The organism is Arthrobacter sp. EPSL27, from assembly GCF_001512305.1.
Taxonomy (GTDB): domain Bacteria; phylum Actinomycetota; class Actinomycetes; order Actinomycetales; family Micrococcaceae; genus Arthrobacter.
The window spans coordinates 785,834-841,951 of sequence record NZ_LNUT01000004.1 but is presented as its reverse complement, the minus strand read 5'-3'; the positions used below and the strand labels follow the sequence as shown (position 1 = coordinate 841,951).

The window sequence follows — 56,118 nt, the reverse complement described above, 5'->3', positions numbered from 1 at the left end:
CCACCTCGGCGTCGCGTTTCTTCGCGGCGCGCAGCAGCTCTTCAAGGTTCGAGGCGTTGACCGGGATCTGGTCTGCCACGAACTCCAGCGTGGGGGTCAGCCGCACGGTGATGTTCCGGCCGACTTCCTGGCGCAGCACACCCTTGGCCTTCTCCAGCCCCTTGGCAGCATCGGACTGCGCAACCTCGTCACCGAACACCGTGTAGTACACGGTGGCGTGCTGCAGGTCATTGGTCACCCGCGCATCGGTAACAGTCACACCTTCCAGCCGGGGATCCTTGACCCTCCGGCCCAGCGCCTCAGCAACAACAACCTTTATCCGCTGCGCCAACTTGGCAGCCCGTGCGGGATCAGCCATTTCCACTCCTAAAAAAATTTGGGATGTACGACGGCGCCTGGTGGGCGGAGTCGCTCGCTTCAGTTTTCTGCCACGCACTACGGTGAGTCAAACGACGGACCCCCGTTGGATTCTTTCCGGCGGCCCGGGAGTGGCATCGGGCCTGCCGAAGCTGGGCGGCAAACGATCGAAGATCGATTGCCGCCCAGCGAAGGGGCGGGGCCGCCGGAAAGAATCCAACGGCCCCGCACCTCTTGCTACTGACTCGCCGAAGGCGGTCAGACTAGACGCGCGGCTTTTCGCGCATCTCGAAGGTCTCGATGATGTCACCTTCGTTGATGTCGTTGTACGACCCAAGACCGATACCACACTCGAAGTCCGTGCGGACCTCGGTGGCGTCGTCCTTGAAGCGCTTGAGCGTCTCAACGGTGAGGTTGTCACCGATGATCTTGCCGTCGCGGCTGATGCGGGCCTTGGCGTTGCGCCGGATGACACCGGAGCGGACGATCGAGCCTGCAATGTTGCCGAACTTGGAGGAACGGAACACTTCGCGGACCTCGGCGGTGCCCAGCTGGTGCTCTTCGTACTCCGGCTTGAGCATGCCCTTGAGGGCTGCCTCGATGTCATCGATGGCTGCGTAGATGACGGAGTAGAAGCGCATGTCCACGCCTTCGCGGTCTGCCAGTTCGGCAACACGCTCGGCAGGCTTGACGTTGAAGCCGATGATGACGGCGCTGTCGACCGTCGCCAGGTTGACGTCGTTCTGCGTGATAGCACCGACACCGCGGTGGATAACGCGCAGCTGGACACCCTCGCCAACGTCGATCTTGAGCAGTGCGTCTTCGAGGGCTTCCACGGCACCGGACACGTCACCCTTGAGGATGAGGTTGAGGGTGTCGATCTTGCCGTCGGCGACGGCCTGGTCGAAGTCTTCCAGGCTGATGCGCTTGCGGCGCTTCGCCAGGGCGGCGTTGCGGTCCGCAGCTTCACGCTTCTCGGCGATCTGGCGGGCGGTGCGCTCGTCAGCGGTCACGAAGAAGGTGTCGCCGGCGCGCGGGACGTTGGACAGACCCAGGACCTGCACGGGGCGGGACGGGCCGGCCTCGGTCAGGGCGCTGCCGTCGTCGTCGAACATCGCACGGACACGGCCGTGGGCCGTGCCTGCCACGATGGTGTCGCCGACGTGCAGGGTGCCGGACTGGACCAGGACGGTGGCAACCGCACCGCGGCCCTTGTCCAGGTTGGCTTCGATCGCGATACCGCGGGCGTCCTTGTTCGGGTTGGCGCGCATGTCCAGGGCTGCGTCTGCGGTGAGCAGGACGGCCTCGAGCAGCTCGTCGATGTGCAGGTTCTGGCGGGCAGAGACCTCCACGAACATGGTGTCGCCACCGTACTCTTCCGGAACCAGGCCGTACTCGGTCAGCTGGCCGCGGACCTTGTCCGGGTTGGCGCCTTCCTTGTCGATCTTGTTCACGGCCACGACGATCGGCACGTTGGCCGCCTGGGCGTGGTTAAGGGCTTCAATGGTCTGCGGCATCACGCCGTCGTCCGCTGCAACCACCAGGATGGCGATGTCGGTGACCTTCGCACCACGGGCACGCATGGCGGTGAACGCCTCGTGGCCCGGGGTATCGATGAAGGTGATCTTGCGATCGGCACCTTCGTGGTTGTGCGTGACCTGGTAAGCACCGATGTGCTGCGTGATGCCGCCGTGCTCGCCCGCCATAACGTCGGACTTGCGGATGGCATCGAGCAGACGGGTCTTACCGTGGTCAACGTGACCCATGACGGTGACTACCGGAGGACGCGCTTCCAGTTCCTCGTCGCCTTCGGCTTCCAGTTCGGCCTCGAAGTCGATGTCGAAGCCGGAGAGCAGCTCGCGCTCCTCGTCCTCCGGGGACACGACCTGCAGCTTGTAGCCGAGCTCTTCGCCGAGCAGGGCGAAGGTCTCTTCATCCAGCGACTGCGTGGCCGTGGCCATTTCGCCGAGGTGGAAGAGGACGGTGACCAGTGCAGCGGGGTTCGCCTCGATCTTGTCGGCGAAGTCCGTGATGGACGAGCCGCGGCGGAGCCGGACAACGGTATTGCCGTCGCCGCGGGGCACGCTGACGCCGCCCAGCGACGGAGCACTCATCTGCTCCAGTTCCTGGCGCTTGGCACGCTTCGACTTGCGCTGCTTGCCGCGGCCTGCGCCGCCCTTGCCGAAGGCGCCCTGGGTGCCGCCGCGACCGCGGCCGCCCTTGCCAAAGCCGCCGCCGGCCGGAGCGCCGCCACCGGTGCCGGGAGCACCGGTACCCGGTGCGCCCGGACGGCCCGGACCGCGGCCGCCGCCGGGACGGCCGGCACCTGCGGGTGCGGGACGCTCGGTGCGGTTAGGCATCATGCCCGGCGTCGGCCGGTTTCCACCGGCACCTGCGGGACGGCCGGGTGCTCCGGCCGGACGCGGTGCACCGGGACGGGGACCGCCGGCGCCAGCTGCCGGACGGGGACCGCCCGGACGGGGGCCACCGGCACCGGCCGCGGGACGGGGACCGCCGGGGCGTTCGCCCTCAGTGCGGCTTCCGCCCGGACGCGGCATGCCCTGGGAAGGAGCGAACGGGTTGTTACCCGGACGCGCGGGACGTTCGTTGTCGCCGCCGCGGCCCCGGGGCATGCCCTGGGAAGTGGCGAACGGGTTGTTGCCCGGACGGGGGCCGCCCGGACGGGGTGCCGAACCGCCCTGGCGTGCCGGAGCAGCCGGGGTTTCAGCCTTGGGTGCCGGACGTGCGCCGGGCTTGGCGCCCGTCGACGGGGCCGGAGCCTGGGCAGCGGGGGCCGCCGGTGCGGCGGGTGCTGCTGCGGCCGGGGCCGCTGCGGCGGGAGCGGGAGCCGGAGCAGCTGCTGCCGGCGCCGGAGCTTCAGTCTTGGGTGCAGCCGCCGGTGCCGCGGGCGCAGCCGGAGCCGGCGCGGGCGCCGGTCGGTTTGCCGCGGGGCTGGCGGGTGCCTTGGGGGCGGACGCGGGGGCTTCGGACTTCGAAGCTGCCGGCGCGTCGGGGAACGCGTTGCGGAGTTTCCTCACAACGGGGGCCTCAATGGTGGAAGAGGCAGAGCGAACGAATTCGCCCAGTTCCTGCAGTTTGGTTACTGCATCTTTGGAAGTAATACCGAGCTCTTTAGCGAGCTCGTGTACGCGGACCTTGGCCACATTTCTCCTGTCTCGGTCCGCACCGAGCCAGGCACGAACCGTCTACTTCTTACTGCGGGCCTCCGCCGCGAGTGCAGCTGAAAGGCCCATTGCAGAGCGCAACAAAGTTGTCATCGTTGCGCACTCATCGGTGGGAACTCATCGGGTTTCCATCAGTTTTCTGACCCGCTTTCAGGTTGGACGGTTTTTGCTGCGGCCACCGGGGTGCCCGCGGCTTGCGTGCCTGCCGTGATCCGGCGCTCGACGTCGGCTGTTCCGGTAGCGCCGTTGAGGGCGCGACCGAACGCTCGACGTTTGACCGCCAGTGCCAGGCACTTGTCGCTGGGGTGCAGCCATGCACCCCGGCCAGCCATCCGGCGTCGTTCATCGACCACGACGGCGGTTGAACCGCTGCCGCCGGCGACGAGCCGGAGTAGCTCCGACCGCGGACCCTTCTTCCGGCATCCGATGCAGGTGCGCTGCGGCTGATCCTCGAGGTGCTGCACGTGTGCCACTTACGAGTATCTTCCTGCCAGTACATATCTGCCGGCCCCGGTTGCCTGGGCCCGGTGCGGCCAAGGCGCTGCGAGCAGTTCCTTCGCCGGACGGGTTCCGGACGCGTGGGGATCACGCGGATACCGGCCGTTAGGCGCGGTCATGTCTATTCTAGCCCCTCAAGCGCCCGGGCCCCGAACTTGCGGGACCGGGGGCGCCGGAGGAAGGGCACAGGTGCCTGCGGCGCGGCCCCGCTGCCGGGGCCACGCGCCGGGCCTATTTGTCGCGGCTGACCGCGGCGTCAGAGACGATGTCGATCCGCCAGCCGGTGAGCTTGGCGGCGAGGCGTGCGTTCTGGCCTTCCTTGCCGATCGCAAGGGAGAGCTGGTAGTCCGGGACCACCACGCGGGCCGAGCGGGTTGCCTCGTCCGTGATGGTGACCGAATTCACCCGCGACGGGGACAGCGCGCTGGCGATAAACGTCGCCGGGTCCTCGCTGTAGTCGACGATGTCGATTTTTTCGTCGTTGAGCTCGTTCATGACCGCACGGACGCGGGAACCCATTTCACCGATGCAGGCGCCCTTGGCGTTGATGCCGGGGTTGTTCGCCTTGACAGCCATCTTGGTGCGGTGTCCGGCCTCGCGGGCGAGGGCGACGATCTCCACGGAGCGGTCCGCGATTTCCGGAACCTCCATTTCGAAGAGCTTCCGCACCAGGCCCGGGTGGGACCGGGACAGCGTGATGGACGGGCCCTTGGTGCCGCGGTGCACGTCGATCACGAAGGCGCGGAGCCGGTTGCCGTGGATGTACTTCTCGCCAGGCACCTGCTCCGGCGGGGGCAGCAGCGCCTCCACCGTGCCCAGGTTGACCTGGATCATGTGCGGGTTGTTGCCCTGCTGGATGGTGCCGGCCACCAGCTCGCCTTCGCGGCCCTTGAACTGGCCCAGGACGTTGTCGTCCTCAGCGTCGCGGAGGCGCTGCAGGATGATCTGCCGTGCGGTGCTCGCGGCGATGCGGCCGAAACCCGCGGGGGTGTCTTCGAATTCGCCGATCGGCGCGCCGTCGTCGTCGATTTCGGTGGCCCAGATGGTCACGTGGCCGCTCTTGCGGTCCAGCTCCGCCCGGGCCTTCTCGAAGGCCCCGGGCGTCTTGTGGTACGCCACCAGCAGTGCCTGCTCGATGGTCGGAATCAGGAGGTCCAGCGGGATTTCACGCTCACGCTCCAGAAGTCTCAGTGCGCTCATGTCAATATCCATCAGGCCTCCTCAGAAGGTCCATTGTGTGCGTTCTCCAGACCGGCCTCGTCGAGGTGGCTGAACTCTATCTCGACTTTTCCGCTGCGGATCCTGTCGAAAGGAAGTTTGATGGGGTCGCCCTGCTTGGGCTTCATGCCCTTCTTGACGGTGATCTCCGGGACCAGCGTCACGCCGCCGTCGTCGACGGACATGACGCGACCGGTGACGTTCTCGCCCTGCAGGACACTGACCTTGACCATGCGGCCGCGGGCCCGGTGCCAGTGCCGCTCTTCGGTGAGCGGGCGGCCGACGCCGGGTGAGGACACTTCGAGTTCGTAGGGGCGGGCGTCCATGGTGGGATCGGTGTCCAGGATGTCCGAAAGGGTCTTGGAAATCTCCGCAATGACGTCAAGGCCCACGCCACCGGTCTCCTCCTGCGGCAGGTCCACCACAACGTGGACCACCCGGTTGGCGCCGGCAACGTGAATGGAGACGTCCTCCAGGTACAGGCGGTTGGCCAGGACCGCGGGCTCCAGGAGCGCGTGCAGCCGCTCGGCCTCGAAGTTGTGAGCGGGTGCGGCTTCAGCCTTCCCCGTCCCGGTCCGGTCTGTTGAAGTCGTGGCTTCTGCGTTGGTCATGATGCCGGCCGCCTCCCGCTAGATGATGTTGTGTGTACTAGCCTAGCGATTTTCCAGACGCCGTGGTGCACTTCAGTTCCCGGCCTTCACGCCGGCCGTGACAAAATGGTCCGTTGTGAAAGACGACACCAGGCAAAAGCGGCGGCAGGAGCTGATCCCCCGCATCGCGCTGCTGTCGTGCATCGCTCTGGTGGTGGTCAGCCTCGGCATGGTCCTGAGCCCCGGACGCCCCCAGAAGCCCGTGGAACCGCCATTTTCCGAGCAGGCACGGGCTGCCGCCCTCACCGACACCATGCGCCTGAGGGCCGCCGGCGAGGAGCTCAGCCGGGGCGCCGCCGGCACCGGACAACCCGCTGTGGGGCGGACTGTGAGTTTGCTGACAACCCAGGCCCGGGCCCTCCAGGTGCCCGCCGACGGAGCCGGGACCCCGCCGGCGGCAACAGCCTCCGCTGCCACGCCGGCTACCACTGCCACTTCCACCGCAGCTCCCCTGCCTGCCACGGTGCCGGCCCTGGCTGGCGCACTCGCGGACAGCGCCGGGCAGCGGTTCGCGGACGCTGCCGTGGCCGACGGCGGGATGGCCCGGCTGCTCGCCGCCGTCGGGACCGCCCAACTGCTGCAGGCATCCGCCCTCGCCGCGGCGGCTGGGGTGCCTGCCCCGGCGGTGCCGGACCCCACCGCGCCCCCGCTGTCCGGGGAGTGCCCGGGCACTGCGGCAGCGGCGCCGTCGTCCTCCCCCGCGGCTACGCCGGCCGCAACAGCCGGAGCCGCATCATCCGAGCCTGCCTCAGCCGACTCCCCCGCCGCGACCCTGCCCGGGGCGCTGGCGGCGGCGGTCCGCGCCGAGCGGGAAACCGTGTACGGCTACCAAGTCGCCCTGACCCGGCTGGCAGGCGACGCGGCGGCCTCGGCCTCGCAGCAGCTCGCCCGGCACGAGGACCTTGTGGCCGGGGCCGAGGAGCTGAGCCGGGCACAGTGCGCCCCGGTGCCGCCGCGCGAAGCCGGTTACGCCGTCGCACCCGGGTTCCTTGCAGCGCCTGCCGCCGGACTCGGAACCCTGGAGGCCTCCGGCCTGGCTGTCTACGGCGATCTGGTGGCGCTGGGTGAAGGACAGACGCGTGAATGGGCGATTTCCGGCCTGGTGGGCGCCGCCCGCCGGAGCGTCCTCTGGGGCGCGGACCCGGGCGCACTCCCGGGCCTGACCGCGGACCCGGAAGCGTTCCCGACGCTGCCGCCGTCCCCCACACCCAGCCCCTAGCAGACGTCCCCGCCGGGGAAGCTGTGGCTAACTTAGGCTCATCAGGCTGGCCTGGCGGGGAACACGGTGGTTTGCTGTACCCATGGACAGCCAAACCTCCCCCATCCAGCATGAGAACGAGCCGCACCAGAACGACATCGCACACCGCCTCAACTGGCTGCGCGCGGGTGTGCTGGGCGCGAACGACGGCATCGTCTCCGTCGCCGCGATCGTGGTGGGCGTCGCCGGCGTGACCACCGAGTCCGGCCCCATCCTCATCGCCGGTGCCGCCGGCGTCGTGGGCGGTGCCATCTCCATGGCGTTGGGGGAATATGTCTCCGTCAGCAGCCAGAAGGACAGCCAGAAAGCCCTGATCGAGAAGGAACGCCGGGAGCTGGCGGAGCAGCCCGAGGAGGAACTTGAGGAGCTCGCCGCCATTTACCAGGGCAAGGGCCTTAGCGCGGACACCGCCCGGACCGTGGCCAGGGAACTGACGGCCCACGATGCCCTCGGCGCCCACCTTTCCGCGGAACTGCACATCGACGAGACAGACATCGTGAGCCCCTGGCACGCCGCGTTCGCCTCGGCCGCGGCCTTCCTGGTTGGCGCCATCCTCCCCATGCTTGCCATCCTGCTGCCCCCGGAGGACATCCGTGTTCCGCTGACCTTCGTGGCTGTGCTGGTTGCTTTGGCCCTGACCGGTGCCGTGGGCGCCTGGATCGGCGGTGGCTCCAAGACCAAAGCCGCCGTCCGCGTGGTGATCGGCGGCGCTGCGGCCCTCATCGCCACCTTCCTGATCGGCAGCTGGCTCGGCGCCAGCGGCATCGCCGTCTGACCGCCTGGCCGTACGCGGTGCAGGGTGCACGGCCAGCTACGCTGGAGCCGATGAACCAGCCCGCAGACATCCCGATTCCGCCCGACCTCAGCCGCCGCTACGGCGGCAGCGCAAGCGGCCGCGAGTGGCTGGCATCGCTGCCCCGCGTGGCCGGCCACTGCCTGGACCGGTGGCAGCTGGAACTGGACCTCGCCCCCGGGGCTTTGCCGTGGCACGGCCATGGTGCGATCGTGATCCCGGTCCGCAGCAGAGCCGGCGCTGCCGCCGGCTGCTTGCCCGGCGGCAGCGCCGGAGTCCTGAAAATCGCCTATCCGCACGACGAAGCGCTCGTGGAACCGCACGCCCTGGCGGTATGGAACGGCAAGGGTGCCGTCCGGCTGCTGGCCCACGACGCCGCGGCGGGCGCGCTGCTGCTGGAACGCCTGGACGGCGCACGGTCCCTGCAGGACGAGCCTATGGACGTGGCAGTGCCGGTGTGGGGCTCCCTGGTCCGCCAGCTGAGCGTGGTCCCGAACGGGCGGGCGCAGTGGCAGGAGTTCGGCAATGTGGCGGCCCGGGCTGAACAGTGGAGCGACGAGCTGCCCGAGAGCTGGGAACGTCTGGGCCGGCCTTTCCCGCGCTGGCTGCTGGAGGCTGCCCTTGAGGTCTGCCAGACCCGGGGCGCCGTCGGCCGCCGCTCGGGCAAGGACGTGCTGGTCCACACCGATCTGCACTACCTGAACGTCCTGGCCCGGCCCGGCGCCGTGGTCCCCTCAACCGGCAGTGACCAGGCCGGCAGTGAACCGGCTGCCGGCTGGGCCGCCATCGATCCGCAGCCCATGGTGGGCGAGGCGGAATTCGCGGTGGCGCCGCTGCTGTGGAACCGGATCCGGGAGCTGCCCCGGGCCGACCCGCATCGGGGCCTGCAAGAGCGCTGCCGGGATTTCAGCGCCGCGGCCGGGCTGGACGCCGAGGTGGCCCGGCAGTGGAGCCTCGCCCGCGAGGTGGAAAACGCGCTCTGGTACGCCTCGAAGCCCCGGCACGGGGGCGACCTGGCCCGCTCACTCTGGGTGTCCAGTACGCTCGCCGGCCGGACGCTCCCGGAGCTCCCCGCGGCCCATGAGCTGCCGGCGCCGGGGGAAGCAGCGGGCTAGCGATCCTCCTGCCGGGAGCCGCGGACGGCGGCCACCGCGTCCCGCACGGCATCGACGGCCACTGCCACGTCGGCGTCGTCCGTGCTCCAGTTGCTGACGGAGATCCGCAGGATGTCGCGGTCCTGCCACCGGGAACCGGACATCCAGACGCGGCCGTCGTCGATGATCCGCGCAGTCACCGCCCGGGTGGTGGCGTCATCGCCAAACGCCAGGGACACCTGGGTGTAGTCGACGTCGTTGAGGACCTCGACGCCGTCCAGCGCGGACAGCTGCTCCGCCAGTTGCCGGGCGCACTGCACCAGCCCGCGGACCTGGCCGGCGACTCCCTCCCGGCCCAGGGACTTCAGGGCGGCCCACACCGGGACGCCGCGGGCCCGGCGGGAAAGCTCCGGCACTGTCTCGAAGGGGTCCGCAGCGCCGCCGGCGTCCTGGATCAGGTAGCTGGTGTGCAGGCCCATGGCCGCGCGCAGCGCCCGGGCGTCCCGGACCACGGCGATCCCGCAGTCGTAGGGCACGTTGAGGGTCTTGTGCGCGTCGGTGCCCCAGGAATCGGCGCCCTGAAGCCCGGCCGTGAGGGCCGCCAGTTCGGGTACTGCTGCGGCCCAGAGCCCGAACGCGCCGTCCACGTGGACCCACGCGCCGTGTGCTTTGGCGATGGCGATCGCCTCCACAAACGGGTCAAAGGCCCCCGAATGCAGGTTTCCGGCCTGCAGGCAGACCAGCAGCGGAGCCGGGCCCGAGCCGGCCGCCGCAGCGCTCTCCACGGCGCTGCGGAGGGCCTGGTCCAGCTTCCACGGGTCGATGCGGCCCTGCCGGTCGGAGGGGACCACCGTGGGCCGGCCCAGGCCCAGGTACCGCAGGCCGAGGTCGATGGTGTCGTGCCGTTCCTGGCCCACGAAGCAGTGGATCCGGGGGCCGCCGGCGAGGCCGTCCGCGTCGAGGTCCCAGCCGGCGTCGGCCATCAGGCGCCACCGGGCCGCGGCGAGGCCGGTGAAGTTCGCCATGGTGGCGCCGGTGGCGAACCCGACGTCGGCGTCGGCGGGGAGCCCCAGCAGCTCCAGCAGCCAGGCGCCGGCGGCCTCCTCGATGGCCGCCGTCGCGGGGGTGGCGAACCGCAGCCCGGCGTTCTGGTCCCAGGCGCTGACCATCCAGTCCGCGGCCAGCGCGGCCGGCAGCGTGCCGCCGATGACCCAGCCGAAGAACCGTCCGGAGGGCATGGCCATCAGCCCGGGTTCGGCCTTCGCGGCCAGGTAGTCCACCACCTCCGCCGCCGGCATGCCGTCCCGGGGCAGGGGGCCGCCGAAGGCCGCGGCAAGGTCCGCCGCCGTCACCTGCGGGCCGACGTGCCGGGTCTCCTGGCTCTCCAGCCACTGGCGGGCGTGGTGGGCCGCTGCTTCAAGGGCGGCGCTGTAGCGTTCCTCGGGTGCTGACATAGCTGCATGCTACGCCCGCTCCGGCAGCGCGGGCAGGGGTGTCAGGCGAAGCTGTCCTGCCAGATGTCGGATCCCAGCTTGATGATCAGGGCCCCGACGACGGCGAGGAACACGATGCGGATGAACTTGTTCCCCTGTTTGACGGCGGTCCGGGCGCCGAGGTAGCCGCCGGCCATGTTCGCCGCGCCCAGGACCAGCCCCAGGCCCCACAGCACGGCGCCGTGGGGCACGAAGAACAGCAGGGCGCCGGCGTTGGTGGCCATGTTGACAATCTTGGCCTTGGCGCTGGCTTCGAGGAACGCATATCCCATCGCCGAGACCAGTGCGATGATCAGGAACGACCCCGTGCCGGGGCCGATCAGACCGTCGTAGAAGCCGATCACACCGCCGATCAGGCAGGCCAGCACGTAGTGCCGGTGGCCGCTGTGCCGCAGGCTGGTCAGCTCGCCCACGTTGGGGCGGAAGGCCGTGAACAGCGCGACGGCCACCAGCGCCGCGACGATGATCGGCTTGAACACGCTGGCCGGCAGGTTGGCCGCGAGGACCGCCCCGCCGAAGCTGCCCGCCATGGCGATCACCGCCATGGGCAGCGCGGTGCGCAGGTCCGGCCGCACCTGGCGATAATACGTGGCGGCACTGGTGGTGGTGCCGAAAATCGACCCCATCTTGTTCGTCGCCAGCGCCTGTACCGGGCTGATGCCCGGCACCAGGAGCATCGCCGGGAGCTGGATCAGTCCGCCGCCGCCGACGACGGCATCGACCCAGCCCGCGGCGAAGCCGGCCACGACGATCAGGATGAGGGTGCTGAGCTCGATCGACTCGAGTCCGGAGACCACGCCCGCGGATTCAGCGGGTTAGTGGTTGCGGACGGCGTCGACGCAGAAGTCGACTGCCTTCTCAACCGCGATGTTCTCGGCGTTGCCGGTGCGGCGGTCCTTGATCTCCACGACCCCGTCCACCAGTCCGCGCCCGACGGCGAGGATGGTGGGCACGCCCACCAGTTCGGCGTCGCCGAACTTCACGCCCGGGGACACCTTGGGACGGTCGTCGTAGATCACGTCCAGGCCGGCGGCCTCGAGCTCGAGGGCCAGTCTCTCCGCGGCGGCGAAGATCTCCTCGCCGCGGCCGACGGCGACAACGTGGACGTCGGCCGGGGCGACGGCGCGCGGCCAGACGAGGCCCTTGTCGTCGTGGTTGGATTCGGCCAGGGCAGCGACGGCGCGGGTGACACCGACGCCGTAGGACCCCATGGTCACCACGACCTGCTTGCCGTTCTGGTCCAGGACCTTCAGGTCCAGGGCTGCGGCGTACTTGCGGCCGAGCTGGAAGATGTGGCCCATTTCGATGCCGCGGGCGGTTTCCAGCGGGCCGGAACCGTCGGGGGCCTCGTCGCCGGCGCGCACCTCGGTGCACTCGATGACGCCGTCCCAGCCGAAGTCGCGCCCGGCAACGAGTCCGAAGACGTGCTTGCCGGCCTCGTTGGCACCGGTGACCCAGGCGGAGCCGCGGACCACGCGGGGATCCACGAGGTACAGCAGCTTGGCCGCACCCTCCGTGCCGAGCAGCGGCGCGTCGAGGGACATGCCGGGGCCCAGGTAGCCCTTGACGATGAGGGGGTGCTTCTTGAGGTCCTCCTCGCCGGCGGCCTCGAGCGTGATTTCGCCGGCGATGGGCAGGAAGGCCCCGATGTTCGCCTCGACGCGCTTGAGGTCCACTCCCCGGTCGCCGGGGACGCCGATGACCACGATCTGGCGTTCACCGGTGGGCAGGGTGACGGCGAGGACCACGTTCTTGAGCGTGTCAGCGGCCGTCCAGGCGCCGCCGTCGGCCTCGCTGCGCGGTACCAGCACGTTGGCGGCGTCCACCAGCGTGTCAATCGTGGGGGTGTCCGGGGTGTCGCGGACAACAGCTGCGGGGGCGTTGGAGAAGTCGATGTCCGGCGGGACCACGGTGGTGACGGCTTCGACGTTGGCGGCGTACCCTCCGGCGGACCGGACGAACGTGTCCTCGCCGATCTCGGTGGGGTGCAGGAATTCCTCGCTCTTGGACCCGCCCATGGCCCCGGCGGTGGCCGAGACCGGAACAACCTCGAGGCCCAGGCGCTCGAAGATCTTCAGGTAGGCGCCGCGGTGCGCCTCGTAGCTGGCGTCCAGGCCGGCGTCGTCGACGTCGAAGGAGTAGGAGTCCTTCATGATGAACTCGCGGCCGCGCAGCAGGCCTGCCCGGGGACGGGCCTCGTCGCGGTACTTGTTCTGGATCTGGTAGATGCTCAGCGGCAGGTCCTTGTACGAGGAGTACAGGTCTTTGACCAGGAGGGTGAACATTTCCTCGTGGGTGGGGGCCAGCAGGTAGTCGTTGCCCTTGCGGTCCTTGAGCCGGAAGATGCCCTCGCCGTATTCGGTCCAGCGGTTGGTGGCCTCATAGGGTTCCTTGGGCAGGAGGGCCGGGAAGTGCACCTCCTGGGCGCCGATGGCCGCCATTTCCTCGCGGATGACCGTCTCCACCTTGCGCAGCACGCTCAGGCCCAGCGGCAGCCAGGTGTAGATGCCCGGGGCGGCGCGGCGGATGTAGCCGGCACGGACCAGGAGCCGGTGGCTGGCCACTTCAGCGTCGGCAGGATCTTCACGCAGGGTGCGCAGGAACAGCTGGGAGAGTCGAAGGACCACTGGGTATCTATCCGTTTCTGGGAAGGTGCGGGGCAAAGCAGTCATCACTGGGAACGGTCAATCCGGCCCGCGAGGCTAGGTACTAATCTACCGCCAGCCCGGACGCAGAAGAGCCACGCCATAACTGACGGAAGCCCCTGGCCGTTTCCGGCTGGTCATCCTGTCATGACGTGGCTCTGCGGCCCCCAGTACCGCCAAATCTGGCAGTGGGCTCCTGTTGTTGCCCCCAATGGGCGTTTGCCACCCCGGCACTTGCACCCGGGGTACCACGTGCCCATGCGACACGGCTAGGTCGAACCTATGTGACGCAGGGCACGAAAACAAGAGTTGGCATCCAGATATTTTTCCAGCGGTGCCCGGCTGAGGCGCTCCGGGATCAGGCCACCCGGGATCCTATTTCAACAGCGCGGCCGCCGCATCGAGCATGGCGCCGGCCCTGTCAGCTGCCTCCTGCTCGCTCGCTCCGCCCGATGCCACGCTGGTGAGCAGGACTCCCTGCTGGATGGCCTGCACTGTGATCATGGACTGCCGGCGGCCGTCGGAGATTTCCGAGTCGGTCCGGTAGCCTACGGCGTCCGGAAGACCGCTGATGCCGTCCAGGACGGTGACGTTCGCGTTGATCTGGACGCCGTTCGCGGTGATGGACATCGTGGAACACGTGTCGAGGTCGGCAGCCATGTCGGGGACCCGGGCGAGGAATGCCTCACCGAGGCCCGAGGACAGCGAGATCGCTGTCGAGGCGCCGCTGGCCTGGTCCACGCTGCTTCCCACGGCAAAGGCGGCGTCGTCCGTTGAGGGGGCGACCCCCGCTAGTGCCAGTTCACGGCACGCGGCCGGTTCCACCGTCATCGCAGCCATCGCGGCCTTGGTCTGCTCGAGGCTGGCCGCCACGTCGGCGGCAGACAGGACGCTCAGCGCGCGGCCCTGGTCATCCTTGAGCCGGCCCACCACGGCTTCCAGTTCGCCGGCTGTATACGTCCGGGCACTCGGCGGGGCCGGCGCTGCCGATGTGGCGGTCGCCGCGGGCGTTGCGGCTGCCTCGACGCCGGTTGCCTTGGCGTCGCCGGCACTGGCTGAGCCGCTGGTGCCGCCGCATGCTGACAAGGTTGCAGCAACAAGGGCTGCGGCACCGAAAGTGCGCAGAGCTGTGATCTTCAATTTTCCCCCAAAAAGAATGAATGCCGGCAGACGCCCGCTAGAAGAGCACTGTAGCGAACGTACCCACTTGGCGGAAGCCCACCTTCTCGTACGTGGCCCGGGCCCGGGTGTTGAAGCTGTTCACGTACAGACTGGTGACGGGGGCCCGGGTCTGGGCCAGGACCACGACGGCGGCCATATACCCGGCGCTGAGGCCCCGGCCGCGCAGTGCGGGGTTCATCCAGACGCCCTGCACCTGCGTCACGTCGGGGGTGACGGCGCCCAGCTCTGCTTTGAACACCACCTCGCCGGCGTCCAGGTGAACCAGGGAATGCCCCTCGCGGATGAGCCCTTTGACCCGGCGGCTGTAGTATTCCCGCCCGCCGAGGTACGGCGAATAGCCCACTTCCTCTTCGAACATCGCCGCGCAGGCGGGCAGGATCTTGTCGAAATCGGCGAGCTGGCCGAGGCCCAGCAGTGGATTCGGGGCCACGGCCGGGGGCCCGGAAATCGTCATCAGCGGCTGGTCACCACGGATCTCGTGGGCCGTCTGGCCGAACTGTTCCAGCGCGACGTACAGCGCCAGCACCGTGTCGGCCGGTCCGAAGATCGAGGCGTAGCGGCGTCCGGAACGGTGCGCGGCGGCCGCCACCGCACCGGCGAGCCCTGGGTCGAGCTGCACCGGCACCAGGTTGGCGCCGGCCCAGCAGGCGCCCACCAGGGTGCCGCCGTCGAACACGCCGAGAATGTTGGCGCCGCCGGCCGTGGGGGCAGCCGAACCGGCGGTCTCCAGGTGGGACAGGATAAAAACATTGGCGACGGCGTCCTGCCGCGCCAAGTCCCGGAGCTCGGACGTGTCCGAGCCGCCCAGTACCCGGACGGCGACGCCGGCTGGGGCGCCGTCCTTACGAGACGCTAACCACGGGGCTACCCTTGACAGCATCTTCGCCATCGGCCTCCCCCATTTCTTCAGCGATCCGCATGGCCTCTTCGATCAGTGTCTCAACAATCTGGCTTTCAGGCACAGTTTTGATGACTTCGCCCTTGACGAAGATCTGGCCCTTGCCGTTGCCCGAGGCGACGCCGAGATCGGCTTCGCGGGCTTCACCCGGCCCGTTGACGACGCAGCCCATTACGGCAACGCGCAGCGGGATCTCCATGCCTTCCAGGCCAGCGGTGACCTGCTCTGCGAGCGTGTACACGTCCACCTGGGCGCGGCCGCAGGACGGGCAGGAGACAATCTCGAGCTTGCGCGGACGCAGGTTGAGCGACTGGAGGATCTGGTTGCCGACCTTGATTTCCTCGACCGGCGGGGCGGAGAGCGAAACCCGGATGGTGTCGCCGATGCCCCGGGACAGCAGAGCCCCGAACGCCGTGGCCGACTTGATGGTGCCCTGGAACGCCGGCCCGGCCTCCGTGACGCCGAGGTGCAGCGGCCAGTCGCCCTGTTCGGCGAGCATCTCGTAGGCGGCGACCATCACCACGGGGTCGTTGTGCTTGACCGAGATTTTGAAGTCGCGGAAGCCGTGCTCCTCGAACAGTGAGGCTTCCCAGACCGCGGACTCCACCAGGGCTTCCGGCGTGGCCTTGCCGTACTTCTTGAGGATGCCCGGTTCCAGCGATCCGGCGTTGATGCCGATCCGGATCGACGTGCCGTGGTCCTTGGCCGCCCGGGCGATCTCCTTGACCTGGTCATCAAACTTGCGGATGTTGCCGGGGTTGACCCGGACCGCCGCGCAGCCGGCTTCAATCGCGGCAAAGACGTACTTCGGCTGGAAGTGGATGTCCGCGATCACGGGAATCTGCGACTTCCGGGCGATGATCGGCAGCGCCTCGGCGTCGTCGGCGGACGGGCAGGCGACGCGCACGATGTCGCAGCCGGAGGCCGTGAGCTCGGCGATCTGCTGGAGCGTGGCGTTGATGTCCGTCGTCGGGGTGGTGGTCATGGACTGCACGCTGATCGGGGAATCGGAGCCGACGCCCACCGAGCCGACCTTGATCTGGCGGGTCTTGCGGCGGGGCGCGAGGACGGGGGGCGGTGCTGACGGCATTCCCAGGCTGACCGAGGTCACATGGACTCCTTGTATCGAAGAAAGGCTAGTCGTATCGAAGTAGGGCTGGTCGAATCGAAGTAGGGCTGGCGGGTTGGTTAGCCGGCGTGCCCGGCGAGGAGGCCGGTCACGGGCGCCCAGGCCATGGTGCGGGTGCCGGAGATGGCGCCGGCGGCGGCGAAGGGGTCCTGGCGGAGGAGCTCGTTCAGCGCGCTTTCGTCGTCGGCGTTAAAGATGAGCAGGGCGCCGGCGCCGTCACCGTACGGGCCGCTCGCGAGGAGCGCGCCTTCCTGGGCCAGCCCTGCGGTCCATTCGCGGTGCGCGGGGCGGGTGGCGTTGCGGATTTCGGCGGATTCGGCACCGTATACGTACTCAACAGCAAAAACAGTCATACGGATACACTATCGCCCCGCCGGCCGTGGACCCACCGCGCGTGGGGCCTGCCAGGGCCCCGGTTGCCGTCAGCCGAGGAAGAAGACTTTGGCCAGAACCGCGACGCCGGCCGCCCAGAGCAGGGACGTGAGGGTGCCGATGATGAACCGCTCGGCCGCCACAGGGGTCTCCTTCAGCTCGGCAAACCGGCCCAGGCCCTTGATGGCCACCACATAGGCGATGGCGACGGGTTCGCCGGCGAGGATAGCCACGCACACCGCCAGGCGCTCCAGCACACCGATGATGGCACCTCCCCGCAGGATGCGGGCGCTGTTCACCGCGGCTGCCGGGCCTGCCGCCACGGCCGCGGCGGCGGGTACGGATCCGGCGGAGGGCTGCGGGTCCACGGTGACGTCGGCCGACGGATCGCTGGCGGGGTCGGGGGCACCGGCGTCGGCCCGGTCATCGATGGTCCGGGCGAGCCGGAAGACCAGGGCCGTCACGGGCCAGCCTCCAAAGCCGGCCACAAGCAGGGCCAGGGTGATCCAGAGGGCGTCCACCGTTCTCCTTACAGACTGTGCCGGGTGCGGGAATCGGGGAGGCGGGCAGAGCCCGCGTCCCGGGAGCGGCCCGGAAGCGGCTCCCCGGCGTCGGGGTTGCCGATGATGATTCCATGGGCGAAGGACAGCAGCATTTCCGCCGCCGGCCTCGCGGCCCATTCTTCCTGCCAGCCGGACCTGAGCAGGGCGCGGCTCACCGATTGTTCGGTGATTCCCAGTTTCCGGGCGGCCATTTTCTGGGTGCCGTGGGTGCCGGAGTGGCCGTGCTGCACGGCACGCAGCGCATCGACAACCTTCCACTGGGCGGCGGTGCGGTCCTGGACGAGCCGTCCGATGAGCCGCAGCACCGCCTCGGCATTGGCGCAGGCACGGGCGCCGGCAGATCCTGCGGGCGAAGGCGCGGCCTCTCCCCTGCGCAGTCCACCGGAGACGACGGCGACCGGCACATGGGCGGAGCCGGACTTGGCGTTCTCCACGGCCGCGCGGGCGGCAATGAAGGCCGGGCCGGATCCTTCCCGCGGGCTGGACGGCAGCGGCTGGTCCACGGCGCCCACGCCGATGCCCACGTACCACCGGCCGCTCCGCAGGGCGTGCAGGGCGATCTCGACAACCTCATCCGGGCGTTCAACGACGCCCTGGACCTCGTCGCCCACGGACCGCTCGAAGCGCGCGTCCGTGGACAGGCCCGCCAGCTCTTTGAGGAGGGCGGGGACGCGGTCCGAGTCGGCGCTGCTGCCGCGCTGGTCGATCGTCATCACGTACATGACCCCACCCTAAACGGCTGATTGTAGATAATCAATCATTTTCAACTGATTACCTAGAATCAGCCTCAATAGGGTGATATTGGCGAATAAGCCTATTGTGCTTTGCTCTCCCCCGCGCGGCACATCGGCCGCCCGGGGGCACTTCGACACCGACATTCCGTCCACTGCCGCCGGTTTCGACGCCGGACCCCGGCAAAGTGCCCCCGCACCGCCAGCCCGGTCCGGCACCGATCGGAACCGCCGTTGACACCGCACCAACGCCGGGCCAGTCTGGGGCACATCAACGACGCCGCGGAGGTGGGCCGGTGCTGACACCAGAGGAGACCGTATTCACCGCCTTCGGCCTCGGCTCCCAGGCTCTGCTGGTTGCCTACTTCGCGGCACGGCGGTGGCGTCCCCCGCTCGCGGACCGGTTCGGCTGGCTGGCGTATGGCGCCACAGGCCTGGGGCTCCCGCTCGGCCTCTGGTTCCTCGCCGGAGAGCAGTCGTGGCGGCTGTTCGGCGGTCCGCTGCTGTTGGGCTGCTGGGCGGTCTTTGGCAGCTATCTTGATCTCTGGCGCCGGGTGGAATGGCGTTCTCCGCCCAGGTTCGCGCTGCTGGTTCCCTACGTGGCGTTGTACTTCTGGGCGCAGATGTTCCTATGGTGGCCGTTGTGGGACCTGCAGCGCGGGGCATGGACTGTCTTCCTGGTCCTGTTCTCGGTGAACACTGCCCTGAACCTCAGCGGGCATGTCCGCCGGCCCGGGCCCCGCCGGGTCAGCCGAACAGATTGACCGGCTTGACGATGTCCGCGTAGATCAGCAGCGCGCCCATGCCCATGAGCAGCACCGCCACCACGTACGTGACGGGAAGCAGTTTTGCGATGTCAAACGCGCCCGGGTCCGGCCGGCCGAAGAGCTTGGCAATCCGGCGGCGGGCCCCCTCGTACAGCGCGCCCGCCACGTGGCCGCCGTCGAGCGGCAGCAGCGGAATGAGGTTGAAGACGGCCAGGGCGAAGTTGAGCCCGGCCAGCAGCCCCACCAGGGTGGCCACCCGGGACTGCATGGGCACTTCCTCCATCGCGGCGACCTCGCCGGCCACCCGGCCCACGCCCACCACGCTGATGGGTCCGTTGGGGTCGCGGGGCTCCTCGCTGAAGGCCGCCTGCGCCACACCCGCCACACGGGCGGGGAGGTTCAGCACGACGCCGGTGATCTGCTTGATGTTCTCCCCCGCCATGGGCAGGACCGCCGACGCCGGCTGCGGCACCAGCGCGGTCTGCGCGCCGATGCCCAGGAAGCCGACGTCCTGGTACAGGAGGGTGCCGTCGGCACTCTTGGCCTGGCGTCCGTCCTCGCCGATCACGGGCCGTGCGGAGAGGACCGGCGTGACGGTGGTGGTGACCGGGGCGCCGTCGCGCTCTACCGTGATGCTCACTTGCCGGTCAGCGGAGGCGCGGATCCAGCCGGTGAGCTCGTCCCAGCTGGTCACGGCCTTGCCGTCGAAAGAGGTGATGACGTCGTTGGGCAGCAGCCCGGCGGCGGCGGCAGGCGTGAGCTTGCAGTCCGCGGAGTCCGGGTCCACGGTTTCGCCGGCTTTGACCTGGCACTTGGAGACGTCGGCGATGGTGGTGGTCTGGGCGGCGGTGCCGAAGCCCATCAGCAGCACGGCCGTGAGCGCGAGGCCGATCAGCATGTTCATGGCCGGGCCGCCGAGCATCACGATGATCTTCTTCCAAACCGGAAGCTTGTAGAAGACGCGGTTCTCGTCCCCGGGGCCCACTTCCTCGTGCGCCAGGGAGCGGGCGTCCGAGGCGAGGGACTGGAACATGCCGGTGCTGGAGGGGCGCACGGTGCCGTCGTCCTTGTTCGGCGGGTACATGCCGATCATGGAGACGAAGCCGCCCAGCGGGATGGCCTTGAACCCGTACTCGGTCTCGCCCTTCCTGCGGGACCAGAGCGTGGGCCCGAAGCCGATCATGTACTTGGTGACGCGGACCTTGAACAGCTTCGCCGGCAGCAGGTGGCCCACCTCGTGGAGGGCAATGGACACAGCGATGCCGATCGCCACAAAGACGACACCGAGGATAAAGAGGAGGACGGGGCTCATGCTTGACTCTGCTGCTTCCTAAAAACTGGCAAACTAGGCGCTTCTGACGGCTAAACGTTCGTGGGTGCGGGCGCGTGCCCATCTTTCAGCATCCAGCACGGAGTCCACCGTCAGCCCGGAGGAACCTGTGTGTTCGCTGAGGACCGCGTCGATGGTGTCCACGATGTCGGTGAACCGGATCCGGCCGGCGTGGAAGGCCATCACTGCTTCCTCGTTCGCGGCGTTGAAGACCGCCGGGAAGGTGCTCCCCTGCCGTGCGGCGTCCTTGGCCAGCCCGACGGCGGGGAACGCGTCGGTGTCCAGCGGCTCGAACGTCCAGCTGGTGGCCTGGCTCCAGTCGCACGGCCGGGCTGAGCCGGGCACGCGGTCCGGCCAGCCGAGGCCCAGGGCGATGGGCAGGCGCATGTCCGGCGGGGAGGCCTGGGCGATGGTGGAGCCGTCGATGAACTGGACCATCGAGTGGACCACGGACTGCGGGTGGACCACGACGTCGATCTTCTCCAGCGGGATGTCGAAGAGCAGGTGCGCCTCGATCACCTCCAGCCCCTTGTTGACCAGGCTGGCGGAGTTGGTGGTGACCATGAGGCCCATGTCCCAGGTGGGGTGGGCCAGGGCGTCCTGCGGGGACACGTTGTGCAGCTGCTCCCGGGTCTTGCCGCGGAAGGGGCCGCCGGAGGCCGTGAGGATCAGCCGGTCCACCTCGGCGGCGGTGCCGGAGCGCAGGCACTGGGCGATGGCCGAGTGCTCGGAGTCCACCGGGACGATCTGGCCTTCGCGGGCGGCTGCCTTGACCAGGGCGCCGCCGACAATCAGGGACTCCTTGTTGGCCAGGGCCAGGGTGGCGCCGGAGGCGAGCGCCGCCAGGGTGGGCGCCAGGCCGATCGAGCCCGTGATGCCGTTGAGGACGACGTCGGACCCCACCTCCGCGATGCGGGTGGACGCGTCGGGGCCGGTGATGATGTCGGGCCGGTACCCGGTCACGCCGGCCGCGGCGGCGGCGTCGTCGATCAGCGCCTGGAGGGCACCGGCGTCGCCGGATGCTGTGCCGACGGCCTGCGCCCGGGTGTGGACGGCCTGCCGGGCCAGGAGTTCGAGGTTGCCGCCGCCCGCGCTGAGCGCCACCACCTCAAAAAGGTGCGGGGCGCCGTCGACGACGTCAATCGCCTGTGTGCCGATGGAACCGGTGGACCCGAGGAGGACGATCTTGCGCGGCTGCATGGCTTAAGTATCCCGCACGTGTCCGGGTGCCCGGGTCCGCCGCCGAGTTCGCAGGTCACGGCAGTGTTGGCGGCAGGCACTGCCGTGAAGTGTCCACTCGACGTAACGTGGGAACTGTGGAGTGGACGGCCTGGCTGGACGCGCCGGAGTATGAGTTCGCCCGGCAGGTGCTGCAGCGCGGCATCGCCGCCATCTACCTTGTGGCCTTCCTGTCCTCGCTCAACCAGTTCCCTGCCCTGCTCGGCGAGCGCGGGCTGTTGCCGGCGCCGGACTTCCTGGCCCGCTCGGGCCGCCTGCGCCGGCCCACCCTGTTCAGCTGGCGCTATTCGGACCAACTACTGCGGGCCGTCTGCTGGGCCGGCATGGCAATTGCCGCCACGATCGTGCTGGGCCTGCCGCAGCTGGGCCCGCCGTGGGTTCCGATGCTGGCGTTCCTGGCCCTGTGGGGGCTGTACATGTCGATCGTCAATGTGGGGCAGACGTTCTACGGTTTCGGGTGGGAGATGCTGCTGCTCGAGGCCGGGTTCATTGTGGCCTTCCTCGGCTCCGACCAGACTCCCCCGCCGCGGACCATCCTGATCCTGCTGGCCTGGCTGGTGTTCCGGCTGGAGTTTGGGGCCGGGATGATCAAGATCCGCGGCGGCCGGGAGTGGCGTGACCTGACGGCCCTGTACTACCACCACGAGACCCAGCCCATGCCCGGGCCGCTCAGCCGGCAGGCCCACCTGCTGCCCAAGGCGTGGCACCGTCTGGAGGTCCTCGGCAACCATTTCGCCCAGCTGGTGGTGCCGTTCCTCCTCTTTGCCCCGCAGCCCGTGGCCAGTGCTGCCGCCGGGGTCATCATCTTCACCCAGCTCTGGCTGGTGGCCAGCGGGAACTTTGCCTGGCTCAACTGGATGGCGATCCTGCTCGCCTTCGCAGCGGTCAGCGACCCGGTGGCGCATGCCCTGGTCCCGGCCATCCCGCTCGACTGGCACGCGGCAGCCTCCGGGGCCGCGGGGGCCGGCAGCCAGGCGCCGGTGGCGTGGCTGGTGGTGGTCCTGGTCGCCACCGTGCTGCTGGTGGTGCTCAGCTACCGCCCGGCGCAGAACCTGTTCTCCCACTACCAGCTCATGAATGCCGCCTTCAACCGCTGGCAGCTTGGAAACACCTACGGCGCGTTCGGCACGGTGACGAAGCAGCGGATCGAAATCGTGGTGGAGGGAACCCTCGACGCGGAGCCCGACGACGACGCGGACTGGCGGGAGTACGGGTTCCGGGGCAAGCCCGGCGACGTCCGCCGGGCCCCGCGCCAGTGGGCGCCGTACCACCTGCGCCTTGACTGGCTGATGTGGTTCCTCCCCCTGCGCACCGTGCACGAGCAGTGGTTCTACGCCTTCCTCGCCAGGCTGCTCGAGGCCGACCGGCCCACCCTGCGCCTGTTGCGCCACGATCCGTTCGACGGCGGCAGGCCCCGGTGGGTGCGGGCCCGGAGCTACCTGTACCGTTTCGCCACCCGGGCCGAATTCCGGGCCACGGGGCAGCGCTGGATCCGGGTGCCGCTGCACGAGTCCATTCCGCCGCTGTCCCTGCCGCCGGAGGACTGAACTGGACACGACGGATGGCCGGACATGACAGATGGCCGGAGCGGTTTCCCGTTCCGGCCATCCGTGCCCCACAGGGCGGTCCCACCTAGACGGGAAGCTTGTCCTTCATCGGAGCAGCCTCCAGGGCGGCCTGGCGGCGGCGCAGCCACCACGAACCCACGAAGATCAAGGCCATCGAGACGTACACCACCACTGCGAACGGCGAGGAGAACAGCGCCGAGGGGTCGTTCTGGGAGAGCTGCAGCGAGCGCCGCAGCTGCACTTCGAACATGGGCCCCAGGATCATCGCCACCACCATGGGTGCCACGGGGTAGCCGTAGCGGCGCATGAAGTACCCCAGGATGCCCACCACCAGCAGGATCCCGACGTCGGCCGCGGCAAAGTTCACCGAGAAGGCGCCCAGGGCCGCGAAGACGAGGATGCCCGCGTACAGGTAGGGCCGCGGGATCTGCAGGATCTTCACCCACAGGCCCACCAGCGGCAGGTTCAGCACCAGCAGCATCAGGTTGCCGACGTACAGCGAGGCGATCAGGGTCCACACCAGCGCACCCTGGTTCTCGAACAGCAGGGGCCCGGGCTGGATCTGGTACCGCTGGAACGCCGTGAGCATCATGGCCGCGGTAGCCGTCGTCGGGATCCCGAGCGTCAGCAGCGGCACCAGGACACCGGCGGCAGCGGCGTTGTTGGCCGCTTCCGGACCGGCCACGCCCTCGATGGCGCCCTTGCCGAACTGCGCCTTGTTGGGGCCCTTGGCCAGCTTCCGTTCCGCGGCGTAGGACAGGAACGTGGATACGTCCGCGCCGCCGGCCGGGACCGTGCCGATGGGGAACCCGATGAAGGTGCCCCGCAGCCACGGCTTCCAGGACCGCTTCCAGTCGTCCTTGGACAGCCAGCCGTTCTTGCCTTTGCTGACCGGGATGACTTCCACGGGTCCGTGTCGGAGCTTGGACGCCACGTACAGCGCCTCGCCGAGGGCGAAGAGGCCCACGGCCACGAGGACCATGTCGACGCCGTCCACCAGGGTGGGGTTGTCGAACGTGAACCGCTGCTGGGCGGTGCTGTCGTCGATGCCGATCATGCCGATGAACAGGCCGAGGGCAAGGGACGCGAGGCCGCGCAGCACGGATGCACCGAGCAGGGCGCCGACGGTGAGGAACGCCACCACCATCAGGGCCACGTAGTCCACGGGCCCCAGGCCGACGGCGAGTTCCGCGACCACCGGTGCCAGGAAGGACAGCAGCACGGTCGCGATGGTGCCGGCGATGAACGAGCCGATCGCCGCCGTCGCCAGTGCGGCCGCGCCCCGGCCGGCCTTCGCCATCTTGTTGCCCTCGAGCGCCGTGACGATCGAGGACGACTCGCCGGGTGTGTTGAGCAGGATGGAGGTGGTGGAGCCGCCGTACATGCCGCCGTAGTAGATGCCGGCGAACACAATCAGCGCGGCGGCGGGATCCAGCGCGTAGGTGATGGGCATCAGCAGCGCGACCGTCATGGCCGGGCCGATGCCGGGCAGGACGCCGACGGCGGTGCCGACGAAGACCCCGCCCAGGGCGTACAGCAGGTAGACCGGCTGGAGCGCCGTCGAGAAGCCCTCAAGGAGCATCAGAAAGCTATCCATTGAAGAACGGCACCCCCTCAAGCAGCGGGCCCGGCGGCAGGGACACGCCCAGCAGCCCGCCGAAGACGTACTGCAGCACAAGGGCCAGCACCACGGAGATGATGACGGCCTTCCAGAGCGGCTTGGCCTCCAGGGACCACGCCGCACCGCTGAACAGCACGGCGGCGGCCACGGGCCAGCCGGCCGGTTCGATCAGGAAGATGTGGAGGACCACGAAGCCGACAAGCTTCGCGAGGGCCACCCAGTCGGTCTTGGCGGCGGCGTCGAGGTCCTCGCTTTCCTCCGCCTGGCCCACCTTGCCGCGGAGTACCTGGGCCACGATGCCGGTGCCCACGAGCACCAGCATGCTGCACACAATGTAGGGGAAGGCCCGCGGGCCGATGCCGGTCTCTGACGGCGGGATCGGGATGGATCCCGCAGTCAGGAGGCCGGCAGCGCCCACGCTGACGAACACCAGGGCGAAGAGAATCTCCCCCGTGGGCCGTTTGGCGGGCGTGCTGACGTGGACGGACATTGCTACTTGACCAGGCCGATCTCAGTCAGGGTGGTCTTGACCTTGGCGATGTCCTCGGTGAGGAAGGTCTTGAAACCGTCGCCGGCAAGGAAGGCATCGTCCCAGTTGTTCTTGGCCAGGGTGGACTTCCACGCCTCCGACTCGTGCAGCTTGGTGACCGTCTCGGTCAGCTTTGCCTTGGTCGCGTCGTCGATGGAACCCGGCGCCACCACCCCGCGCCAGTTGGTCAGGACCACGTCGACGCCCTGGTCCTTCAGCGGCTTGACGCCCGGCAGGGCCGGCGCCTCAGAGGTGCCGGAGACAGCGAGCGCGCGGACCTTGCCGGCCTTGACCTGCTCCGCGTATTCGCCCACGCCGGAGATGCCGGCCTGGACCTTGTTGCCCAGCAGCGCGGCGATCGATTCGCCGCCGCCGGAGTAGCCGATGTAGTTCAGCTGGTCGGACGCCACACCCTGGGACTTGAGGATCTGGCCGGCCAGGATGTGGTCCGCGCCGCCGGCCGAGCCGCCGGTGATGGCCACTGCCTTGCCGTTGGCCTTGATGTCATCCACCAGGTCCTGGACGGACTGGTACTTGGACGACGCCGGGACCACCAGGACCAGGGGCTCCTCAGTGAGGCGCGCGATGGGGGTGGTGTCTTCCAGCCGGGTCTTGGCGGCGTTGGTTTCCACGGCACCGACCATGACGTAGCCCATCACCATGAGCGTGTTGGGGTCCTTTTCGGTGGCCAGCTTGGCCAGGCCGTTCGTGCCGCCGCCGCCGCCGATGTTGCTGACCTGGGCGGAGGTGACGAGTTTGTTCGACTGCAGGTCCTGCTGCATCGCACGGCCGGTCTGGTCCCAGCCGCCGCCCGGGTTCGCCGGAACAATGATGCTGAGCTTCTTGAGCGGATCCGCGGCGGAGCCTTGTCCTGCCGAGGCGCCGCTGGCACCGCCGGCGCAGGCGGACATGGCGAGGACGACGCCGGCTGCCCCGGCAGCGAGCGCAGCCCGGCGGGTGAAGGCGGTCCGGGTGGAATGGGAGGGGGAGGTCATGGTTTCTCCTTGTTGAAATGTGACGCACGTCATCGGAATCACTTCCCAGAGACTAGGAGCGGCCCGGCCCGGGGACCAGAATTTGGCCGTAGAGGTAGTAGTGGTCATATTGGTCACGGCCGGGAGCCCGGATTTGGCCCGCGCGGCGGGTGGCAGGATGGGAAGCTTGTGACATGGTTCACAGGATTCCCCTCCGCTTCCAGCTGGTGGCGCTGCAGCTCGCCATCGTGCTGGCAGTCCTGACGGCGGTGGGGGTAGTGACCATCCGCATGCAGGAGCAACAGCTCAGGGACGCCTACAAAGGCCGGCTGATCGGGGTGGCGGAGAGCGTGGCCCGGCTGCCCTCCGTGGTGAACGCCCTGGGCACGCCGCACCCGTCCCCGACCATCCAGCCGATCGCCGAAGTCATCCGCCAGGCCTCCAACGTCACCTACGTGGTGGTGACGGACCGCAACGGCGTCCGCCAGTCCCACCCGAACCCGGCGGAGATCGGCCGGCCGGTGTCCACCGATCCGTCGGTGCCGCTGTCCGGCGAGATCTACGTCGGGACCCAGACAGGAACGCTCGGCGAATCCTGGCGCGTCAAGGTTCCCGTCTTCGATGGCGCGGGCGCCGTGATCGGTTCAGCGTCGGTGGGCGTCCTGGAGAGCACCCTGGCCGAGGACCTCTATGAGGATCTGCCGCAACTCTTCGGGTGGCTCCTCGGGGCGGCGCTGCTCGGGTCTCTCGGGGCGATGTACATCTCCAAACTCGTCTGGCGGCGGATCTACAAGCTGGAGCCGGAGGACATCGCGGCCCTGCTGGAGACGCGCGACGCGATGCTGCACGGCCTGGGCGAGGGGCTGGTCGCCGTCGACGCCGACGGGAAGGTGGCGCTGGTGAACGATGAAGCCCGCCGGCTGCTGGGCGTGGGCGGGGAGGTCACCGGACAGCCCGCCAGCGAATGCCTGGAACCCGGGATCCGGGCGATGCTGACCGCGGGGACGGCTGCGGAGGAGCTGGTGCTCTCCGGCGAGCGGATCCTGCTGGGCAAGGTCAACGCGGCCACCGTGGACGGCCGGGAGGTAGGCAAGGTCCTGATCCTCCGCGACCGGACGGAGCTCCACACGATCCTCCGCGACCGCGACGGCGCCCTGGACGTAACGCAGGCGCTGCGGGCGCAGGCCCACGAATTCGCTAACAAACTGCACGTGATCTCCGGCCTGCTCGAACTTGGCGAGCATGCCAAGGCGGTGGAGTTCCTGGGCCGCAGCCACAGCGACGCGGCCTTCGTCAACCGCCCGCTGGCCGCAGGCATCACCGACCACGATGTCCGGGCGCTGCTGATTGCCAAGTCCACTGTCTGTGCCGAGCGGGGCGTGGAGATCCTGGTGAGTCCGGAGTCGGTCTGCACCCCGGACGGTACCGGCGACGTCATCACCGTCCTCGGGAACCTGATCGACAATGCGGTGGACGCCGCAGGCTACGACAGCACCATCGGCGTCCGGCTGGAGGAAACCCCCGACGGCCGGCGCACCATCACGGTCGAGGACGACGGGCCGGGCGTCCCCGAGCCGGAGCGCGCCGCCGTCTTCGAAGCGGGCGTGACCACCAAACCGACCGAAGGGATCAACACCCGCGGCTTCGGCCTGGCGCTGGTCCACCGCGTGGCCCTGCGCCGGGGCGGCACCGCGTCGGTGGCGTCCTCCAGGCTGGGCGGCGCCTGCTTTACCGTGGTACTGAAAACAAAAGAGGCGGAACTACAAGACCAATGAGCCCCATACGCACCCTCATCATTGACGATGACGTGGCAGTCGCCGGGATCCACCACGGGTTCCTGCTGGCCCGCGGCGGCTTCGACGTAGTGAGCCTCGCCCACACCGGACAGCAGGGCCTGGACCTGGCCGCCGAGCTGCGGCCGGAACTGGTCCTGCTGGACATCCACCTTCCGGACATGTCCGGCCTGGACGTTCTCCGGCAGCTCCGTGGCCGCCAGCAGGCCCTGGATGTCTTGGTCATCACGGCCTCAAGGGAACTGGACACGGTCCGCGGCGCCATGGCCGGCGGCGTCCTGCACTATCTGGTGAAGCCTTTTACGTCCCAGGCCTTGAACGAGCGGCTCGACGAATACCTGCAGCTGCGCCGCGAACTGGCGGCGGGCGGGGCGGACGGGCCGCTGGACCAGGACAGCATCGACCGCCTGGTGGCGCCGTCGCGCCGGGCCGCTGCGGATCCGGCGGCCGCCCCGGCGGCGGGGTCCTTGGCGGATGCCCCGGCCCGGCTGCCGAAGGGGCTCTCCCGGCCCACGCTGGATGCAGTGATCGAGGCGCTCAAGTCCAGCCCGGAGGACGTCTCCGCGGCAGGGATGGCGCTCCAGCTCGGGCTTTCGCGGGTTAGTGCCCGGCGCTACCTCGAGTACCTGGTGATCAACGGCTTCGCCCGGCTCACACCACGCTACGGCGCAGCGGGCCGGCCGGAGAACCGGTACCTGTGGAAGCGCTGAACATGCCCATGGTTCGCAAGCTGCGCGGAGCATGTCCAATTTCCGGGTGAAGTACGGAACATGCGCATTCTTCGCGGCAGCGCCCGGGCACCGTTGACCCTCGGGACACCCATTTGCCACAAATGGCCGCTATGAGAGCCTCCATAGCGGCCATTCGTGGTGAATCGACGACGCCCGGCCGCACCGGGCCGGCTCCGGTGCTCCGCAGAGCCGCCACGAACCCCCGCTCGGTCAGCGCAGGGGGGTGTCGGGGTGACACCCATTTGCCACAGATGGCCGCTAAGAGAGCCTCCATAGCGGCCATTCGTGGTGAATCGACGACGCCCGGCCACACCGGGCGCCGGTGCGGGCGCTAGTGGCTGGCGCGGCGAAGGGTGGATTCGGCGTGCTTCAGGAGGGGCCCGTCGATCATCTTGCCGTTGAACTGGAATACACCCGAGCCAGCCTCGGCGGCGGCGGCCAGCAGTTCGGCGGCAGCCGCGACCTCGGACTCGGACGGTGCGTACGCCCCACGCACCACGGCCACCTGGCTCGGGTGGATGCACGCCTTGGAGCTAAAGCCTGAAGCGACGGCGTCGCGGGCTTCGACGGCGAGGCCGTCCAGGTCCGGGATGTTGACGTAGACCGAGTCGACGGCCTCCTTGCCGAACGCCCGGGCGGCCAGCAGCACGGTGGAGCGGGCGTGCAGCGCGACCGCGCGGTAGGCGCCGTCGTCCGTCCTGCTGGACGTGCCGCCGAGCGAGGCGAGCAGGTCCTCGGCGCCCCACATCAGCCCCACCACGTTGGGTTCGGCGGCGATGGCGGCGGCGTTGACCACCCCCAGGGCGGTCTCGCAGAGCGCAATGACGCTGTAGCCTTCCAGCTCCTTGAGCTGGTGGGCGCCCTCTGCCTTGGCCAGCATGATGTGCCGGTAGGGAGTGTGTTTCAGGCAGTGGAGGTCCTTCTCGAACTCCTCCGTGCCGGCTGGGTTGATCCGGATAATGGTGCGGCTGGGGTCGAGTTCAGGGACGTCCCCGGTGGCGCCGAGCTGGGCGAGGATGGCGCCGCGCGCCCGTTGCTTGTCGGCCGGCGCGACGGCGTCCTCGAGGTCCACAATCACGGCATCGGAGCGCTCGGCTGCTTTCTGGTAGCGCTCCGGGCGGTCGGCGGGGCAGAACAGCAGGGCGGGGCCCATCAGGAAACTCATGGATCTATTCTGCCCCTCTGTGTGCGGTCTGGTCTGCGGAGTGCGCTTCCCGGGTCCACATCAGGCAGCTGCGCGTGGCGAGCGCAACGACGTCGCCGTGCTGGTTCCGGCCGGTGTGCTTCATAGTCACGATCCCCTGGCCGGGACGGGAGGAGGACAGGCGCTTCCCGGTGACCACTGTCTCCGTGTAAAGGGTGTCGCCGTGGTACATCGGGTGCGGGAACGACACGTCCGTGAGCCCCAGCTGGGCGATGATGGTGCCCTGGGTCAGCTGCGGCACCGACTGACCCACCACGGTGGCCAAGGTGAACATGGAGTTCATGAGGCGCTGGCCAAAGGGCTGCTCCGCGCTCCACGCGGCGTCAAGGTGCAGGGCCTGGGTGTTCATGGTCATGGTGGTGAAGAGGACGTTGTCCGCCTCGGTGACGGTCCGGCCGGGCCGGTGCGCGTAGACCACGCCCTCCTCGAGCTCGTCGAAGTACAGGCCCCGCTGCTCAATGACACGGGTTTCAGTGGTGTGCTGGGATTCAGTGGTCATACCGTCAGTTCCTGGTCTTCCTCGAAAAGTTCGGCTCCGGTGGCTGCGGCCACGTCCTCGGCCGTCACGTTGGGGGCGAGTTCGCGCAGCACCAGCCGGGATTGTCCGCCGTCGGTCACGACGTCGATCACCGCAAGGTCGGTGATGATCCGGTCCACGCAGCCTTTCCCGGTGAGCGGCAGCGTGCACTGCTCCACGATCTTGGGCCGGCCGTTCCGGTCGGTGTGCTCCATCATCACGATGACCTTCTTGGCGCCGAACACCAGGTCCATGGCGCCGCCCATGCCCTTGACCATCTTGCCGGGGATCATCCAGTTGGCCAGGTCGCCGTTCCGGGCAACTTCCATCGCCCCGAGGACGGCCACGTCCACGTGCCCGCCGCGGATCATCCCGAAGGAGGCGGCGGAGTCGAAGAACGCGGCCCCCTTGTTGACCGTGACGGTTTCCTTGCCGGCGTTGATCAGGTCCGGATCCACCGCGTCCTCCGCGGGGTAGGGCCCGACGCCCAGGATCCCGTTCTCGGAGTGCAGCACCACCTCGACGCCGGCGGGGATGTAGTTGGGGATCAGCGTGGGCATGCCGATGCCAAGGTTGACGTACTGCCCGTTCCGCAGCTCCCGTGCCACCCGCGCGGCCAGTTCGTTCCGCGTCCAGCCCTTGCTCTCCACCCCGGCGGGGTGTTCGACGGCGGCGGGCCGGTATTCGTGGCGCACGGCCTCCGGGCGGGGCGGTTCCTCCTGCAGGCTTTGGGATTCCATGGCCTAGGCTCCTGACTGGTGGGTGGCTGGGGTTCCGGTGCCGGCGGGCGGGGCCCCCAGGGCTACCGTCCGCTTCTCGATCCGCTTCTCGACGCCGGGAGCCAGCACCACACGCTGGACGAAGATGCCGGGAATGTGGACGTGCTCCGGGTCCAGCTCCCCCGGCTCCACCAGTTCCTCAACCTCGGCGATGGTGATCTTCCCGGCCATGGCGCAGAGCGGGTTGAAGTTCATCGCCGTGGCGTGGAAGACGAGGTTGCCGTGGCGGTCGCCCTTCCAGGCGTGCACCAGGCCGAAGTCGGGGGTGAGCGATTCCTCGAGCACATAGTCGGCGCCGTGGAAGCTGCGCACCTCCTTGGCTTCTGAGGCGACCGCGATGTTGCCGTCGGCGTCGTACTTCTGCGGCAGGCCGCCGTCGGACACCTGGGTGCCGACGCCGGCCGGGGTGTAGAACGCCGGGATCCCCGCACCGCCGGCGCGCAGCTTCTCGGCCAGCGTGCCCTGCGGTGTGAGGACCACCTCCAGCTCGCCGGCGAGGTACTGCCGGGCGAACTCCTTGTTCTCCCCCACGTAGGAGCTAATGGTGCGGCGGATCCTGCCGTCCTTCAGCAGGATCCCGAGCCCCCAGTCGTCCACGCCGCAGTTGTTGCTGACGGTCTCCAGGTCCGTGGCGCCGCTTTGGTGCAGGGCCTCGATGAGGGCTACGGGGATTCCGCAGAGGCCAAACCCGCCGACGGCGAGTGAGGCGCCGTCGTGGATGTCGGCCACTGCCTCGGCAGCGCTGGCCACAACCTTGTTAATCATCGTTGATCCCTCTCTCGACGGTTGCGGCCAGCGGGCCGGTCAGAGCCCCAGTTCGCGGGCGATCAGCATCAGCTGGACCTCCGTGGTGCCCTCGCCGACCTCAAGGATCTTGGAGTCGCGGTAGTGGCGCGCCACGGTGAATTCGTTGATGAAGCCATAGCCGCCGAACACCTGGGTGGCGTCCCGCGCGTTGTCCATGGCTGCCTCGCCTGCGACCATCTTAGCGATGGCCGCCTGCGTCTTGAACGGCTTGCCGGCGAGCATCCGGGCGGCCGCATCGTAGTAGGCCAGCCGGGCGGTGTGGGCGCGGGCTTCCATCCTGGCGATCTTGAACGCGACGGCCTGGTACTTGCCGATGTTCTGCCCGAACGCGCTGCGTTCCTTGGCGTATTTCACGGCCTGGTCCACACAGCCCTGGGCTGCGCCGACGGCCAGCGCCGCGATGGCGATCCGGCCCTCGTCCAGGATGGAGAGGAAGTTGGCGTAGCCGCGGCCCCGCGTGCCCAGCAGGTTCGCCTCGGGGACGTGGACGTTGTCCAGGGTCAGCGGGTGGGTGTCCGAGGCGTTCCAGCCGACCTTGTTGTAGGCCTTCTCCGCCCGGAATCCGGGGGTGTTGGTGGGCACCAGGATGGTGGAGATTTCCTTCTTGATGCTGCCGTCGGGGCGCTCCTCCTGGCCGGTCACCGCGGTGACCGTGACAAGCCGGGTGATGTCGGTGCCGGAGTTGGTGATGAACTCCTTGTTGCCGTTGATGACCCACTCCCCGCCGCCCAGCTTGGCGGTGGTCTTGGTGCCGCCCGCGTCGGAGCCTGCCTCGGGTTCGGTCAGGCCGAACCCGGCGAGCGCCTTGCCGGAGGCCAGCAGCGGCAGCCACTCCTCCTTCTGGGCGGCGTTGCCGAAGCGGTGGATCGGCATGGCGCCGAGGGATACGCCGGCTTCCAGGGTGATCGCGACGGACTGGTCGACGCGGCCCAGCTGCTCGAGGGCGAGGGCGAGCGCGAAGTAGTCCCCGCCCATGCCGCCGAACTCCTCCGGGAAGGGCAGGCCGAACAGGCCCATGTCGGCCATCTGGGAGACAACCTCGTAGGGGAAGCTGTGCTCCTCGTCGTGCTTGGCGGAGACCGGGGCCACCACTTCGTCGGCGAATTCGCGGACGGTGTTGCTGAGGTCCTGGTAGTCCTCGCTGAGTTCAAAATCTGGCATGGTGACTCCTTTGTCGGTCATTCTGTCCGTGGTGCGGTCTGGAAGGTGTTCGGTCTGGAAAGTGGTGCTGTCTGGGAAATACGGTCTGGTGGTGAAGCTTGGGAATCTAGTCCGCCGCGCCCATTGCTATGACGGCTTCCTCGATGGTGTCTTCCGCTTTCGAAGGCTCCCCCGTGTGAGCGGGGTGGACAGTGGCGAGGACCTGGTCCGCCTTGACCAGGTCGCCGGTGCCGGCGCTGATGTGGACGGTGCCGTCCAGCGGGGCCACCAGCTGGTGCTCCATCTTCATGGCCTCCACCGCGAGCAGGACCTGTCCGGCGGTGACGGCATCCCCGTTGTTCACGGAGACGGACACCACCGTGCCCGGCATCGGCGAGCGCACCGCGGGGTCCGCTGCGCCTTCCTCCTTCTCGATGGCGGCCAGCACCCGGGCCAGCCGGGCTTCGCGGGTGAGCACCTCGAGCCGGCAGGACCAGCCCTCGTTGCCGAGGAAGATCCCGTCGGGCACGCCGGGCGCCTGGTTGTCCCGGGCCGGGGCGGTGGGTCCGGTGGAGGCCGGGGCGAGGCGGTAGATGCGGTCCACACCGTCCAGGGTCACCATCACGTCGTTGCGGCTGCGGAACTGCAGGGACGCCCGGCGGTGCGGTCCGTCGCCGACCGCGACGGTCACGTCGGTCGAGGTTGCGCTGCCCTGCACGTACACGGAGGCGACGCCGCCGCCGGGCGTCCCCAGGCTGACCATCCGCGGGGCCGGAACGCCCAGGCGCCAGCCGTCCCGCCGCAGCCAGGGACCGTCAACGGCGGCCGTGTTGTGCTCCTCCATGGCCAGCGCATACAGCGCGGCCGCCACCAGTTCGGCGTCGTCCACGCGCCGGAAGCTGAACTCGGGCATCTTGCGCTCGATCAGGCCGGTGTCCAGCCGTCCGGCGCGGACGTCGACGTCGTTGATCAGCAGCCGCAGGTATTCGACGTTGGTGTCAATGCCCAGCGCGGTGTACCCGGCGAGGGCCTCATCCAGGGTGTCCAGCGCCTCCGCCCGGTTTTCGCCCCACGCGATGACTTTGGAGATCATCGGGTCGTAGCTGCTGGAGATCTGCAGGCCCTCCAGCAGTGCCGAATCGACCCGGACCTTGCCGCTGGCTGTGTCCGGCAGTTCGTCCAGCAGCACAACCTGTCCGATGGAGGGCAGGAAGTTCTTCTCCGGGACCTCGGCGTAGACGCGGGCCTCCACGGAGTGCCCGGTGAGCACGACGTCGTCCTGGCGGACGGTGAGCTCCTCGCCGGCGGCGATGCGCACCTGCCATTCGACCAGGTCGATGCCGGTGACCATTTCGGTGACGGGGTGCTCGACCTGCAGGCGGGTGTTCATCTCCATAAAGAAGAACTCGTCCGGGGCGCTGTCCGAGACCAGGAACTCCACGGTGCCGGCGCCGGAGTAGTGGACGCTGCGCGCCGCGTTGCAGGCGGCTTCGCCGAGGCGGGCGCGGATGGCCTCGCCGTCGGGCAGGTTTTCCAGCAGCGGCGAGGGGGCTTCCTCGATGACCTTCTGGTGGCGGCGCTGCAGGGAGCACTCGCGCTCCCCCAGGTGGATGACGTTGCCGTGGTTGTCCGCCAGCACCTGCACCTCGATGTGCCGCGGCGTGAGCACCAGGCGCTCCAGGAACAGGGTGTCGTCACCGAAGGCGCTGGCCGCGACCCGGCGGGCGGTGGCCAGGGTGTCCGCGAGGTCCTCGGGGCGTTCCACGATGTGCATCCCCTTCCCGCCGCCGCCGGCGGAGGGCTTGATGAGCAGCGGGTATCCGACGCCGGCCGCGGCCTCGATCAGCTGCGCGTCCGTCATGCCGGGCTCCGCGATGCCCGGAACCACTGGCACGCCGTAGCCGGTGACGTGGTTCTTGGAGCGGATCTTGTCGCCCATGACGTTGAGGGATTCGACGCCGGGGCCGATGAACGTGAGGCCCGCTTTCTCCAGGGCGCGGGCGAAGTCGACGTTCTCGCTCAGGAAGCCGTAGCCAGGATGCACGGCTTCGGCGCCGGTCTCTCGGCAGGCCTGGATGATGGCCTCGATTTTGAGGTAGCTCTCGGCCGCGGCCGCCGGGCCGATCCGCACGGCGACATCCGCCTCCCGCACGTGCCGGGCGCCGGCGTCGGCGTCCGAATAGACGGCGACCGAGCGGATGCCCAGGGCGCGCAGCGTGCGGATCACGCGGCAGGCGATCTCGCCGCGGTTGGCGACGAGCACGGTGCCGAACAGCGGTGCGCTGTGCTCCGTTGTCGGAGAAGCTTCAGTCGGAGAAGTTTCAGTCGGTGAAGAAATGGTCATGGCTGGCTCACATCCGGAAAAGGCCGAAGGAGGTCTCCGGCAGCGGGGTGCGGGAGACGACGTCGAGCGCCAGTCCCAGGACGGTGCGGGTGTCCGCGGGGTCGATCACGCCGTCGTCCCAGAGGCGGGCGGTGGAATAGTAGGGGCTGCCCTGGTCCTCGTACTGCTGCTTGATCGGGGCCTTGAACGCGTCCTCGTCCGCGGCGGACCATTCCTCGCCGCGGGCCTCGTACTGGTCCCGCTTGACGGTGGCGAGCACGCTGGAGGCCTGGTTCCCGCCCATCACGGAGATCCGGGAGGCCGGCCACATCCAAAGGAAGCGCGGCGAGTAGGCCCGGCCGCACATGGAGTAGTTGCCGGCGCCGAAGGACCCGCCGATCACGACGGTCAGCTTGGGCACGCGCGCGGTGGCGACGGCGGTGACCATCTTCGCGCCGTTCTTGGCGATGCCGCCCTGTTCGTAATCCTTGCCGACCATAAAGCCCGAGAGGTTCTGCAGGAAGATCAGCGGGATGCCGCGCTGGTCGCAGAGCTCGATGAAGTGGGCTCCCTTGAGCGAGGATTCGCTGAAGAGCACGCCGTTGTTCGCGACGATGCCCACGGGGTGGCCGTGCAGCTTGGCGAAACCCGTGACCAGGGTGGTGCCGTAGTTCTTCTTGAATTCGTGGAAGCGGCTGCCGTCCACCAGCCGGGCGATGACCTCGCGGACGTCGTACTGGGCGTTGACGTCGGTGGGGACGGCGCCGTACAGCTCCTCCGGGTCGGCCACCGGCTCGACGACGGTGTCGACGTCCCAGGCGGGGGCGGCCGGCTTCGGCAGGGTGGAGACGATGTCGCGGACGATCTGGAGGGCATGCTCATCGTTCTCGGCCAGGTGGTCCGTCACGCCGGAGATCTTCGAGTGCACGTCGCCGCCGCCGAGCTCCTCCGCCGTGACGATCTCGCCGATCGCGGCTTTCACCAGCGGCGGACCGCCCAGGAAGATGGTGCCCTGGTTGCGGACAATCACGGTTTCATCGCTCATGGCGGGCACGTAGGCGCCGCCGGCGGTGCAGGAGCCCATCACGGAGGCGATCTGCGGGATCTTCGCCGCGGACATCTTGGCCTGGTTGAAGAAGATCCGGCCGAAGTGCTCCTTGTCCGGGAAGACCTCGTCCTGCTTGGGCAGGAAGGCCCCGCCGGAGTCCACCAGGTAGATGCAGGGCAGCCGGTTCTCCAGCGCGATCTCCTGGGCGCGGAGATGCTTCTTGACCGTCATCGGGTAGTAGGTGCCGCCCTTGACGGTGGCGTCGTTGGAGATCACCAGGACCTGGCGGCCGTGGACCAGCCCGATCCCGGCAATCACGCCGGCGCCGGGCGAATCGCCGTCGTACATGCCGTCGGCGGCCAGCGGGGCGATCTCAAGGAACGGGCTGCCGTCGTCGAGCAACTGGTCGATGCGCTCGCGCGGCAGGAGCTTGCCGCGGGCCACGTGCCGCTCCCGGGACTTTTGCGGCCCGCCCAGCGCGGCCGTGGCGAGGCGTTCCTTCAGCTCGCGGGCCAGCCCCAGCTGGGCCTCGCGGTTCGCGGCGTAGGCGGCGCTCGCGGCGTCCACCTGGCTGGCGATTGTCTCCATTGACTGCTTCCGTTCTGGGCCTTCATGCTGGGGACCTGACCTGAGCCCGCCCCAGCCATTTCGGTTAGTACCGCATAACTGAGATTTAGGTTAGTCTCTATTAACTGTGATGTCCAACACGGCCTGCGGGGGCTGACAAGTCGAGATGAGGGATGCGCCGGTGACCGAGCTTCCGACCACCCAGCGCGGCCAGGCGAAGGAGAACCGCCGCCAGGCGCTGCTGTCCTCGGCCGCCGCCCTGTTCGCCGTCGACGGGTTCAACCGCGTGTCCCTCGAGGACCTCGGCGCTGCTGCCGGCGTCAGCGGCCCGGCCGTGTACCGCCACTTCGCCGGCAAGCAGGCTGTCCTGGGGGCGCTCCTGCTGAGCGTCAGCCAGGAACTGCTCGACGGCGGCCGGCGGGTGGTTGCCGATTCCGGCGGCGCGTCCGAGGCGCTGCACAAGCTGGTGGAGTTCCACGTGGACTTCGCCCTCAGCAACCCGGACGTCATCCGGGTGCAGGACCAGGACTTCAGCAACCTCGCCGACGACGACCAGGCCGAGGTCCGCACCCTGCAGCGGAACTACGTGGAGCTCTGGGTCGAGGTCCTGGCCGGGCTGCACCCCGGGACCGAGGCCGCCGAGCTGCGGATGCGGGCCCACGCCACGTTCGGCCTCATCAACTCCACCCCCCACTCAGTGCGCAGCCACGGGCGGCGGATTGCGGTCAAACGCGCTCGGCCGCTGCTGCAGAGCATGGCCCTGGCGGCCCTCCTGGCCCCGGCGGTTCCCGAACCGCTCGGATAGCCGGCGCTCCGGGGGCACATTGGCGCGGACACGCCGCTGAACCAGGCGCCGACGTCGGGATCTGAGCCCAAAGTGCCCCCGGACGGAGAAACCCCGGTCGCACAACAGGACTGCTGCCCTCTTTCTAAGCCACCTTCCGGCCGCCGGGGCTCCGGGGGCACATTGGCGCGGACACGCCGCTAAACAAGGCGCCGACGTCGGGATCCGGGCCCAAAGTGCCCGCGGACGGCGAAACCCAGGGCGCACAGCAGAACCGCCCGATAAGCCACCTTCCGGCCGGCGGCGCTCCGGGGGCACATTGGCGCGGACACGCCGCTAAACCAGGCGCCGACGTCGGGATCCGTCCCCGAAGTGCCCCCGGACGGCAAAAGGCCGGGCACCCACCACGTGAATGCCCGGCCTTTGAGCCCTGTGGCTAGACCATCGCGAGGACCATGCCCGGGTCGGACAGCATGGCGCCGAGGTCCTGCAGGAAACGCGAGCCCTGCTCGCCGTCGACCAGGCGGTGGTCGAAGGAGAGGCTGAGCGTCATGACCTGGCGCAGCGCCACCTCGTCCTGGTATTCCCACGGCATCTTCCGCACGGCTCCCAGGGCCAGGATGGCGGCCTCGCCCGGGTTGAGGATGGGCGTGCCGGCGTCGATGCCAAAGACACCGATGTTGGTGATGGAGATGGTGCCCCCGGACAGCTCGGACGGGGCGGTCTTGCCCGCCCGGGCCGTGTCCGTCAGTGCGGTCAGCGCCGTGGAGAGCTCCAGCAGGGACATCCGGTGGGCGTCCTTGATGTTCGGCACGGTGAGGCCCCGCGGGGTGGCAGCCGCAATGCCCAGGTTCACGTAGTTGTACTGGACGATTTCCTGGGTCGCCTCGTCCCAGCGCGAGTTGAGCGTGGGGTGGTTGCGCAGGGCGATGAGCACGGCCTTGGACACCAGGGTCAGCGGGGTGAGCTTGTAGCCGGCAAACGCCCGGCTGGCCTTGAGCTTTGCCAGCAGCTCCATAGTGGGGGTGACGTCGACGGTGAGAAACTCCGTGACGTGCGGAGCGGTGAAGGCGCTGGAGACCATGGCGGCAGCGGTGTGCTTCCGCACGCCCTTGATGGGGGTCCGGGTCTCCCGTTCGCCGTCCGCCGCGGCTTGCGGGGCAACCCCGGCCAGGTCCTGCGGCGCGACGGGCAGGTCTCCCCCGCCGACGAAGTTGCGGACGTCCTCCCGGGTGATCAGGCCGTGTTCCCCGGTGCCGGTGACGGCGGCCAGGTCAACTCCGAGGTCCTTGGCCAGCTTCCGCACGGGCGGCGTGGACCGCGGGCGCTCGGCCTGCAGCGGCGCTGCGGCAACAGCTGCCACGGGCTCGATGACCGGGGCGGGGGCTGCGGCCGGCGCGGACACCGGCGCAGCCACCGGGGCGGGTGCGGCCGCGGCAGCCGGAACCGCCTGCGCGGCGAAGGTGCGGGCGCGGCGTGCCGGGCGGCCGGAAGTCTCCAGGACGGCGCCGTAGCCCACCAGGTTCGGTTCGCGTCTGGCCGGAGCCCCGGCGTCGGAACCGGTGCCACCGGCGGCGGGACCGCCGTCGTCGCCTGCAACCTCGAAGGAAACAATGGGCTTGCCCACCTCGACGACGGTGCCGGGCTGTTCGTGCAGGGCGGCCACGACGCCGGCAAACGGCGAGGGAAGCTCCACCACGGCCTTGGCCGTTTCCACCTCCGCGATGATCTGGTTGAGCGCGACGGTATCCCCCACCGCAACCTTCCACGCGACGATTTCCGATTCGGTGAGACCCTCACCGAGGTCCGGCAGCTTGAATTCCTTGATCATGGTGGCGCTCATCCTTCCAGCCCGCTCAGGGAGTTGGGGCGGCCCAGGGCACGGTCGACGCCGTCCAGGATCCGGTCCAGGCCCGGGAGGTGGTGCATTTCAAGCTTCGAGTAGGGGTACGGGACATCGAAGCCGGTGATGCGGACCGGGGCGGCCTCCAGGTGGTAGAAGCAGCGTTCGGTGATGCTGGCGGCCACCTCGGCGCCGAGGCCGCCGGTCTGCGAGGCTTCGTGCGTGATGACCAGCCGGCCGGTCTTCCGGACCGAGGCTTCCAGGGTGGCGAAGTCCACCGGGGCGAGCGAGCGCAGGTCGATGACCTCGACCGACACCCCCTCGTCCGCGGCGGCGAGCGCGGCGTCCTTGGCGGTCTTGACCAGCGGGCCGTAGGCCACGAGGGTCACGTCGGTGCCCTCGGTGACGACGCGGGCCTTTTCCAGGGACAGCGCGGCGCCGAGGTCCAGGGTCTCGTCCACCTCGCCCTTGTCGTGGTAGCGGCGCTTGGGCTCGAAGTACAGGACGGGATCGTCGGAGGCGATGGCCTGCTGGATCATGGTGTGGGCGTCCTGCGGGTTGGAGACGGAGACAACGCGCAGGCCCGAGGTGTGGGTGAAGTAGGCCTCGGGTGATTCGGAGTGGTGTTCGGGTGAGCCGATGCCGCCGCCGAAGGGCACGCGGATGGTGATGGGCATCTTGACCGCGCCCTGGGTGCGGTAGTGCATCTTGGCGACCTGGCTGACGATCTGGTCGAAGGCCGGGTAGATGAAGCCGTCGAACTGGATCTCCACCACCGGGCGGTAGCCGCGGTAGGCAAGTCCGACGGCGGTGCCCATGATGCCGGATTCTGCCAGTGGAGTGTCCACGACGCGGTGCTTGCCGAAGTCCTTCTGCAGCCCGTCGGTGACGCGGAAGACGCCGCCGAGCGCGCCGATGTCCTCGCCCATGAGGACTACCTTGGGATCATTCTCGAGGGACTTGCGCAGGCCCGAATTGATGGCTCGGGCAAAGGTCATCTGCGTCATCAGCGTGCACCTTCTTCAGTGGCGGCTTCTGCGGGATCGCCGAAGGAAGCCAGGTAACGGGAATAGTGGTCCTGCTGGCGGTCCAGCGAGGAGTTGGGCGTGCTGTAGACGTGCTTGAAGATGTCCATCGGCGCCGGGTCGGGCATGTTGATGGTGCCGGAGCGCAGCGCCTTGGCCACGGCGTCCGCCGCGGCGGCGACGGTGGCTTCGAGCTCCTCGGGGAGCAGCCCCTTGCGCTCCAGCAGTGTTTTCAGCCGGGCGATCGGGTCCTTGGCGGCCCAGTCCTCAAGTTCGTTGGCATCGCGGTACCGGGTGGGGTCGTCCGCCGTCGTGTGCGGGCCCATGCGGTAGGTGACGGCTTCGATGAAGGTGGGTCCGCCGCCGTGGCGGGCACGGTCGAGGGCGATGCGGGTCGCGGCCATCACGGCCAGGACGTCGTTGCCGTCCACGCGCATGCTGGGGATGCCGAAGCCGGCGGCACGGTCCGCGATCTGGATGTGGGACTGCAGGCGGACGGGCTCGGAAATGGCCCAGTGGTTGTTCTGGCAGAAGAAGACCACCGGGGCCTGGAAGCTGGCCGCGAACACCATGGCCTCGTTGACGTCGCCCTCGCTCGTGGCGCCGTCGCCGAAGTAGGCCACGGCGACCGAGTCGGCGCCGTCGTTCTGGATTCCCATCGCGTAGCCGGTGGCATGCAGGGACTGGGCGCCGATGATGATCTGCTGCGTGGCGACGTTGACTGTGTAGGGGTCCCAGCCGGCCAGCGCGTTGCCCCGCCAGGCTTTGACGATGTCCTCGGGGTTGACCCCGCGGCAGTAGGCGACGCCGTTGTCACGGTAGCTGGGGAAGACGAAGTCGTCGTCGCGAAGGGCCCGGGCCGAGCCGATCTGGGAGGCTTCCTGGCCCAGCAGCGGCGGCCAGAGGGCGAGTTCACCCTGGCGCTGCAGAGCCGTGGCCTCGGCATCGATCCGGCGGATGACCACCATGTCCTCGTAGAGCGCACCCAACTGTTCGTCGGTGACGTCCTGCAGCCAGGGGTCAAACTCGGGATGGCTGACGCGTTCACCCCCGGGGGTGATGAGCTGAACGAGGTCCCCGCCCGTCCGCCTGTTTGATTCTGCACTGTTCCCGGGGCCCCCGGCGGAAATGCCGCCCTTGCCCGCGTCGTCGGTAAACACAGTTGTCCGCACCTTCTGACGTCGTCTGACCACTGCTCGCAGGGACTCGTGATCCCGGTGCGCACCGGCCGCCCGGGCGCCGTTGCCCCGGATAGTTGTGACCCTACTCACAATGCCCATTGGGTACAACCACCCCCGGATAAATTGAGCATTCTGCACCGCCGGGCATGCTGGCACCGTGCTAATCTTGCGCATTATGCAACCCTTGGATGGCACCGACACCCGCCTGCTTTCGGCGATGGCCCGGGACCCCCGCGGGACCGTCGTGGCACTGGCCCAGAAGCTGGGATTGTCGCGGAATACCGTGCAGGCCCGGATGGCCCAGCTGGAGAAGAAACACGTGTTCCTCTCCTTTGAGCGCCGCATCAATCCGGCCGCGCTGGGCTACCCGCTGATGGCCTTCATTTCCGTGCATGTGCAGCAGCAGAAGCTGGGCCGGCTGGCCGGAGAGCTGGCCGACATTCCGGAGATCCTGGAGGGTTACGGCCTGACCGGATCGGCCGACCTGCTGCTGCGGGTGGTGGCGCTCGACGCCGAGGACCTGTTCCGGATCAACGGCAAGATCCTCGCTTGCGACGGCGTGGACCGGACGGACACGGCCCTGGCCATGAGCGAGATGATCCCGTTCCGGATCCAGCCGCTGCTCGAACGCGGCTCGGCCGAAGGCTGACGCTTAGCCCCCGCGAGCCGCCGGCCCCCGGGATTTCATGGACACAAACAGCAGGAGCCCCCGTGCGGCTGCACGGGGGCTCCTGCTGTGTGGGGCCGGTTCCGGCGCCGTTAGTGGTTGGTGGCCTTCTCGGCGCCCACACCCGTGAGGGAACGGACTTCCATTTCGGCCTGCTTGGAGGTGTCTTCGAGCCGCTTGTCCAGCACGGTGCCCAGCCAGCCCAGGAAGAACGCGAGCGGGATGGAGACGATGCCGGGGTTGCTCAGCGGGAAGATCGCGAAGTTGGCGCCCGGAATCATCGACGTCTTCGCTCCCGACACCACCGGGGACAGGGCGATCAGGATGATCGCCGATCCCAGGCCGCCGTACATGCTCCAGATGGCGCCCTGGGTGGTGAAGCGGCGCCAGAACAGCGAGTACAGGATGGTGGGCAGGTTGGCCGATGCCGCGACGGCGAAGGCCAGTGCCACGAGGAACGCGACGTTCTGCCCGTTGGCGAAGATGCCGCCGATGATCGCCAGGATACCGATCACGACGACGGTCTTCCGGGCCACCTTGACCTCGGTGTCAGGATCGGCCTTGCCCTTGGCCAGGACGTTGGCGTAGATGTCGTGCGCAAACGACGCCGCGGCCGTGATGGTGAGGCCGGCGACGACGGCCAGGATGGTGGCGAAGGCCACCGCGGAGATGAAGCCGAGCAGCAGCGGTCCGCCGAGGTGGAAGGCCAGCAGCGGCGCCGCGGAGTTCACGCCGCCCGGGGCGGCCTTGATGGTGTCAGCGCCCACCAGGGCAGCGGCACCGTAGCCGAGCACCAGGGTGAAGAGGTAGAACAGGCCGATCAGCCAGATGGACCAGACCACGGACTTGCGGGCTTCCTTGGCGGTCGGGACCGTGTAGAAGCGCATCAGCACGTGCGGCAGGGCCGCGGTGCCGAGGACCAGTGCCAGGCCGAGGGACAGGAAGTCCAGCTTGGAGGTCTCGGACTTGCCGTACTGCAGGCCCGGGTTGAGGATGTTCGGGTTGCCTGCGGTCTCCACCGCACCGCCGAGCAGGGCGGAGAGGTTGAAGCCGTAGATTGCCAGGACCCAGAGGGTCATGACCGCGGCGCCGGCAATCAGCAGGATGGCCTTGATGATCTGGACCCAGGTGGTGCCCTTCATGCCGCCGATCAGGACGTACATGATCATCAGGGCGCCGACGACGATGATCACCAACGCCTGCCCGCCCCAGTCGCTGATGCCGAGCAGCAGGGAGATCAGGCTGCCGGCGCCGGCCATCTGGGCCAGGAGGTAGAAGAAGCAGACCGCGAGCGTGGAGATGGCGGCGGCGATGCGCACGGGACGCTGCCTGAGCCGGAAGGAGAGGACATCGGCCATGGTGAACTTGCCGGTGTTGCGCAGCAGTTCGGCGACGAGCAGCAGGGCAACGAGCCAGGCGACGAGGAAGCCGATGGAGTACATAAAGCCGTCGTAGCCGTTGATGGCGATGGCGCCGGTGATGCCCAGGAAGGATGCGGCTGACAGGTAGTCGCCGGCGATCGCAGTGCCGTTCTGGGAGCCGGTGAAGGACCGCCCGGCCGCGTAGTAGTCGGCGGCGGTCTTGTTGTTACGGCTGGCGCGGAACACGATCACCATGGTGACCGCCACGAACAGGGCGAAGATGCCCATGTTCAGCAGTGTGGTGTCCTTGAGGGCGGCGACGTCAACCGCGGGAACCATAAATGTTGTCATTGTGCTGCCCCGCCCACTCGGTTGCCGTGCTTGTCGAACTCGTGGCCTTCGATTTCCTCACGGATTTCGGCGGCGATGGGGTCCAGCTTCCGGTTCGAGTAGCTGACGTACCAGCCGGTGATGGCGAACGTGGTCACGAACTGAAGCAGGCCCATGATCAGGCCGATGTTGATGTTGCCCCAGACCTTGGTGGACATGAACTCCACCGCGTAGTCGGCCAGCAGGACATAGGCGAAGTACCAGAGCAGAAATGCAATGGCCATCGGAAAAACAAAGCTGCGGTGGCGCTTGCGCAGTTCCTGGAACCGCGGCGTCGATTGGACTTCCTTAAAGTCCACGGCCGCCGCAGCGTCCGTTTCTTGGGCTTCGTGACCCATCGTTCCTCCTCATTGAGACTGGTGAGTCCACACCGGCTGCCCTGGCCTGCTCAGTACAGCCCTCCGGCCAATGTGACTGCAATCACTGTCTCGCGTGATGTGGCTTACATTCCAGATTCACCGCGCCCTGCGTCGCTCAGCGGTCCCGATGCTGCGGTCAGCGGTCCTGAGGCTGCTTTCAGCGGTTCCCGCCCGTACCTCCCGCGATACGCTGGGGCCATGCCCGACTCTCCCCTGTTCACCGCCGCCGCGATTGCCGTGATCGCCGCGGCAATCGCCGTCGTCGTCGCCGTCGGCCTCAAGGTGCTCCGCTCCTTCCGGGAGCTTGGCACGGACGCAGAGCGGGCCACCTACAAGACGCTGCACACGGCCTCCCGGGCCGGCCAGCACCTGCGCACCGGGCTTAATCCGGCCGGCGCCGCGAAGGCGAGCCGCCAGCTGCGCAGCCTGCTGGGCTGCGACGCGCTGGCCATCACGGACGCGTCCGGGGTCCTCGCCTGGGACGGCGCCGGGGAGGAACTCAAGCCGCTGCTGATGGAGCTGTCTGCAGGAGTGTTCGACGGCGGCCACACGGCCGTGATTCCGGCCGGCGAGGTGCAGGAACTCGCCCAGGGCAAGGGCGGCGTCGCCACCCGCCCGGACGTGGAACGCGCCGCGGTGATCGCCCCCATCAAGGCCGGGACACGGGTGGTGGGTGTGGTGGCGGCGTTCGCGCCGGCGGCGGGCGCCGGACTGGTCCGGGCCACCAGCGAAGTGGCCGACTGGGTCGCGACGCAGGTGGAGCTGGCGGAACTGGACGCGTCCCGCACCCTTCTGATGGAGGCCGAGGTGCGCGCGCTCCGGGCCCAGATCAGCCCGCACTTCATCTACAACTCCCTGAATGCGATCGCGTCCTTCATCAACACCGACCCGGTGCGGGCGCGGGAGCTGGTGGTGGAGTTTGCCGATTTCACCCGCTATTCCTTCCGCCGGCACGGCGACTTCACCACCCTCGCCGAGGAACTGCGCTGCATTGACCGGTACCTGCTGCTGGAGCGGGCCCGCTTCGGCGACCGGGTGCAGGTCAGCCTGCGGATCGCCCCGGAGGTGCTCAGTACCGTGATCCCCTTCCTGAGCCTGCAGCCGCTGGTGGAAAACGCCGTGCGGCACGGGCTGGAGGCCAAAGAGGGCCCGGGCCACATCACCATCACGGCCAACGATTCCGGCGCCTTCGCCGAGGTGACCATTGAGGACGACGGCGTGGGCATGGACCCGGAGCAGCTGCGGGCTGTCCTCGCGGGGCACGGCGAGGGCGACCATGTGGGCCTGCGCAACGTCGATGCCCGGCTGCGGCAGGTGTACGGCGACGACCACGGACTGGTGATCGAGACGGCGCCCGGCGAAGGCACGCTGATCACCATGCGGGTCCCCAAGTCCCAGCCCCGCCACGACGCCTGAGCCTGCGGCCGGCGCCGGTACCCGCGGCAGTAGTCTTGAACCATGATTAACGTCCTCGTCGCCGATGACGAGCTGCCCGCTGTCGAGGAACTGGCATTCCTGCTCGGCAAGGATGACCGGATCGGCACCATTCACCGCGCGTCCTCTGGTGCCGAGGCGCTGCGGGCCCTCGAAGCCGAGGACGTCGACGCAGTGTTCCTCGACATCCACATGCCGGCGCTCTCCGGGCTGGACATCGCGCGCGTGATCTCACGCAGCAGCAAGCCGCCCGCCGTCGTGTTTGTCACCGCCGACGAGGACTGCGCGCTGGAGGCGTTCGAACTGGCCGCCGTCGACTATCTCCTGAAACCCGTCCGGGCCGAACGGCTGGCGAAGTCCGTCGGCAGGATCTGCGAACTGCTCAAGGACGGCGCCCCGCCGCCGGAGATGATCACCGTGGACCTGGGCGGCACCACGAAGATGATCCGCCGGGAGGACGTCACGTACGTCCAGGCCCAGGGCGACTACGCCAGGCTGCACACCGCGGACGCCAGCTACCTCATCCGCGTCCCGCTGGCCGACCTGGAGCAGCAGTGGGCCGACGCCGGGTTCCTCCGGATCCACCGCTCGTACCTCATCGCGCTGACCCACGTCAGCCACATGAAGCTCGCCGCCACCCGGCCGAGCGTCACGGTGGCGGGGGCCGAGCTGCCCATCAGCCGCCGGCACCTGCCGTCCGTCCGGGAGAAGCTCGAAACGACCCGGATCCGGCCGCAGTCATGACCCGCGTCCGCGTCACCGCGCCACGAAGGGTTGATCAAAGCAGGGCCGCTGCGGGCAGTGGAACCGCGGGTGGCAGCGCGCTTCCCGGCGGCCGGCCGCCCGCCGATGCGCGCGAAGCCGCCGAGGAATCCGACGCCGGCCAGGTGTTTGTCCGTTCGCTGATCCGCTCCCAGCTGCGGCTGGCGGTGGTGGTGGCCGCGGGTTTCCTGCTGATCCTGGCGGCGTTCCCGCTCATGCTGGGCATCGTTCCGGGCCTCGCCGACTCGACCCTGGCGGGCCTGCCGTTCGACTGGGTGCTGCTGGGGGCGGGGATCTACCCGGTGATCGGGCTCAGCGCCTGGCTCTTCATCCGGACGGCGGCCCGGAACGAGGCCCGCTACCGGGACCTCCTCGGCGATAAATGAGGCACCCGTGAATCCGGCCGTCGGCATCGCCGCGTTCGCCGCCGTGTCCCTCGCCACCGCCGTCATCGGCTTCTACGGGCTGCGGATCTCCCGCACCACCGGGGACTTCTATGTGGCCTCCCGGACCGTGCGGCCCTGGTGGAACGCGTCGGCCATCGGCGGGGAATACCTCTCGGCCGCGAGCTTCCTTGGTGTGGCCGGGCTGATCCTGCTCTCCGGCACGGACGCCCTATGGTTCCCGGTGGGCTACACCGCCGGCTATCTGATGCTGCTGCTCTTCGTCGCGGCACCGCTGCGCAGATCCGGCGCCTACACCATTCCCGACTTCACCGAGGCGAGGCTGGATTCGCGGGTGGTCCGCAGGGTCACCAGCGTGGTGGTGGTGATGGTGGGCTGGCTGTATATCGTTCCGCAGCTCCACGGTGCGGCGCTGGCCATCCGGGCCACCACCGGGCTGCCGGCCTGGGTGGGGCAGGTGGCGGTGGTCGCCGTCGTCTGCGTCACCGTGGTGTCCGGCGGGATGCGGTCCATCACGTTCGTGCAGGCGTTCCAGTACTGGCTGAAGCTGACGGCCCTGGCCGTGCCCATCCTGTTTATTCTCTTCGTGCTCGCGGACTCCGGGACCCCGGCGGTGGCGGCGGCCTCAACCAACCCCACGGGCGCTGCCCCGGCCGGGCTGTACCAGAACATCTCGCTGCTCGTGGCGCTGCTCTTCGGCACCCTCGGCCTGCCGCACGTGCTGGTGCGCTTCTATACCAACCCGGACGGCCAGTCGGCCCGCCGGACCACCTTGATTGTGCTGGGCCTGCTGTCGGTCTTTTACCTGTTCCCGACGGCGTACGGGCTGGTGGGCCGGATGTTCGCCCCCCACCTGGCGCAGAGCGGGCAGGCGGACGCGCTCGTGCTGCTGCTCCCCGGGGAACTGGTGGGCGGGACGGCCGGGGACCTGCTCTCCGCGCTGGTGGTGGCCGGAGCGTTTGCCGCGTTCCTGTCCACCACCTCGGGGCTGGTGGTCTCGCTGGCCGGTGTGATCAGCCAGGACCTCTTCGGCGGCAGCGTCAAGGGCTTCCGCCGGGCTGCCGTCATCTCGGCGGTGGTTCCGCTGGGCATCGCATCCATGACGGGGTCGCTGGCATTGGCCGGAAGTGTCGGCCTGGTGTTTGCGTTCACCGCGTCCACGATCTGCCCGGTGCTGCTGCTGGGCATCTGGTGGCGCGGGCTCACGGACGCCGGCGCCATTGCCGGGATGGTGACGGGAGCCGTGCTGTGCGGCGGGGCGATGGTGGCCGGGGCGGTGCTAGGGGCCGGCGGAACCCCGACGTGGCTGGCACAGCCGGCGGCCTGGACGGTGCCGGCCGCGTTCGCCGTGATGGTCCTGGCCTCCCGCGCCACCCGCGACCGGGTCCCGCGCACCATCACCCGGCTCATGACCCGGCTGCACACGCCGGAGCGGCCGCTGGCCACGGAACGCTGAGGACCAGAGCGCTGAGGACCAGGGCGCTGACCGCGCTCAGTCGATGGCGGCCATAAGTTCGACGACGCGGTCCAGGAAGGCGTCCACCTGGTTCTCCTCGTAGCCGTCCTTGCCGACGGCGGGGCGGAACACAGCGCGCCGGACGTTGTCCACGCTCAGCGGCTGGTCCTCCTCGAGGTAGCCGATCAGGTCATGGCAGAGGTCGTCAACGTCGGTGGTGTTGTAGCTGCGCGCTTTGGCCTTGGCCGGGCGCCGGAAGCGCTGGCCGTCGGGACGGTGCAGCCGTCCGCGGAGGAGGCCCGCGAGGCGTCCGATCTCGCGGAGCCAGGCCTCTTCGCCGCGCTCGGCGACAAGTTCGTCGCGTTCCCGCAGCGCCAGGGCATCCTCCAGGCGGTCCAGCGCCGCGTCCACGTCGGCCGCCGAGTAGCCGCCCTTGACCGGGTCGAACGAGACAGACCGGACGTCCCCGCTCTTGACGGGCCTGGCTGCCGAGCTGGGAGATTCGAAGGACACCCGTGCGCGCTGCATGAACTGGTCCACTTGCTTGGCGTTGTAGCCGTACTGGTTCCGCTGCACGCGGTCAAAGGAAGCAGGAATCTGCCGTTGAATGTCCACTGTAACTATTGTTTCCTTCAATGCCGTTCGGCCGGTTTGCCCGGCACCATTCTAGGGCCCTGCGGGTGGATGGGGAGAAGCCTTACGCGCCGGCAAAGACTGAGTAGAGGATGTAGGCCACCGGGGACGCGAAGACGATCGAGTCCAGCCGGTCCATCACCCCGCCGTGGCCGGGGAGGATGCTGCTCATGTCCTTGATCCCAAGTTCGCGCTTCACCATGGATTCGGCGAGGTCGCCGGCAGTTGCCGCGGCCACCATGCCGACGGCCAGCACCACGCCGACCCACCAGGGTTTGTCCAGCAGGAAGACGGCGGCGAGCACCCCGACCACCGTCGCGCCGGCCACGGACCCGGCGAAGCCTTCCCAGCTTTTCTTGGGGCTGATCTTCGGCGCCATGGGGTGTTTACCGAGTGACGCACCGACGAGGTAGCCGAACGTGTCGTTGGCGACCACAAGGAGCAGGAGCGTGGCGATCTGCCACGCGCCCGGGGGCACGACGCCGTCGGGCCAAAGCCCCACCGGGGTCTCCCCCACGAGCGTGTGCAGCGGCAGCACCGCGAAACTGATGAAGAACGGGACCCACGCCAGGGCAAAGACACCGGCGAAGATGCTGCGCGCCGAACCGGCGGCCCCCTCCAGGGACCGCCAGATCAGCACCGCGACACTGCTGAGCATCATCGCGAACAGGAGGCTTTCCGGCCCGCCAAAGTAAGCGGCCACCGGCATGGCCACGGTGCCGGTCATCACGGGGATGATCGGCAGCCTGGTGCCCGAGGCTTCCAGGGCGCGGAAGATTTCCCAGACGCCGAAGACGCCGAATCCGGTGACGATCAGTACGAACCCGAGCGGGAGGAACAGCAGTCCGCCCAGGACGAAGATGAGCATGCCAAGGCCCACGACAATGGCGGCGGGAAGATTCCTTCCGGCCTTCGGCGTCGGGTTCTTCCTCTGCTTCCCCCGCACCCGGACGTCCGCGCCGGGGTCCCCCTGTTCCTGCGCCATCAGACCTCTAGCAGCTCGGCTTCCTTGCGCTTGAGCAGCTCGTCGATGCCGTCGACGTGGGCCTTGGTGATGGCGTCCAGTTCCTTCTCGCCGCGGCTGCCCTCGTCCTCGCCCGCTTCGCCGTCCTTGACCAGCTTGTCCAGGGTTTCCTTGGCCTTGCGGCGGATGTTGCGGATGGACACCTTGGCGTCCTCGCCCTTGGACTTGACGATCTTGACGTATTCCTTGCGGCGCTCGGACGTCAGTTCCGGGATGGTGATGCGGATGACGTTGCCGTCGTTGGACGGGTTGGCGCCGACCTCGGAGTCGCTGAGGGCGCGTTCGATGTCCCGCAGGGCGGTCTTGTCGAACGGCGTGATCAGGATGGTGCGGGCGTCCGGAATCGCAAAGGAGGCCAGCTGCTGCAGCGGCGTGGGCGAGCCGTAGTAGTCGACCAGGACCTTGTTGTAGAGGCCCGGGTTGGCGCGGCCGGTACGGATCGAGGCGAAGTCTTCCTTGGCTACTTCAACCGCCTTGTCCATCTTGTCCCCGGCTTCGAGCAAGGTTTCTTCGATCACGATCTCTCCTCAGAAATTGGTGCACCCGCTGCTGGCGGGGTGCTGCACGGTCTTGATTGTGTTCCAGACCCCGGCTTCGAGGTGCGGAAATGTCCTGAAAACATCCTAGCCGTTGCTAGGGGGTGACGACGGTGCCCAGGTCCTCGCCGCGGATGGCGCGGGTGACGTTGCCTTCGCCTTCCATGCCGAACACCACCATGGTGAGGTTGTTGTCCTTGCACATGGTCATGGCGGTCTGGTCCATTACGCGGATGTCGCGGCGCAGGGCGTCGTCGTAGCTGAGGCGGTGCAGCTTCTCGGCCGTGGGGTCCTTCTTGGGGTCCGCGGTGTAGACGCCGTCGACGCCGCTCTTGGCCATCAGGACGACGTCGGCGTGGACCTCCATGGCGCGCTGGGCGGCCACGGTGTCAGTGGAGAAGTACGGGAGCCCGGCACCGGCGCCGAAGATGACGACGCGGCCCTTTTCCATGTGGCGGATGGCGCGGCGGGGAATGTACGCCTCGGCGACCTGGCCCATGGTGATGGCGCTCTGCACACGGGTTTCGACGCCGGCCTGCTCCAGGAAGTCCTGGAGGGCCAGGCAGTTCATCACCGTGCCGAGCATGCCCATGTAGTCGGCGCGGGAGCGGTCCATGCCGCTCTGGGAGAGTTCGGCGCCGCGGAAGAAGTTTCCGCCGCCGACGACGATCGCAACCTCGACGTCGGGAACTGCTGCGGCGATCTGCTTGGCCACGCCACGGACGGTATCAGGGTCGACGCCCAGTTTTCCGCCGCCGAAGACCTCGCCGGAAAGCTTCAACAGGACTCGGCGCCGGCTCTTTTTCGGCTGGGCTGAAGTGGTGACGGTTTCCATGGTGCCTTCCCGTTGGTGAACTCTGAAAAAGGGTATCGTGCCGGTGGCCAAAGGCGTCATTTGCGCCCGGTCCCGGTCGTTCGGATCTTGCCCGGCCTTGCCGGTTTCTTCCCTCCCGGGACGGCGTCCCGGATGCATGCAAAAGGGGTGGCCACCGCAGTGACCACCCCCTCAGCGTGTCTGGCTAATGCCCGACGTGTGTCTGACTAGGAACCGACGCGGAAACGCGTGAATGCGGTGCCCTTGACGCCGGCCTCTTCGAGGACCTGGGCGACAGACTTCTTGGCGTCCTTGGCGAATGCCTGGTCGAGGAGAACCTCGCCCTTGTAGAAGCCCGTGACGCGGCCTTCCACGATCTTCGTCATGGCAGCTTCCGGCTTGCCTTCAGCCTTGGCGGTCTCCTCGGCGATGCGGCGCTCGGAGTCAACGAGGTCGGCGGGAACATCCTCGCGGGTGAGGTAGTTCGGGGACATCGCGGCGATGTGCACGGCGACGTCGTGTGCTGCGGTGGCAGCGGCTTCGCCTTCGCCGTCAACAGCGAACAGGACGCCGACCTGGGCCGGGAGGTCCTTGGAGGTCTTGTGCAGGTAAGCGTCGACCGTGGCACCCTCGATGCGGGAGATGCGGCGGACAACCACCTTTTCGCCGAGAACGGCGCCCTCTTCAACGACAACCTCGGACAGCGGCTTGCCGTCGACCTCGGTGGCCAGCAGGGTCTCGAGGTCGGCAGCGCCGGACTCGACGGCAACAGCCAGGACCTTGTCGGCGAGCTGGATGAACTTGTCAGCCTTCGCGACGAAGTCGGTCTCGCAGTTGACCTCGATCATCACGCCGACGCCGTTGGCGACCTTGGCAGCAACCAGGCCTTCAGCGGTGGAGCGGCCTTCGCGCTTGGTTGCGCCCTTGAGGCCCTTGATGCGGATGATTTCGATGGCCTTCTCGGCGTCACCGTTGGCTTCGTCGAGAGCCTTCTTGACATCCATCATGCCGGCGCCGGTGCGCTCGCGCAGAGCCTTGATATCAGCAGCAGTGTAGTTCGCCATGTGAACCCCTCTGTCTAGAAATTTTGTGTGGTGTACGGACTGACAGGACGGCAGCTCACCTGGTGAGCGGCCATCCTGTCAGTTCCCCTGCGCCGTTGCGGGCGCGGAGGGAGATCCGGATTTATTTGTCAGCTGGGAAGCAGACCCGGTGGGTCTGGCTACTTGGCTTCGCCGGCGGCGTCGTCGGCAGCCGGAGCGGCTTCTGCAGCCGGAGCAGCTTCTGCGGCCGGAGCGGCAGCAGCCTCTTCGGTCTTGCTGCCTTCGAGGAGCTCGCGCTCCCACTCGGCCAGCGGCTCTTCCGGAGCTTCCGTGGTGCCGGTGGCGCGCTGGTTGCGGGCGATCAGGCCCTCAGCAACGGCGTCAGCAACAACGCGGGTCAGCAGGTTGACGGAGCGGATGGCGTCGTCGTTGCCCGGGATCGGGAAGTCGACTTCGTCCGGATCGCAGTTGGTGTCAAGGATGGCAACAACCGGGATGTGCAGCTTCTTGGCCTCGTCGACGGCGAGGTGTTCCTTCTTGGTGTCGACGATCCACAGGGCGGAAGGCGCCTTGGTCAGGTTGCGGATACCACCGAGGTTGCTTTCCAGCTTGGTGAGTTCGCGGCGAAGGAGCAGCAGTTCCTTCTTGGTGTACGCGGAACCGGCGACGTCGTCGAAGTCGATCTCTTCGAGTTCCTTCATGCGCTGGATGCGCTTGGAAACCGTCTGGAAGTTGGTCAGCATACCGCCGAGCCAACGCTGGTTGACGTACGGCTGGCCAACGCGGGTGGCCTGCTCGGCGATGGATTCCTGCGCCTGCTTCTTGGTGCCGACGAAGAGGACGGTGCCGCCGTGGGCAACGGTGGCCTTCACGAACTCGTAGGCACGGTCGATGTAGGACAGCGACTGCTGCAGGTCAATGATGTAGATGCCGTTGCGCTCCGTGAAGATGAAGCGCTTCATCTTCGGGTTCCAACGACGGGTCTGGTGTCCAAAGTGGACGCCGCTGTCAAGCAGCTGGCGCATAGTTACGACGGGCATGCCGGCGCTCCTTCCGGCAGGTCATTCATGAGAGAGCCCAAGGGGCACTCTTACCCTGCCAATAGTTGACGGTTGATTAGCAACACCCAGGCGGGCGGTGCTCCTGGCATCCACTGCGCGACTTACCCGGACCACAGGCCCGGACCGAAAGAGGCGCAGTCCACCGCATCTGAAGAGTTCAGGCTTCGAATGAGGAGGGCTGGATACGCGTAGTCAGCTGCTGCTCCCCCGCACCCCTGAATGAGGCGTGCCGGCATGGACAATTGAAATTGATCAAGTAAATTGACCGCGTAAATTGACCGCGCGTGAGGGCACAGCAAACTGCTCCACCAAGTGTACTACAGGGCCGGTGCCGGATTGCACCGCTTGCGGGGGTGCTGCCGGGGGCTTATCCACGCCGGCCGGACCACGCCTGCCTTTCCACATAGGGCTTTTGGGTGCTTCTTCAGATCCCGCGGCGGCGGCAGGCTGGGTGGATGAAGACTCCGGCATTCCGGGCCGCGGCGGCCGCCGCCCTGCTCCTGGTCCTGGCCCCTCCCGCGGCGACCGGCGCCTCCGGTCCGGATCCTGCCGGCGGCGGGTGGAGTTGGCCGCTGGAGCCCAGGCCGGCGGTCCTTCGCGTCTTCGACCCGCCGGCCCGTCCGTGGCTGAGCGGGCACCGGGGCGTGGATCTTGGGGCGGCGCACGACGGCGTTCGGGTTACGGCGCCGGCGGCCGGGACCGTGAGCTTCGCCGGAGTGGTGGTGGACCGACCCGTCATCACCATCGACCATGGCAACGGGCTGCGGAGCAGTTTCGAGGCGGTGCGCAGCCACCTCACGGCGGGCGACGCCGTGGCCGAGGGGGACGTTCTGGGGTCGGTCCTGCCGGGCCATTGCACACCCGCGCCGTGCATCCATTGGGGCGTACGACGCGGCGGGGAATACCTCAACCCGCTGGCGTTCGTGACGGACCTCCGGCCCTCCGTCCTGCTGCCGCCCCTCGATCCCGCTCCCGGGTAACACCCCTGGCTGAGGGGTTCGGTATTTGGCGCACGGTGCACGCAGGGACGGAACGCCGGCGGAGGTGCCGGCCGCACGGGCGGAGCGTCTTGGGGCCGACTCCGCCGTGCGGCCGCCTCCTAGACGATCGCGGAGATTCCCGTGATCGCCCGGCCGGTGACGAGAGTATTGATCTCGTAGGTGCCCTCGTAGGAGTAGATGGCCTCGGCATCCGAGAACACCTTGGCCATTTCGTAGTCGGTCACAATCCCGTTGCCGCCGAGGATGCTGCGGCCCAAGGCAACACTTTCGCGCATCCGCGCCGTGGTGAAGGCCTTGGCCAGGGCGGACTGCTCGTCCTTGGCCTGGCCGAGGTCCTCCAGCTGGGAGAGACGGACCATCATTCCCATGGAGCTGACGGCGTTGCCCAGGATCTGCACGAGCTGCTGCTGGACCAGCTGGAAGGAGGCGATCGGGCGGCCGAACTGGCTGCGCTCGACGGCGTAGCGGCGGGCGACGTCGAAGGCGGCGAGCTGCTGTCCCACCGCCTGCCAGGCGACGGCCAGCCGGGTGACCTTGAGGACCTTGTTTGTGTCGCGGAAGCTGTTGGCGTTCGCAAGCTTGAAGAAGTCCGGCACCACAACGTTCTCGAGCGTGATGTCGGCGTTCTGCACGGTGCGCAGCGAGATCTTATTCTCGATCTTGGTGGCACTGTAGCCTTCGGCCTTGGTGTCCACGAGGAAGCCCTTGACCTGGTTGTCTCCGACGTCCCGTGCGTAGATGACCACCCAGTCGGAGAAGGTGGCGTTGCCGATCCAGCGCTTGGCGCCGTTCAGGACCCAGCTGTCGCCCTCGCGGCGGGCGGTGGTCCGCGTTCCGCCGGCGACGTCGGAGCCGCCGAGGGGCTCGGTCAGGCCGAAGGCACCGATTTTCTTCAGCGAGTAGATATCCGGCAGCCAGGCGTCCTGCTGCTCCTGGGAGGCGAGGGCTTCGATGGAGCCGGTGAAGAGACCGTCGTGCACGCCCATGAAGGTCGCAATGGACGTGTCAGCGCGGGTGGCCTCTGCATGCATGATGCCGGCGAAGAGGTTGGAGTACCCCTGCCTCCGGACCGGGCTGACCAGATCGATCTCGGCGAGCTTCGGAATGAGGTCCATCGGGAACTCGCCGCGGTTCCAGCAGTCCACAGCAATGGGCTTGACCTCGCGGGCCAGGAACGCGCGGACCTCGGCGAGGCGGTCCTGCTCCTTGCTGCTGAGCAGCTGTTCGAAGGCGAAGAAGTCGCCGTCGGCGTAAGGGAGGTTGTTGATGTCGATGTCAGCTTTGGACATGGTGTTCCTTCACGTGTGATCAGCAGCGACCAGAATGGCGCGGGCTTC

General features: G+C 68.5%; 52 protein-coding genes (1 of these 52 running past the window's edge). 14 read left to right on the top strand and 38 right to left on the bottom strand.

Annotated elements, in window-relative coordinates:
• From rbfA to rimP, 5 genes are all read right to left on the bottom strand, one after another.
• On the bottom strand, window positions 1–358 hold the 5' portion of the coding sequence (gene rbfA / locus AR539_RS08425) for a 30S ribosome-binding factor RbfA (RefSeq protein ID WP_066434776.1). 152 nt of this gene lie to the left of the window's left edge; only the first 358 of its 510 coding nucleotides appear in the window; it begins with the start codon at window positions 356–358; the stop codon falls past the left edge of the window.
• A gap of 262 nt (window positions 359–620) precedes the next feature.
• A complete protein-coding gene (infB, locus tag AR539_RS08420) occupies window positions 621–3,521 on the bottom strand; it encodes a translation initiation factor IF-2 (RefSeq protein ID WP_066434769.1) in 2,901 nt (966 codons plus the stop codon).
• A 152-nt stretch (window positions 3,522–3,673) separates the two neighbouring features.
• Window positions 3,674–4,015 (bottom strand): YlxR family protein, encoded by a 342-nt coding sequence (locus tag AR539_RS08415; RefSeq protein WP_066434766.1) that lies wholly within the window; start codon window positions 4,013–4,015, stop codon window positions 3,674–3,676.
• 256 nt (window positions 4,016–4,271) lie between these two features.
• On the bottom strand, window positions 4,272–5,252 hold the full coding sequence (gene nusA, locus AR539_RS08410; protein ID WP_066434763.1) for a transcription termination factor NusA: 981 nt from the start codon (window positions 5,250–5,252) through the stop codon (window positions 4,272–4,274).
• On the bottom strand, window positions 5,252–5,869 hold the full coding sequence (gene rimP / locus AR539_RS08405) for a ribosome maturation factor RimP (RefSeq protein WP_066434755.1): 618 nt from the start codon (window positions 5,867–5,869) through the stop codon (window positions 5,252–5,254). Before rimP ends, nusA begins: the two co-directional genes overlap by 1 nt.
• A gap of 115 nt (window positions 5,870–5,984) precedes the next feature.
• Between rimP and AR539_RS08400 the strand changes: the two genes are divergently transcribed.
• The 3 genes from AR539_RS08400 (at window position 5,985) to AR539_RS08390 (ending at window position 9,074) form a co-directional block, all read left to right on the top strand.
• Window positions 5,985–7,127 carry a DUF4439 domain-containing protein gene (locus tag AR539_RS08400; RefSeq protein ID WP_082699248.1) on the top strand — a complete coding sequence of 381 codons (1,143 nt, stop codon included), beginning with the start codon at window positions 5,985–5,987 and terminating at the stop codon, window positions 7,125–7,127.
• A gap of 82 nt (window positions 7,128–7,209) precedes the next feature.
• On the top strand, window positions 7,210–7,941 hold the full coding sequence (locus AR539_RS08395; RefSeq protein WP_066434753.1) for a VIT1/CCC1 transporter family protein: 732 nt from the start codon (window positions 7,210–7,212) through the stop codon (window positions 7,939–7,941).
• 50 nt (window positions 7,942–7,991) lie between these two features.
• Complete coding sequence (locus AR539_RS08390) at window positions 7,992–9,074, top strand: aminoglycoside phosphotransferase family protein (protein WP_066434751.1); 1,083 nt, start codon at window positions 7,992–7,994, stop codon at window positions 9,072–9,074.
• Here the strand turns inward: AR539_RS08390 and AR539_RS08385 are convergent.
• From AR539_RS08385 to AR539_RS08345, 9 genes are all read right to left on the bottom strand, one after another.
• Window positions 9,071–10,507, bottom strand: a complete 1,437-nt coding sequence (locus tag AR539_RS08385; RefSeq protein ID WP_066434747.1) for a pyridoxal phosphate-dependent decarboxylase family protein — start codon at window positions 10,505–10,507, stop codon at window positions 9,071–9,073. The genes AR539_RS08390 and AR539_RS08385 overlap by 4 nt on opposite strands.
• Window positions 10,508–10,548: 41 nt before the next feature.
• Window positions 10,549–11,343 carry a sulfite exporter TauE/SafE family protein gene (locus tag AR539_RS08380; protein ID WP_066434743.1) on the bottom strand — a complete coding sequence of 265 codons (795 nt, stop codon included), beginning with the start codon at window positions 11,341–11,343 and terminating at the stop codon, window positions 10,549–10,551.
• 18 nt (window positions 11,344–11,361) lie between these two features.
• Complete coding sequence (locus AR539_RS08375) at window positions 11,362–13,173, bottom strand: proline--tRNA ligase (protein ID WP_066434740.1); 1,812 nt, start codon at window positions 13,171–13,173, stop codon at window positions 11,362–11,364.
• A gap of 393 nt (window positions 13,174–13,566) precedes the next feature.
• The gene (locus tag AR539_RS08370; protein WP_231728544.1) at window positions 13,567–14,331 is read right to left on the bottom strand and encodes a hypothetical protein; all 765 of its coding nucleotides are present in this window, start codon (window positions 14,329–14,331) and stop codon (window positions 13,567–13,569) included.
• A gap of 37 nt (window positions 14,332–14,368) precedes the next feature.
• Complete coding sequence (locus AR539_RS08365; RefSeq protein ID WP_066436327.1) at window positions 14,369–15,253, bottom strand: GNAT family N-acetyltransferase; 885 nt, start codon at window positions 15,251–15,253, stop codon at window positions 14,369–14,371.
• Window positions 15,216–16,382 carry a flavodoxin-dependent (E)-4-hydroxy-3-methylbut-2-enyl-diphosphate synthase gene (ispG, locus tag AR539_RS08360; RefSeq protein ID WP_066434737.1) on the bottom strand — a complete coding sequence of 389 codons (1,167 nt, stop codon included), beginning with the start codon at window positions 16,380–16,382 and terminating at the stop codon, window positions 15,216–15,218. The genes AR539_RS08365 and ispG overlap by 38 nt, the downstream gene beginning before the upstream one ends.
• A 77-nt stretch (window positions 16,383–16,459) precedes the next feature.
• The gene (locus tag AR539_RS08355) at window positions 16,460–16,753 is read right to left on the bottom strand and encodes a YciI family protein (RefSeq protein ID WP_066434734.1); all 294 of its coding nucleotides are present in this window, start codon (window positions 16,751–16,753) and stop codon (window positions 16,460–16,462) included.
• Between the two features lie 69 nt (window positions 16,754–16,822).
• Window positions 16,823–17,293: a hypothetical protein gene (locus AR539_RS08350; RefSeq protein ID WP_066434732.1), complete on the bottom strand. Its 471-nt coding sequence runs from the start codon at window positions 17,291–17,293 to the stop codon at window positions 16,823–16,825.
• Between the two features lie 8 nt (window positions 17,294–17,301).
• Entirely contained in the window at window positions 17,302–18,057 is a 756-nt protein-coding gene (locus AR539_RS08345; RefSeq protein WP_231728543.1) for a MarR family transcriptional regulator, read from the bottom strand.
• A gap of 305 nt (window positions 18,058–18,362) precedes the next feature.
• On the opposite strand from AR539_RS08345, the gene AR539_RS08340 reads away from it, so the two are divergent.
• Window positions 18,363–18,830, top strand: coding sequence for a hypothetical protein (locus tag AR539_RS08340; protein ID WP_066434726.1), 468 nt, complete (start codon window positions 18,363–18,365; stop codon window positions 18,828–18,830).
• On the opposite strand, the gene AR539_RS08335 is transcribed toward AR539_RS08340, so the two are convergent.
• On the bottom strand, window positions 18,814–20,145 hold the full coding sequence (locus AR539_RS08335; RefSeq protein ID WP_066434725.1) for a M50 family metallopeptidase: 1,332 nt from the start codon (window positions 20,143–20,145) through the stop codon (window positions 18,814–18,816). The genes AR539_RS08340 and AR539_RS08335 overlap by 17 nt on opposite strands.
• Window positions 20,146–20,178: 33 nt before the next feature.
• Window positions 20,179–21,363: a 1-deoxy-D-xylulose-5-phosphate reductoisomerase gene (dxr, locus tag AR539_RS08330; protein ID WP_066434722.1), complete on the bottom strand. Its 1,185-nt coding sequence runs from the start codon at window positions 21,361–21,363 to the stop codon at window positions 20,179–20,181.
• Window positions 21,364–21,479: 116 nt separating this feature from the next.
• Here dxr and AR539_RS08325 point away from each other — a divergent pair, with 116 nt between their 5' ends.
• Window positions 21,480–22,949, top strand: coding sequence for a lipase maturation factor family protein (locus tag AR539_RS08325; protein WP_066434720.1), 1,470 nt, complete (start codon window positions 21,480–21,482; stop codon window positions 22,947–22,949).
• 85 nt (window positions 22,950–23,034) lie between these two features.
• Here AR539_RS08325 and AR539_RS08320 read toward each other — a convergent pair whose 3' ends face one another.
• The 3 genes from AR539_RS08320 to AR539_RS08310 are packed head-to-tail and all read right to left on the bottom strand — an operon-like array spanning window position 23,035 to window position 26,115.
• On the bottom strand, window positions 23,035–24,567 hold the full coding sequence (locus tag AR539_RS08320) for a tripartite tricarboxylate transporter permease (protein WP_066434717.1): 1,533 nt from the start codon (window positions 24,565–24,567) through the stop codon (window positions 23,035–23,037).
• On the bottom strand, window positions 24,560–25,081 hold the full coding sequence (locus AR539_RS08315) for a tripartite tricarboxylate transporter TctB family protein (protein ID WP_066434714.1): 522 nt from the start codon (window positions 25,079–25,081) through the stop codon (window positions 24,560–24,562). The genes AR539_RS08320 and AR539_RS08315 overlap by 8 nt, the downstream gene beginning before the upstream one ends.
• 2 nt (window positions 25,082–25,083) lie before the next feature.
• Window positions 25,084–26,115 (bottom strand): Bug family tripartite tricarboxylate transporter substrate binding protein, encoded by a 1,032-nt coding sequence (locus AR539_RS08310; RefSeq protein WP_066434712.1) that lies wholly within the window; start codon window positions 26,113–26,115, stop codon window positions 25,084–25,086.
• Between the two features lie 173 nt (window positions 26,116–26,288).
• On the opposite strand from AR539_RS08310, the gene AR539_RS08305 reads away from it, so the two are divergent.
• Together AR539_RS08305 and AR539_RS08300 are read left to right on the top strand one after the other, a co-directional pair.
• Window positions 26,289–27,869: an ATP-binding protein gene (locus AR539_RS08305; RefSeq protein WP_066434709.1), complete on the top strand. Its 1,581-nt coding sequence runs from the start codon at window positions 26,289–26,291 to the stop codon at window positions 27,867–27,869.
• Window positions 27,866–28,597 carry a response regulator gene (locus tag AR539_RS08300; protein WP_066434707.1) on the top strand — a complete coding sequence of 244 codons (732 nt, stop codon included), beginning with the start codon at window positions 27,866–27,868 and terminating at the stop codon, window positions 28,595–28,597. Before AR539_RS08305 ends, AR539_RS08300 begins: the two co-directional genes overlap by 4 nt.
• A gap of 352 nt (window positions 28,598–28,949) precedes the next feature.
• Here the strand turns inward: AR539_RS08300 and AR539_RS08295 are convergent, their stop codons facing one another.
• The 7 genes from AR539_RS08295 to AR539_RS08265 form a co-directional block, all read right to left on the bottom strand.
• Complete coding sequence (locus AR539_RS08295; RefSeq protein WP_066434700.1) at window positions 28,950–29,783, bottom strand: HpcH/HpaI aldolase/citrate lyase family protein; 834 nt, start codon at window positions 29,781–29,783, stop codon at window positions 28,950–28,952.
• A gap of 4 nt (window positions 29,784–29,787) precedes the next feature.
• The gene (locus AR539_RS08290) at window positions 29,788–30,321 is read right to left on the bottom strand and encodes a MaoC family dehydratase (RefSeq protein WP_066434697.1); all 534 of its coding nucleotides are present in this window, start codon (window positions 30,319–30,321) and stop codon (window positions 29,788–29,790) included.
• Window positions 30,318–31,079, bottom strand: a complete 762-nt coding sequence (locus AR539_RS08285; protein WP_066434696.1) for a CoA transferase subunit B — start codon at window positions 31,077–31,079, stop codon at window positions 30,318–30,320. The genes AR539_RS08290 and AR539_RS08285 overlap by 4 nt, the downstream gene beginning before the upstream one ends.
• A gap of 3 nt (window positions 31,080–31,082) precedes the next feature.
• Window positions 31,083–31,883: a CoA transferase subunit A gene (locus AR539_RS08280; protein WP_066434692.1), complete on the bottom strand. Its 801-nt coding sequence runs from the start codon at window positions 31,881–31,883 to the stop codon at window positions 31,083–31,085.
• A 39-nt stretch (window positions 31,884–31,922) separates the two neighbouring features.
• Window positions 31,923–33,086 (bottom strand): acyl-CoA dehydrogenase family protein, encoded by a 1,164-nt coding sequence (locus tag AR539_RS08275; RefSeq protein WP_066434689.1) that lies wholly within the window; start codon window positions 33,084–33,086, stop codon window positions 31,923–31,925.
• 106 nt (window positions 33,087–33,192) lie between these two features.
• The gene (locus AR539_RS08270; protein WP_066434686.1) at window positions 33,193–35,409 is read right to left on the bottom strand and encodes an acetyl/propionyl/methylcrotonyl-CoA carboxylase subunit alpha; all 2,217 of its coding nucleotides are present in this window, start codon (window positions 35,407–35,409) and stop codon (window positions 33,193–33,195) included.
• 7 nt (window positions 35,410–35,416) lie between these two features.
• The gene (locus AR539_RS08265) at window positions 35,417–37,024 is read right to left on the bottom strand and encodes a carboxyl transferase domain-containing protein (RefSeq protein WP_066434684.1); all 1,608 of its coding nucleotides are present in this window, start codon (window positions 37,022–37,024) and stop codon (window positions 35,417–35,419) included.
• Between the two features lie 145 nt (window positions 37,025–37,169).
• Between AR539_RS08265 and AR539_RS08260 the strand changes: the two genes are divergently transcribed.
• Window positions 37,170–37,808 carry an SACE_7040 family transcriptional regulator gene (locus AR539_RS08260; protein ID WP_066434680.1) on the top strand — a complete coding sequence of 213 codons (639 nt, stop codon included), beginning with the start codon at window positions 37,170–37,172 and terminating at the stop codon, window positions 37,806–37,808.
• Between the two features lie 415 nt (window positions 37,809–38,223).
• On the opposite strand, the gene AR539_RS08255 is transcribed toward AR539_RS08260, so the two are convergent.
• The 3 genes from AR539_RS08255 to pdhA are packed head-to-tail and all read right to left on the bottom strand — an operon-like array spanning window position 38,224 to window position 41,815.
• Window positions 38,224–39,630 carry a dihydrolipoamide acetyltransferase family protein gene (locus tag AR539_RS08255; protein WP_066434676.1) on the bottom strand — a complete coding sequence of 469 codons (1,407 nt, stop codon included), beginning with the start codon at window positions 39,628–39,630 and terminating at the stop codon, window positions 38,224–38,226.
• Window positions 39,627–40,637: an alpha-ketoacid dehydrogenase subunit beta gene (locus tag AR539_RS08250; protein ID WP_066434673.1), complete on the bottom strand. Its 1,011-nt coding sequence runs from the start codon at window positions 40,635–40,637 to the stop codon at window positions 39,627–39,629. The genes AR539_RS08255 and AR539_RS08250 overlap by 4 nt, the downstream gene beginning before the upstream one ends.
• Window positions 40,637–41,815, bottom strand: a complete 1,179-nt coding sequence (gene pdhA, locus AR539_RS08245; protein ID WP_157360947.1) for a pyruvate dehydrogenase (acetyl-transferring) E1 component subunit alpha — start codon at window positions 41,813–41,815, stop codon at window positions 40,637–40,639. Before pdhA ends, AR539_RS08250 begins: the two co-directional genes overlap by 1 nt.
• Before the next feature lie 196 nt (window positions 41,816–42,011).
• Between pdhA and AR539_RS08240 the strand changes: the two genes are divergently transcribed.
• The gene (locus AR539_RS08240; RefSeq protein ID WP_066434670.1) at window positions 42,012–42,485 is read left to right on the top strand and encodes an Lrp/AsnC family transcriptional regulator; all 474 of its coding nucleotides are present in this window, start codon (window positions 42,012–42,014) and stop codon (window positions 42,483–42,485) included.
• Between the two features lie 110 nt (window positions 42,486–42,595).
• Here the strand turns inward: AR539_RS08240 and AR539_RS08235 are convergent, their stop codons facing one another.
• Together AR539_RS08235 and AR539_RS08230 are read right to left on the bottom strand one after the other, a co-directional pair.
• Entirely contained in the window at window positions 42,596–44,215 is a 1,620-nt protein-coding gene (locus AR539_RS08235) for a solute symporter family protein (protein WP_066434666.1), read from the bottom strand.
• Window positions 44,212–44,592, bottom strand: coding sequence for a DUF485 domain-containing protein (locus AR539_RS08230; protein ID WP_066434663.1), 381 nt, complete (start codon window positions 44,590–44,592; stop codon window positions 44,212–44,214). Before AR539_RS08230 ends, AR539_RS08235 begins: the two co-directional genes overlap by 4 nt.
• A 219-nt stretch (window positions 44,593–44,811) precedes the next feature.
• On the opposite strand from AR539_RS08230, the gene AR539_RS08225 reads away from it, so the two are divergent.
• From AR539_RS08225 to AR539_RS08210, 4 genes are read left to right on the top strand one after another with little or no spacing between them, the layout of a single operon-like run.
• On the top strand, window positions 44,812–46,029 hold the full coding sequence (locus tag AR539_RS08225) for a sensor histidine kinase (RefSeq protein ID WP_066434661.1): 1,218 nt from the start codon (window positions 44,812–44,814) through the stop codon (window positions 46,027–46,029).
• Between the two features lie 42 nt (window positions 46,030–46,071).
• Window positions 46,072–46,791, top strand: a complete 720-nt coding sequence (locus tag AR539_RS08220; protein ID WP_066434659.1) for a LytR/AlgR family response regulator transcription factor — start codon at window positions 46,072–46,074, stop codon at window positions 46,789–46,791.
• Complete coding sequence (locus tag AR539_RS08215) at window positions 46,788–47,195, top strand: hypothetical protein (protein ID WP_066434657.1); 408 nt, start codon at window positions 46,788–46,790, stop codon at window positions 47,193–47,195. Before AR539_RS08220 ends, AR539_RS08215 begins: the two co-directional genes overlap by 4 nt.
• A gap of 7 nt (window positions 47,196–47,202) precedes the next feature.
• Complete coding sequence (locus tag AR539_RS08210) at window positions 47,203–48,669, top strand: sodium/solute symporter (RefSeq protein ID WP_066434654.1); 1,467 nt, start codon at window positions 47,203–47,205, stop codon at window positions 48,667–48,669.
• Between the two features lie 36 nt (window positions 48,670–48,705).
• Here the strand turns inward: AR539_RS08210 and AR539_RS08205 are convergent, their stop codons facing one another.
• The 6 genes from AR539_RS08205 to rpsB form a co-directional block, all read right to left on the bottom strand.
• On the bottom strand, window positions 48,706–49,284 hold the full coding sequence (locus AR539_RS08205) for a DivIVA domain-containing protein (RefSeq protein WP_066434649.1): 579 nt from the start codon (window positions 49,282–49,284) through the stop codon (window positions 48,706–48,708).
• An 82-nt stretch (window positions 49,285–49,366) separates the two neighbouring features.
• Window positions 49,367–50,287 (bottom strand): phosphatidate cytidylyltransferase, encoded by a 921-nt coding sequence (locus AR539_RS08200; RefSeq protein WP_066434647.1) that lies wholly within the window; start codon window positions 50,285–50,287, stop codon window positions 49,367–49,369.
• Entirely contained in the window at window positions 50,287–50,844 is a 558-nt protein-coding gene (gene frr / locus AR539_RS08195) for a ribosome recycling factor (protein ID WP_066434645.1), read from the bottom strand. The genes AR539_RS08200 and frr overlap by 1 nt, the downstream gene beginning before the upstream one ends.
• A gap of 115 nt (window positions 50,845–50,959) precedes the next feature.
• Window positions 50,960–51,697: a UMP kinase gene (gene pyrH, locus AR539_RS08190; protein ID WP_066434642.1), complete on the bottom strand. Its 738-nt coding sequence runs from the start codon at window positions 51,695–51,697 to the stop codon at window positions 50,960–50,962.
• A 206-nt stretch (window positions 51,698–51,903) separates the two neighbouring features.
• Window positions 51,904–52,740, bottom strand: coding sequence for a translation elongation factor Ts (gene tsf / locus AR539_RS08185; RefSeq protein ID WP_066434640.1), 837 nt, complete (start codon window positions 52,738–52,740; stop codon window positions 51,904–51,906).
• A 158-nt stretch (window positions 52,741–52,898) separates the two neighbouring features.
• Entirely contained in the window at window positions 52,899–53,759 is an 861-nt protein-coding gene (gene rpsB, locus AR539_RS08180) for a 30S ribosomal protein S2 (protein ID WP_066434638.1), read from the bottom strand.
• A 476-nt stretch (window positions 53,760–54,235) separates the two neighbouring features.
• Between rpsB and AR539_RS08175 the strand changes: the two genes are divergently transcribed.
• Complete coding sequence (locus AR539_RS08175) at window positions 54,236–54,760, top strand: murein hydrolase activator EnvC family protein (protein WP_082699247.1); 525 nt, start codon at window positions 54,236–54,238, stop codon at window positions 54,758–54,760.
• A gap of 119 nt (window positions 54,761–54,879) precedes the next feature.
• Here the strand turns inward: AR539_RS08175 and AR539_RS08170 are convergent, their stop codons facing one another.
• Window positions 54,880–56,070: an acyl-CoA dehydrogenase family protein gene (locus tag AR539_RS08170; RefSeq protein WP_066434635.1), complete on the bottom strand. Its 1,191-nt coding sequence runs from the start codon at window positions 56,068–56,070 to the stop codon at window positions 54,880–54,882.
• Window positions 56,071–56,118 lie beyond the last annotated feature (48 nt).

What these genes read in the sequence shown, in the direction of transcription:
- AR539_RS08270 (WP_066434686.1), bottom strand. Translation starts at nt 35,409, where the DNA reads ATGACCATTTCTTCACCGACTGAAACTTCTCCGACTGAAGCTTCTCCG.
- AR539_RS08260 (WP_066434680.1), top strand. Translation starts at nt 37,170, where the DNA reads ATGAGGGATGCGCCGGTGACCGAGCTTCCGACCACCCAGCGCGGCCAG.
- AR539_RS08385 (WP_066434747.1), bottom strand. Translation starts at nt 10,507, where the DNA reads ATGTCAGCACCCGAGGAACGCTACAGCGCCGCCCTTGAAGCAGCGGCC.
- AR539_RS08170 (WP_066434635.1), bottom strand. Translation starts at nt 56,070, where the DNA reads ATGTCCAAAGCTGACATCGACATCAACAACCTCCCTTACGCCGACGGC.
- AR539_RS08335 (WP_066434725.1), bottom strand. Translation starts at nt 20,145, where the DNA reads ATGAGCCCCGTCCTCCTCTTTATCCTCGGTGTCGTCTTTGTGGCGATC.
- AR539_RS08300 (WP_066434707.1), top strand. Translation starts at nt 27,866, where the DNA reads ATGAGCCCCATACGCACCCTCATCATTGACGATGACGTGGCAGTCGCC.
- AR539_RS08305 (WP_066434709.1), top strand. Translation starts at nt 26,289, where the DNA reads ATGGTTCACAGGATTCCCCTCCGCTTCCAGCTGGTGGCGCTGCAGCTC.
- AR539_RS08355 (WP_066434734.1), bottom strand. Translation starts at nt 16,753, where the DNA reads ATGACTGTTTTTGCTGTTGAGTACGTATACGGTGCCGAATCCGCCGAA.
- AR539_RS08265 (WP_066434684.1), bottom strand. Translation starts at nt 37,024, where the DNA reads ATGGAGACAATCGCCAGCCAGGTGGACGCCGCGAGCGCCGCCTACGCC.
- AR539_RS08225 (WP_066434661.1), top strand. Translation starts at nt 44,812, where the DNA reads ATGCCCGACTCTCCCCTGTTCACCGCCGCCGCGATTGCCGTGATCGCC.
- AR539_RS08235 (WP_066434666.1), bottom strand. Translation starts at nt 44,215, where the DNA reads ATGACAACATTTATGGTTCCCGCGGTTGACGTCGCCGCCCTCAAGGAC.
- AR539_RS08365 (WP_066436327.1), bottom strand. Translation starts at nt 15,253, where the DNA reads ATGCTGTCAAGGGTAGCCCCGTGGTTAGCGTCTCGTAAGGACGGCGCC.
- AR539_RS08175 (WP_082699247.1), top strand. Translation starts at nt 54,236, where the DNA reads ATGAAGACTCCGGCATTCCGGGCCGCGGCGGCCGCCGCCCTGCTCCTG.
- AR539_RS08275 (WP_066434689.1), bottom strand. Translation starts at nt 33,086, where the DNA reads ATGCCAGATTTTGAACTCAGCGAGGACTACCAGGACCTCAGCAACACC.
- AR539_RS08310 (WP_066434712.1), bottom strand. Translation starts at nt 26,115, where the DNA reads ATGACCTCCCCCTCCCATTCCACCCGGACCGCCTTCACCCGCCGGGCT.
- pyrH (WP_066434642.1), bottom strand. Translation starts at nt 51,697, where the DNA reads ATGGAAACCGTCACCACTTCAGCCCAGCCGAAAAAGAGCCGGCGCCGA.
- AR539_RS08320 (WP_066434717.1), bottom strand. Translation starts at nt 24,567, where the DNA reads ATGGATAGCTTTCTGATGCTCCTTGAGGGCTTCTCGACGGCGCTCCAG.
- rpsB (WP_066434638.1), bottom strand. Translation starts at nt 53,759, where the DNA reads ATGCCCGTCGTAACTATGCGCCAGCTGCTTGACAGCGGCGTCCACTTT.
- AR539_RS08220 (WP_066434659.1), top strand. Translation starts at nt 46,072, where the DNA reads ATGATTAACGTCCTCGTCGCCGATGACGAGCTGCCCGCTGTCGAGGAA.
- AR539_RS08315 (WP_066434714.1), bottom strand. Translation starts at nt 25,081, where the DNA reads ATGTCCGTCCACGTCAGCACGCCCGCCAAACGGCCCACGGGGGAGATT.
- AR539_RS08395 (WP_066434753.1), top strand. Translation starts at nt 7,210, where the DNA reads ATGGACAGCCAAACCTCCCCCATCCAGCATGAGAACGAGCCGCACCAG.
- AR539_RS08240 (WP_066434670.1), top strand. Translation starts at nt 42,012, where the DNA reads ATGCAACCCTTGGATGGCACCGACACCCGCCTGCTTTCGGCGATGGCC.
- nusA (WP_066434763.1), bottom strand. Translation starts at nt 5,252, where the DNA reads ATGGATATTGACATGAGCGCACTGAGACTTCTGGAGCGTGAGCGTGAA.
- AR539_RS08230 (WP_066434663.1), bottom strand. Translation starts at nt 44,592, where the DNA reads ATGGGTCACGAAGCCCAAGAAACGGACGCTGCGGCGGCCGTGGACTTT.
- rimP (WP_066434755.1), bottom strand. Translation starts at nt 5,869, where the DNA reads ATGACCAACGCAGAAGCCACGACTTCAACAGACCGGACCGGGACGGGG.
- AR539_RS08280 (WP_066434692.1), bottom strand. Translation starts at nt 31,883, where the DNA reads ATGATTAACAAGGTTGTGGCCAGCGCTGCCGAGGCAGTGGCCGACATC.
- AR539_RS08250 (WP_066434673.1), bottom strand. Translation starts at nt 40,637, where the DNA reads ATGACGCAGATGACCTTTGCCCGAGCCATCAATTCGGGCCTGCGCAAG.
- dxr (WP_066434722.1), bottom strand. Translation starts at nt 21,363, where the DNA reads ATGCAGCCGCGCAAGATCGTCCTCCTCGGGTCCACCGGTTCCATCGGC.
- AR539_RS08295 (WP_066434700.1), bottom strand. Translation starts at nt 29,783, where the DNA reads ATGAGTTTCCTGATGGGCCCCGCCCTGCTGTTCTGCCCCGCCGACCGC.
- tsf (WP_066434640.1), bottom strand. Translation starts at nt 52,740, where the DNA reads ATGGCGAACTACACTGCTGCTGATATCAAGGCTCTGCGCGAGCGCACC.
- AR539_RS08255 (WP_066434676.1), bottom strand. Translation starts at nt 39,630, where the DNA reads ATGAGCGCCACCATGATCAAGGAATTCAAGCTGCCGGACCTCGGTGAG.
- AR539_RS08200 (WP_066434647.1), bottom strand. Translation starts at nt 50,287, where the DNA reads ATGGCGCAGGAACAGGGGGACCCCGGCGCGGACGTCCGGGTGCGGGGG.
- AR539_RS08215 (WP_066434657.1), top strand. Translation starts at nt 46,788, where the DNA reads ATGACCCGCGTCCGCGTCACCGCGCCACGAAGGGTTGATCAAAGCAGG.
- AR539_RS08345 (WP_231728543.1), bottom strand. Translation starts at nt 18,057, where the DNA reads ATGTACGTGATGACGATCGACCAGCGCGGCAGCAGCGCCGACTCGGAC.
- AR539_RS08290 (WP_066434697.1), bottom strand. Translation starts at nt 30,321, where the DNA reads ATGACCACTGAATCCCAGCACACCACTGAAACCCGTGTCATTGAGCAG.
- AR539_RS08390 (WP_066434751.1), top strand. Translation starts at nt 7,992, where the DNA reads ATGAACCAGCCCGCAGACATCCCGATTCCGCCCGACCTCAGCCGCCGC.
- AR539_RS08285 (WP_066434696.1), bottom strand. Translation starts at nt 31,079, where the DNA reads ATGGAATCCCAAAGCCTGCAGGAGGAACCGCCCCGCCCGGAGGCCGTG.